The sequence below is a fragment of the Allomuricauda sp. R78024 genome, assembly GCF_044596045.1.
Lineage (GTDB): Bacteria > Bacteroidota > Bacteroidia > Flavobacteriales > Flavobacteriaceae > Flagellimonas.
On record NZ_CP138995.1, the window covers coordinates 230,686 to 288,356 of the forward strand.

At 37.8% G+C, this 57,671-nt stretch carries 58 protein-coding genes and 1 tRNA gene (2 of these 59 only partly in view); 22 read left to right on the forward strand and 37 right to left on the reverse strand.

What is annotated here, in order from left to right; all coding sequences use genetic code 11:
- From SJY44_RS00955 to SJY44_RS00995, 9 genes are all read right to left on the reverse strand, one after another.
- Window positions 1–1,190, reverse strand: partial view of a TonB-dependent receptor domain-containing protein gene (locus SJY44_RS00955; protein ID WP_396590888.1) — the 5' portion only. The gene continues 1,153 nt to the left of window position 1, outside the view; 1,190 of the gene's 2,343 nt are visible here — the first part of the coding sequence; its start codon is at window positions 1,188–1,190; its stop codon lies off the left edge, out of view.
- A gap of 157 nt (window positions 1,191–1,347) precedes the next feature.
- Window positions 1,348–2,784 carry a DUF3526 domain-containing protein gene (locus SJY44_RS00960; protein ID WP_396590889.1) on the reverse strand — a complete coding sequence of 479 codons (1,437 nt, stop codon included), beginning with the start codon at window positions 2,782–2,784 and terminating at the stop codon, window positions 1,348–1,350.
- 2 nt (window positions 2,785–2,786) lie between these two features.
- Window positions 2,787–4,193: an ABC transporter permease gene (locus SJY44_RS00965; RefSeq protein ID WP_396590890.1), complete on the reverse strand. Its 1,407-nt coding sequence runs from the start codon at window positions 4,191–4,193 to the stop codon at window positions 2,787–2,789.
- Window positions 4,190–4,906 (reverse strand): ABC transporter ATP-binding protein, encoded by a 717-nt coding sequence (locus tag SJY44_RS00970; RefSeq protein ID WP_396590891.1) that lies wholly within the window; start codon window positions 4,904–4,906, stop codon window positions 4,190–4,192. The genes SJY44_RS00965 and SJY44_RS00970 overlap by 4 nt, the downstream gene beginning before the upstream one ends.
- A gap of 87 nt (window positions 4,907–4,993) precedes the next feature.
- On the reverse strand, window positions 4,994–6,340 hold the full coding sequence (locus tag SJY44_RS00975) for a DUF3526 domain-containing protein (RefSeq protein ID WP_396590892.1): 1,347 nt from the start codon (window positions 6,338–6,340) through the stop codon (window positions 4,994–4,996).
- A gap of 2 nt (window positions 6,341–6,342) precedes the next feature.
- Window positions 6,343–7,794: an ABC transporter permease gene (locus tag SJY44_RS00980; protein ID WP_396590893.1), complete on the reverse strand. Its 1,452-nt coding sequence runs from the start codon at window positions 7,792–7,794 to the stop codon at window positions 6,343–6,345.
- Between the two features lie 5 nt (window positions 7,795–7,799).
- A complete protein-coding gene (locus SJY44_RS00985) occupies window positions 7,800–10,295 on the reverse strand; it encodes a TonB-dependent receptor domain-containing protein (RefSeq protein WP_396590894.1) in 2,496 nt (831 codons plus the stop codon).
- Between the two features lie 101 nt (window positions 10,296–10,396).
- On the reverse strand, window positions 10,397–11,092 hold the full coding sequence (locus tag SJY44_RS00990; protein ID WP_396590895.1) for an ABC transporter ATP-binding protein: 696 nt from the start codon (window positions 11,090–11,092) through the stop codon (window positions 10,397–10,399).
- A 116-nt stretch (window positions 11,093–11,208) separates the two neighbouring features.
- On the reverse strand, window positions 11,209–11,526 hold the full coding sequence (locus tag SJY44_RS00995; RefSeq protein WP_396590896.1) for a hypothetical protein: 318 nt from the start codon (window positions 11,524–11,526) through the stop codon (window positions 11,209–11,211).
- A gap of 204 nt (window positions 11,527–11,730) precedes the next feature.
- Between SJY44_RS00995 and SJY44_RS01000 the strand changes: the two genes are divergently transcribed.
- A complete protein-coding gene (locus SJY44_RS01000) occupies window positions 11,731–12,225 on the forward strand; it encodes a DUF2391 family protein (RefSeq protein ID WP_299168887.1) in 495 nt (164 codons plus the stop codon).
- A 408-nt stretch (window positions 12,226–12,633) separates the two neighbouring features.
- Here SJY44_RS01000 and SJY44_RS01005 read toward each other — a convergent pair whose 3' ends face one another.
- The 5 genes from SJY44_RS01005 to SJY44_RS01025 form a co-directional block, all read right to left on the reverse strand.
- Window positions 12,634–14,817 carry a molybdopterin cofactor-binding domain-containing protein gene (locus SJY44_RS01005; RefSeq protein ID WP_396590897.1) on the reverse strand — a complete coding sequence of 728 codons (2,184 nt, stop codon included), beginning with the start codon at window positions 14,815–14,817 and terminating at the stop codon, window positions 12,634–12,636.
- A complete protein-coding gene (locus tag SJY44_RS01010; RefSeq protein WP_396590898.1) occupies window positions 14,814–16,310 on the reverse strand; it encodes a CRTAC1 family protein in 1,497 nt (498 codons plus the stop codon). Before SJY44_RS01010 ends, SJY44_RS01005 begins: the two co-directional genes overlap by 4 nt.
- Entirely contained in the window at window positions 16,310–16,774 is a 465-nt protein-coding gene (locus tag SJY44_RS01015; protein ID WP_396590899.1) for a (2Fe-2S)-binding protein, read from the reverse strand. The genes SJY44_RS01010 and SJY44_RS01015 overlap by 1 nt, the downstream gene beginning before the upstream one ends.
- A gap of 159 nt (window positions 16,775–16,933) precedes the next feature.
- Window positions 16,934–17,689: a LytTR family DNA-binding domain-containing protein gene (locus SJY44_RS01020; protein WP_396590900.1), complete on the reverse strand. Its 756-nt coding sequence runs from the start codon at window positions 17,687–17,689 to the stop codon at window positions 16,934–16,936.
- 58 nt (window positions 17,690–17,747) lie between these two features.
- Window positions 17,748–18,314: a class I SAM-dependent methyltransferase gene (locus SJY44_RS01025; protein WP_396590901.1), complete on the reverse strand. Its 567-nt coding sequence runs from the start codon at window positions 18,312–18,314 to the stop codon at window positions 17,748–17,750.
- Between the two features lie 212 nt (window positions 18,315–18,526).
- Between SJY44_RS01025 and SJY44_RS01030 the strand changes: the two genes are divergently transcribed.
- From SJY44_RS01030 to SJY44_RS01045, 4 genes are read left to right on the forward strand one after another with little or no spacing between them, the layout of a single operon-like run.
- Window positions 18,527–19,366 (forward strand): bifunctional transcriptional activator/DNA repair enzyme AdaA, encoded by an 840-nt coding sequence (locus SJY44_RS01030; protein ID WP_396590902.1) that lies wholly within the window; start codon window positions 18,527–18,529, stop codon window positions 19,364–19,366.
- A gap of 20 nt (window positions 19,367–19,386) precedes the next feature.
- Window positions 19,387–20,100, forward strand: a complete 714-nt coding sequence (locus SJY44_RS01035; RefSeq protein ID WP_396590903.1) for a 2OG-Fe(II) oxygenase — start codon at window positions 19,387–19,389, stop codon at window positions 20,098–20,100.
- A 2-nt stretch (window positions 20,101–20,102) separates the two neighbouring features.
- Window positions 20,103–20,360, forward strand: coding sequence for an Ada metal-binding domain-containing protein (locus tag SJY44_RS01040; protein WP_396590904.1), 258 nt, complete (start codon window positions 20,103–20,105; stop codon window positions 20,358–20,360).
- 11 nt (window positions 20,361–20,371) lie between these two features.
- Complete coding sequence (locus tag SJY44_RS01045) at window positions 20,372–20,968, forward strand: GNAT family N-acetyltransferase (RefSeq protein ID WP_396590905.1); 597 nt, start codon at window positions 20,372–20,374, stop codon at window positions 20,966–20,968.
- A gap of 5 nt (window positions 20,969–20,973) precedes the next feature.
- On the opposite strand, the gene SJY44_RS01050 is transcribed toward SJY44_RS01045, so the two are convergent.
- The 5 genes from SJY44_RS01050 to SJY44_RS01070 all read right to left on the reverse strand — a co-directional run bounded on the left by SJY44_RS01050 (window position 20,974) and on the right by SJY44_RS01070 (window position 28,395).
- A complete protein-coding gene (locus SJY44_RS01050) occupies window positions 20,974–22,110 on the reverse strand; it encodes a glycerate kinase (protein ID WP_396590906.1) in 1,137 nt (378 codons plus the stop codon).
- A gap of 12 nt (window positions 22,111–22,122) precedes the next feature.
- The gene (locus tag SJY44_RS01055) at window positions 22,123–23,727 is read right to left on the reverse strand and encodes a sodium:solute symporter (RefSeq protein WP_396590907.1); all 1,605 of its coding nucleotides are present in this window, start codon (window positions 23,725–23,727) and stop codon (window positions 22,123–22,125) included.
- Entirely contained in the window at window positions 23,724–24,317 is a 594-nt protein-coding gene (locus tag SJY44_RS01060; protein ID WP_396590908.1) for a GNAT family N-acetyltransferase, read from the reverse strand. Before SJY44_RS01060 ends, SJY44_RS01055 begins: the two co-directional genes overlap by 4 nt.
- Before the next feature lie 10 nt (window positions 24,318–24,327).
- Window positions 24,328–25,644: an MGH1-like glycoside hydrolase domain-containing protein gene (locus tag SJY44_RS01065; protein ID WP_396590909.1), complete on the reverse strand. Its 1,317-nt coding sequence runs from the start codon at window positions 25,642–25,644 to the stop codon at window positions 24,328–24,330.
- A gap of 87 nt (window positions 25,645–25,731) precedes the next feature.
- On the reverse strand, window positions 25,732–28,395 hold the full coding sequence (locus SJY44_RS01070) for a TonB-dependent receptor domain-containing protein (RefSeq protein WP_396590910.1): 2,664 nt from the start codon (window positions 28,393–28,395) through the stop codon (window positions 25,732–25,734).
- A gap of 185 nt (window positions 28,396–28,580) precedes the next feature.
- Here SJY44_RS01070 and SJY44_RS01075 point away from each other — a divergent pair, with 185 nt between their 5' ends.
- From SJY44_RS01075 to SJY44_RS01085, 3 genes are read left to right on the forward strand one after another with little or no spacing between them, the layout of a single operon-like run.
- Window positions 28,581–29,606 carry a LacI family DNA-binding transcriptional regulator gene (locus tag SJY44_RS01075; RefSeq protein WP_396590911.1) on the forward strand — a complete coding sequence of 342 codons (1,026 nt, stop codon included), beginning with the start codon at window positions 28,581–28,583 and terminating at the stop codon, window positions 29,604–29,606.
- A gap of 50 nt (window positions 29,607–29,656) precedes the next feature.
- Window positions 29,657–30,358 (forward strand): SIMPL domain-containing protein, encoded by a 702-nt coding sequence (locus SJY44_RS01080; RefSeq protein ID WP_396590912.1) that lies wholly within the window; start codon window positions 29,657–29,659, stop codon window positions 30,356–30,358.
- A gap of 37 nt (window positions 30,359–30,395) precedes the next feature.
- Complete coding sequence (locus tag SJY44_RS01085; RefSeq protein ID WP_396590913.1) at window positions 30,396–30,884, forward strand: DUF6265 family protein; 489 nt, start codon at window positions 30,396–30,398, stop codon at window positions 30,882–30,884.
- Between the two features lie 23 nt (window positions 30,885–30,907).
- Here SJY44_RS01085 and SJY44_RS01090 read toward each other — a convergent pair whose 3' ends face one another.
- Complete coding sequence (locus SJY44_RS01090; RefSeq protein ID WP_396590914.1) at window positions 30,908–31,489, reverse strand: TetR/AcrR family transcriptional regulator; 582 nt, start codon at window positions 31,487–31,489, stop codon at window positions 30,908–30,910.
- Window positions 31,490–31,526: 37 nt separating this feature from the next.
- A complete protein-coding gene (locus tag SJY44_RS01095; RefSeq protein WP_396590915.1) occupies window positions 31,527–32,276 on the reverse strand; it encodes an SDR family NAD(P)-dependent oxidoreductase in 750 nt (249 codons plus the stop codon).
- Between the two features lie 163 nt (window positions 32,277–32,439).
- Between SJY44_RS01095 and SJY44_RS01100 the strand changes: the two genes are divergently transcribed.
- Genes SJY44_RS01100 through SJY44_RS01110 form a run of 3 tightly spaced genes read left to right on the forward strand, consistent with a single transcriptional unit; the run spans window position 32,440 to window position 36,532 of the window.
- The gene (locus tag SJY44_RS01100) at window positions 32,440–35,586 is read left to right on the forward strand and encodes a glycosyl hydrolase (RefSeq protein WP_396590916.1); all 3,147 of its coding nucleotides are present in this window, start codon (window positions 32,440–32,442) and stop codon (window positions 35,584–35,586) included.
- A 9-nt stretch (window positions 35,587–35,595) separates the two neighbouring features.
- The gene (locus tag SJY44_RS01105) at window positions 35,596–36,168 is read left to right on the forward strand and encodes a pentapeptide repeat-containing protein (RefSeq protein WP_396590917.1); all 573 of its coding nucleotides are present in this window, start codon (window positions 35,596–35,598) and stop codon (window positions 36,166–36,168) included.
- Between the two features lie 10 nt (window positions 36,169–36,178).
- The gene (locus SJY44_RS01110; protein ID WP_163421082.1) at window positions 36,179–36,532 is read left to right on the forward strand and encodes a hypothetical protein; all 354 of its coding nucleotides are present in this window, start codon (window positions 36,179–36,181) and stop codon (window positions 36,530–36,532) included.
- Between the two features lie 15 nt (window positions 36,533–36,547).
- Here the strand turns inward: SJY44_RS01110 and SJY44_RS01115 are convergent, their stop codons facing one another.
- Window positions 36,548–37,018 (reverse strand): CBS domain-containing protein, encoded by a 471-nt coding sequence (locus SJY44_RS01115; protein ID WP_298922932.1) that lies wholly within the window; start codon window positions 37,016–37,018, stop codon window positions 36,548–36,550.
- 121 nt (window positions 37,019–37,139) lie between these two features.
- Between SJY44_RS01115 and SJY44_RS01120 the strand changes: the two genes are divergently transcribed.
- The 4 genes from SJY44_RS01120 to SJY44_RS01135 all read left to right on the forward strand — a co-directional run bounded on the left by SJY44_RS01120 (window position 37,140) and on the right by SJY44_RS01135 (window position 41,550).
- Entirely contained in the window at window positions 37,140–39,419 is a 2,280-nt protein-coding gene (locus SJY44_RS01120) for a M28 family peptidase (protein WP_396590918.1), read from the forward strand.
- Window positions 39,412–40,233, forward strand: a complete 822-nt coding sequence (locus SJY44_RS01125) for an SDR family oxidoreductase (protein WP_396590919.1) — start codon at window positions 39,412–39,414, stop codon at window positions 40,231–40,233. Before SJY44_RS01120 ends, SJY44_RS01125 begins: the two co-directional genes overlap by 8 nt.
- 121 nt (window positions 40,234–40,354) lie before the next feature.
- A complete protein-coding gene (locus tag SJY44_RS01130; protein ID WP_163421078.1) occupies window positions 40,355–40,729 on the forward strand; it encodes a hypothetical protein in 375 nt (124 codons plus the stop codon).
- 125 nt (window positions 40,730–40,854) lie between these two features.
- On the forward strand, window positions 40,855–41,550 hold the full coding sequence (locus SJY44_RS01135; RefSeq protein WP_396590920.1) for a hypothetical protein: 696 nt from the start codon (window positions 40,855–40,857) through the stop codon (window positions 41,548–41,550).
- 6 nt (window positions 41,551–41,556) lie between these two features.
- Here SJY44_RS01135 and SJY44_RS01140 read toward each other — a convergent pair whose 3' ends face one another.
- Both SJY44_RS01140 and SJY44_RS01145 read right to left on the reverse strand, forming a co-directional pair.
- The gene (locus tag SJY44_RS01140) at window positions 41,557–42,054 is read right to left on the reverse strand and encodes a nuclear transport factor 2 family protein (protein ID WP_396590921.1); all 498 of its coding nucleotides are present in this window, start codon (window positions 42,052–42,054) and stop codon (window positions 41,557–41,559) included.
- A complete protein-coding gene (locus SJY44_RS01145) occupies window positions 42,044–42,541 on the reverse strand; it encodes a hypothetical protein (RefSeq protein WP_396590922.1) in 498 nt (165 codons plus the stop codon). The genes SJY44_RS01140 and SJY44_RS01145 overlap by 11 nt, the downstream gene beginning before the upstream one ends.
- A 64-nt stretch (window positions 42,542–42,605) precedes the next feature.
- On the opposite strand from SJY44_RS01145, the gene SJY44_RS01150 reads away from it, so the two are divergent.
- Window positions 42,606–43,553 carry an NAD-dependent epimerase/dehydratase family protein gene (locus SJY44_RS01150; RefSeq protein ID WP_396590923.1) on the forward strand — a complete coding sequence of 316 codons (948 nt, stop codon included), beginning with the start codon at window positions 42,606–42,608 and terminating at the stop codon, window positions 43,551–43,553.
- Between the two features lie 25 nt (window positions 43,554–43,578).
- On the opposite strand, the gene moaC is transcribed toward SJY44_RS01150, so the two are convergent.
- From moaC to SJY44_RS01185, 7 genes are all read right to left on the reverse strand, one after another.
- Complete coding sequence (gene moaC, locus SJY44_RS01155) at window positions 43,579–44,007, reverse strand: cyclic pyranopterin monophosphate synthase MoaC (RefSeq protein ID WP_396590924.1); 429 nt, start codon at window positions 44,005–44,007, stop codon at window positions 43,579–43,581.
- A 36-nt stretch (window positions 44,008–44,043) separates the two neighbouring features.
- Window positions 44,044–44,484 (reverse strand): molybdenum cofactor biosynthesis protein MoaE, encoded by a 441-nt coding sequence (locus tag SJY44_RS01160; RefSeq protein WP_396590925.1) that lies wholly within the window; start codon window positions 44,482–44,484, stop codon window positions 44,044–44,046.
- A 56-nt stretch (window positions 44,485–44,540) separates the two neighbouring features.
- A tRNA-Arg gene (locus SJY44_RS01165) sits at window positions 44,541–44,612 on the reverse strand.
- A 48-nt stretch (window positions 44,613–44,660) separates the two neighbouring features.
- The gene (locus tag SJY44_RS01170; RefSeq protein WP_396590926.1) at window positions 44,661–45,074 is read right to left on the reverse strand and encodes a DUF6691 family protein; all 414 of its coding nucleotides are present in this window, start codon (window positions 45,072–45,074) and stop codon (window positions 44,661–44,663) included.
- A 2-nt stretch (window positions 45,075–45,076) separates the two neighbouring features.
- Window positions 45,077–45,634 (reverse strand): YeeE/YedE family protein, encoded by a 558-nt coding sequence (locus SJY44_RS01175; RefSeq protein WP_396590927.1) that lies wholly within the window; start codon window positions 45,632–45,634, stop codon window positions 45,077–45,079.
- Window positions 45,635–45,736: 102 nt separating this feature from the next.
- Window positions 45,737–45,883: a hypothetical protein gene (locus SJY44_RS01180; protein ID WP_396590928.1), complete on the reverse strand. Its 147-nt coding sequence runs from the start codon at window positions 45,881–45,883 to the stop codon at window positions 45,737–45,739.
- A 137-nt stretch (window positions 45,884–46,020) separates the two neighbouring features.
- The gene (locus tag SJY44_RS01185; protein ID WP_396590929.1) at window positions 46,021–46,227 is read right to left on the reverse strand and encodes a DUF2892 domain-containing protein; all 207 of its coding nucleotides are present in this window, start codon (window positions 46,225–46,227) and stop codon (window positions 46,021–46,023) included.
- A 183-nt stretch (window positions 46,228–46,410) separates the two neighbouring features.
- On the opposite strand from SJY44_RS01185, the gene SJY44_RS01190 reads away from it, so the two are divergent.
- Window positions 46,411–47,286, forward strand: coding sequence for a sterol desaturase family protein (locus tag SJY44_RS01190; protein ID WP_396590930.1), 876 nt, complete (start codon window positions 46,411–46,413; stop codon window positions 47,284–47,286).
- 43 nt (window positions 47,287–47,329) lie between these two features.
- Here the strand turns inward: SJY44_RS01190 and SJY44_RS01195 are convergent, their stop codons facing one another.
- The 6 genes from SJY44_RS01195 to SJY44_RS01220 all read right to left on the reverse strand — a co-directional run bounded on the left by SJY44_RS01195 (window position 47,330) and on the right by SJY44_RS01220 (window position 52,331).
- The gene (locus SJY44_RS01195; protein WP_396590931.1) at window positions 47,330–47,602 is read right to left on the reverse strand and encodes a heavy-metal-associated domain-containing protein; all 273 of its coding nucleotides are present in this window, start codon (window positions 47,600–47,602) and stop codon (window positions 47,330–47,332) included.
- A gap of 18 nt (window positions 47,603–47,620) precedes the next feature.
- The gene (locus tag SJY44_RS01200) at window positions 47,621–47,965 is read right to left on the reverse strand and encodes a rhodanese-like domain-containing protein (RefSeq protein ID WP_396590932.1); all 345 of its coding nucleotides are present in this window, start codon (window positions 47,963–47,965) and stop codon (window positions 47,621–47,623) included.
- 79 nt (window positions 47,966–48,044) lie between these two features.
- Window positions 48,045–48,428, reverse strand: coding sequence for a rhodanese-like domain-containing protein (locus SJY44_RS01205; RefSeq protein ID WP_298922956.1), 384 nt, complete (start codon window positions 48,426–48,428; stop codon window positions 48,045–48,047).
- A 7-nt stretch (window positions 48,429–48,435) separates the two neighbouring features.
- Window positions 48,436–49,845 (reverse strand): rhodanese-like domain-containing protein, encoded by a 1,410-nt coding sequence (locus SJY44_RS01210; protein ID WP_396590933.1) that lies wholly within the window; start codon window positions 49,843–49,845, stop codon window positions 48,436–48,438.
- Window positions 49,846–49,903: 58 nt separating this feature from the next.
- A complete protein-coding gene (locus tag SJY44_RS01215) occupies window positions 49,904–51,634 on the reverse strand; it encodes a SulP family inorganic anion transporter (RefSeq protein WP_396590934.1) in 1,731 nt (576 codons plus the stop codon).
- Window positions 51,635–51,698: 64 nt separating this feature from the next.
- Complete coding sequence (locus SJY44_RS01220; protein WP_396592107.1) at window positions 51,699–52,331, reverse strand: Crp/Fnr family transcriptional regulator; 633 nt, start codon at window positions 52,329–52,331, stop codon at window positions 51,699–51,701.
- 165 nt (window positions 52,332–52,496) lie between these two features.
- On the opposite strand from SJY44_RS01220, the gene SJY44_RS01225 reads away from it, so the two are divergent.
- From SJY44_RS01225 to SJY44_RS01245, 5 genes are all read left to right on the forward strand, one after another.
- A complete protein-coding gene (locus SJY44_RS01225; RefSeq protein WP_396590935.1) occupies window positions 52,497–53,633 on the forward strand; it encodes a PQQ-dependent sugar dehydrogenase in 1,137 nt (378 codons plus the stop codon).
- A 494-nt stretch (window positions 53,634–54,127) separates the two neighbouring features.
- On the forward strand, window positions 54,128–54,682 hold the full coding sequence (locus tag SJY44_RS01230) for a DUF3575 domain-containing protein (RefSeq protein ID WP_396590936.1): 555 nt from the start codon (window positions 54,128–54,130) through the stop codon (window positions 54,680–54,682).
- A 174-nt stretch (window positions 54,683–54,856) separates the two neighbouring features.
- Window positions 54,857–55,909, forward strand: a complete 1,053-nt coding sequence (locus tag SJY44_RS01235) for a serine hydrolase domain-containing protein (protein WP_396590937.1) — start codon at window positions 54,857–54,859, stop codon at window positions 55,907–55,909.
- Window positions 55,910–55,959: 50 nt separating this feature from the next.
- Window positions 55,960–57,417: a serine hydrolase domain-containing protein gene (locus SJY44_RS01240; RefSeq protein WP_396590938.1), complete on the forward strand. Its 1,458-nt coding sequence runs from the start codon at window positions 55,960–55,962 to the stop codon at window positions 57,415–57,417.
- On the forward strand, window positions 57,395–57,671 hold the 5' portion of the coding sequence (locus SJY44_RS01245; protein WP_396590939.1) for a hypothetical protein. Its footprint extends 212 nt past the window's final position; 277 of the gene's 489 nt are visible here — the first part of the coding sequence; it begins with the start codon at window positions 57,395–57,397; the stop codon falls past the right edge of the window. The genes SJY44_RS01240 and SJY44_RS01245 overlap by 23 nt, the downstream gene beginning before the upstream one ends.

The window sequence follows — 57,671 nt, forward strand, 5'->3', positions numbered from 1 at the left end:
TATACACTCAACGTAGTGTCGATAAAATGCCCACGGGTCTGATTGTAGGCTCCGTACCACTTAAGATCGGTTTCCTTTAGGATTTCCTTTTTCTCATATTCTAGCGAAGTTCCTATTGTAGCTTCATCATAAGTTACTTCCCCGTAGGGCTGAGCCATGATGGCATTGTGTTGAATATCATCTTCAAGGCCCGAATAGCGAACACTTAAAATAAGACGATCGGCATATGCTTTATCAAAAACACCCCCATACAAACCCAGCAAATAATTAGAAAAACCATCATGAAAACGTCTGACGGTAGCTGGGTTGGGATTACCGAATTCATCTGGAATTTCAATATCGACTTTGTAATTATTGTCGGAATGATTGTAAAATGAATTAACGCCCATTGTCCACCCCTTTTCGGGATGTACCCATTGCCCATTTACATTAATTTTATGGCTATTAAATGACCCGCCTGAATATGAAGCGTCCAGATAGTTCTTATAGGATTTTCGGGTAATTACATTGATGCCACCGCCCAATGCATCGGCTCCTAGATGCACAGGCACTACTCCTTTATATACTTCAATTTGATCCATGAGACTAGCCGGTAGCACATTCAGTCCAAGACCAGAACCAAAGTAGGACAAGGGAATACCATCTAAAAAAAAGGGCACCGACTTTCCTGTCATTCCATTGAGATATACCTCCGCATTGCTTCCAAAACCTCCAGTCTGCCGAACGACTACACCGGGAATCTGTTTTATGATATCGCTCGTATTGGTATTTCGAGCAAGAAATTGTTCTGTCTTCATCACCGAGACATTAACCGTACTTTCTCGAAGCTTCTGCGCCTTGGACTTACCAGTTACTGTAACCTCATCGAGGGCTGCCGTTTTTTCTACAAGTCGAATATCCCGTTGAATGGAGGTACTGTTTTTCACAATAACTTCTTCTTCATATGGTTCAAAGCCAAGGGATAAAAAAATCAACTTGTAGGTATCAGGTCGAATCTTTAAAAATTCGAAATTTCCTGCTTCGTCCGTCACAACATATCGCTCTGTTGGTTCCAATTGAACAGTAACCCCTAGAAGCGGAACACCTTTATCATCGGTTACAGTTCCCCACAAGCGACTTTGTTGACCAAATGAAAGCGTACCGACCAAGAGCAAAATGAATAGTATCGCTTTAGTAAATTGATGCATCATATAACAGACCCATTAAACTGTTTAATTCTATAATAATGATTAGCCAATATGGGTTGCCCTATATTGTTCTTGAGGTGTATCCAAATACTAACTGTGAATAGTTGATGGTAAGTCATGTCCACTGAAAATGGAATCATTGAATTTTTTCTTTCAGTTTTCATTGATTGACCAATGACTGTTCTTTTTTTGAGTAAATGCGAAACCGCAAGGCTCCAATACCTAGAACTATTAACGCTGAACATAACACCACAAACAATGCCGATGACTGTGATTGATATGTTGGTCGTTGGAAAGTAAACTTTGGTAATTGCGCATAGTTTTCCGAACGGAATTCTTGGTTGTTGTAGAGCATGGGCAAAAAATGATTGCGCCATTCTTGGGCAAAGGCAATTACCTGTTCACGATAGCTCTTATAGGATTTATTACCATTCCCCGCCATTTGATTAAGAGACCCTTGAACAACAATGGCAGGCGAAACCCAGGTAAAACGATTAAGCAAAAGCTGTTGTTTTTCCAACTGCCTTTCATATCGTATCAAGATAGGTTCCAATTCTTTTTTGACCAATTGTTGCGAGGCCATGTAACGATGCCAGAATGAACGTTTCTGCGTGGTATCGTTGACCGCATATTCGGGATGGTCCCTAAGATAATTATCCAAGATTTCGTCTTGTCGTTGAGTAGCTTCTGCCTTAATGGCACGCATATCATTGATCATTAACCCACGTGAGGGCATTGGATAAAGTGTACCTCCCAATTGGTTAAGAACGGCAGGTATCAATAGCACAAACACCACCCATAAGCCCAATAACGCCACTGCGTTCTTTCCCGAACTGCCTACCCATAGGTTGACGGCAAAAGCGAGAGCGAACCAGAAAAGCGCATAGGCCAAAGTAATTGCTAAAAACCCCATGAATGCTGCAAAATTGCTCCCTATAGCTACTTGATTGAGCAGAAAAACCAATGTTAGCGAAAGGGTCATGATAACGGCCACCCAAAAAAAGCGTAATCCCAATTTTTGAAAAAGCCATTTATAGAGCGAAATAGGTTGAGCCGCCAAGAGCCTCAGCGAACCGCTTTCTCTTTCAGAAGAAAGTACATCATAGGAAAAGGCAATAATTAAAAGAGGCAAGAGGAAGATGACCACAAAAGCAATATCGAAACTCCCAAAAAGCAATTGCACAGGGCTTGTCATTTCCGTAAAGTTCAATGTCAAATCATCACCAGATGCCGTAGGTTTTACAAAGTGTGTGAACATATCGCTTTGTCCAGTAGCCAAAAAAGAGAGGTCGGACGGGGGCATACTCGCTAACCTTGGATGATAGTTGCCCACTGCCATCGGTGCATTTGGGATTGTCCACGAACTGGCACTTACTTGAAAGCCTTGTTCCACAGAATCCAGCAGTTTTAACATGTCTCTATCGGCATCAGCAATTTCCGCATTGGCCTCAATAATATCCGCCTGTCTTTTGAACGTTTTTTGTTGGCCGTTATAGGTAGCAAACCCAAAAAGCAACAATAAAATCACTATAAGTATCTGGATCCATTTACTTCGCAATAGCGCGATGGACTCATATTTAAAATTATATCTGAACATGATTATATTTTTTTAGTGGATATAAACAAAAGGATAAAGGACAAGACTGTCCACATACCCAAAATCATAAGATTGGAGCTATTGTTTTCCAAAACCTTATCCAAACCGGGCGGATCATAGTCGAAGGCTGGCAACTGTTTCCAAAAGTCAGCACTTGCTTTATAGCCCCTTTCCCCATATTTTGTGTTCTGGGCTGTGTTACCGTTCAGAAACTTTTGAGTGGCGATACGATAGTTTTCTGCTGCATCTGAAAAGTCCCAATGGGTAGCATAATCAGTATGGGCGATCCCCATACTTAAAAAGCGAGCGGGTAGAAAAGGTGAAAGCAGTGCCAAGCTTCGATAGGTTCCCGACTGTTTCTGATATTGTTCTTTGAGGTAATTGTATTGTTTAAAATAGACCTCAGCCTCATGCTCTTCCCCTTTTTGCATCCGATAAGCATTAAAGTTAAAAGGTAGTTGGTGTAGACTATCCACTCCATGCTCGGCCAGTACCTGTTCTTCCAACAGTTTGGCCTCTTTGCTCCAAGGGTTATGCCCATCGAGCCCTCCTTCCTTATCTTTCAAAACATTTGCGGCAAACTCCTGCCGGGTTGGATATGGATGCCTCGCCTCTGCAATATTACTCGCAGCTTTAGGGGCTGCCAGACAAGCGACTATCCAAAGGGAAAGGGAAACCACCAACGAAATTCCAGAGCGTTTGGTCCAATGGGAGACCCAAAGTACCAAGTTGGTAAAAACAGCATAATATAGCAAGTATACCAATCCCATTGCAAAAAGTGAACTCCATTGGAACACTCCATAATCCGGAAGGTTGGAAAGCACAATGCCTGCCAACAATAAGAGTGATACAGTAATGACAAGAACAGGTAAAAAGAGAGCAATCCATTTGCCAAGCACAATTTTCCATCCTCTTGCGCCGGCACTTTTCAAAAGGGAATGGGTACCTAGTTCTCGTTCTTTGGTAAAAGAGTTGTATCCCAAAAGCACTATAAACAAAGGCATGATGAATAGTAAGATGAAATCTGGTGTTAAATCCCCAAAACGAGATAGTCCAGTCTGGTCGGTCGCTGCACTAAACTGCGCCTCATTACGCTTATGCGCTTCCAAAAAAATAGAGGTGCCAGCGTATTTGTCCACCCCTTGGTCTACTAAAGACAAAGGGTATTTTGGTTTAAAGGCATAAGTGCCATAATGTGCTGCAGAATGAGGATTCTTTTCGCCTTGATTATCCCAAACTTCCCGTTCGGAGGACTTGGCGGCAGCATAATCTTGATTGGTATTTTGGTATTGTCTACCACTAATCCAAACAGCCACCCCCAAAAGCAAGAGAACGATAAAAATGCTTATACGTACCCTACCATCCCTAAAAAGCTCCTTGATTTCCTTTTTGATAGTTTTTCGTATCATGATACCAAGGTTTTATAATCCATTGTTTCCAAATAGGTTTTTTCCAATTGGGAAAGTGATATATCGGAGGCCACGAATTGTTGTTTTAACTGTCCATCTTTCATAATACCAATATGCGTGGCTACTTCCTTTGCACGGAAAAGATCATGAGTGGCCATCAGGGTGGCTACCCCTTTTCCTCTGAGTTTTTGCAGCAGGTGACCAAATTCGTTGCTTGCCTTGGGATCAAGGCCCGAGGTAGGTTCGTCTAGCAGTAGCACCTTGGCGTCCTTCGCCAGAGCGATGGCAATGCCCACTTTTTGCCGCATACCTTTGGAAAAGCTTTCGATACGTTTATGGAATGCTCCCGATTGAAGACCGGCCTCTTCCAAAAAACCCTCTAATTGAGATTTGTTCAAACTCTTGCCCCCAATGCCAGAAAAATAGTCGAGGTTTTCCACTGCACTCAAGCTCGGGTACAACATCAGGTTTTCTGGGATATAGGCCAAAAAACGTTTGGTTTCCAGTGAATTTTCCTGAACTTTCAATTGATTGATAAAGGCGCTTCCAGAAGTAGGCTTGATAAAGCCCAACAAGAGGTTGATCGTAGTGGTCTTACCCGCACCGTTAGCCCCTAAAAGACAATAGATGTCGCCTTCCTTGACAGATAGTTCCAATTGGTTCAATGCGGTGAAATCACCATACTTTTTTGTTAGATTGTTTGTGATAATCATATCGTCTTCTGTTTTGATGTAGTATTGTTTTGTAATAGGTGTTACTTATGTTCTTATTATTTTGTACTGCATTAGGCGCTTACCGTTCTAATGCAACCTTCGTCCAATTACGATACAGCCGAGAAACATGATAAAAGTGGCTATCAGTAAAGGCCACATAAAACGAGGGTGCGTTTTATCATTCTTCCCATCATCGTTATATTTTGGTACAAACTTTGTCCAATCCACACTATCCCCAGATTCCTCTTTGAAAATCAAAGGATAAAAAAACAACCGTAGTTCCTCATGAAAGTTAGCTGTTGCATCCAAAAATCTTAAATGTTGGTTTAGACTGGTTCCTGCAAGTTCATTGAATGCCAATTGCAAATGCATATTGGGCAAGAATGCTGACAATTGTTTGCTAGCAGTCTCACGCTCGCCCATTTTTATCCGTAAGGCTTTGGTGTCTTTGGCAGAATCATCGTCTCCCATTTGTTGCATGGCATAATACCATGTCCAATTAAAGCCTTCAATAGGGTATCCAAATTCTTGAAATTGAGGATAATGATCATAGAACTTTTGCAGGGTTTCCTTCTTATCTGTATCCCATTTGGTATGATATCCATCACGCTGGCTTATCATGGTGCTCAAAGCTTCGGGCACTGGATATTTGTTGGTTAGATAAGCATTGATTCCTGCTGGTAGTAGAATAAGTAAAACCAACCATATCGACAGTAATAGTAGGGCATTGAATCCTGAATTCTTTTTAAAGTTGATGACAAAAAAGCACAGAGCGAACCAAAATGCAACATACAGTAACGATAGGAGCACAACCATCATAAAATTCATATTCAATGGAATTGCTAGCACGATTTTGGCGACAGTAAAAAGTATTCCTAGAACCGCATAAATTAGTAGTACCCTGACCGATAATTTTGTCAATAGATACTTTGGTTTTGATGGGGTCTGTACGGACACCAACCTCCAAGTTCCTGTTTCGGTCTCTTCAGACAGTAAATTGAATGTAAAAACAATAATCAAAAGTGGAAATAAGTATATCAAAACAAAGGACAGGTCCAGATTACCAGATTGTAAATTCATAGGGTTGACCAAATCGGTATCGTATCGTTGTCCCTCTAGATTTTTGATTGTAATTCTCTGTACATTGGGGTTCAAGTCGCTCTGGCCAATGGAAAGTCCAGCAAGATGGGCTGTACTGTTCACAAATGCGAATTGTACATAGTACATAAGAAGTCCCAAATCGTCTTTATGGAGTGCCACATTTCGTTCTATATGACTATTTTGGTGACTTTCGACTTGATCAATGGCCGCTTTCTTCTGGGATAGAAACTGATGGCCTATACCAATGCTTATCCCTCCCAATAATAGTATTAGCACCAAACTAGCGAGAACCGCTCTAGATCTTAAAAATTGTAAAAATAGAAGTCTATACATGGTTATATCGCTTTTGCTTTTTTAGAAAGATATCCTAGGCCTAAAAAGCATAATAAAACCCAGCCTAATAAAGAGAAAATGCCTAATGAGGCTTCGTGCAAAGAATTTTGTAAAGGTTGCATCCGATGTTCAAAATCTGGGAATTCCTCCCAATGTTCATGCCCCACCACATGTTTCTTTCCTTCGGAACCACTTATTTTTGTGGTGCTGATATATTCCATCTGAAGCTCGTTCATTTCCTGTGCCAGTTGATACCGATAGGTTTCGGCTTGTTCTTGAAAATCTACATAACCCTTAAAATCAGTTCCAGTAAAGGCCATGGATATAGTCTTGATGGCCACAAATGGATTAAGAACCGCAGTAAAACGACTGACATTGTTCTGTTTTTCATAAATATGCAGTAGACTATCATGATGCTTCTTGTAAAGGTTCGCACTTGTTTTCTCTCCTTCCCGCATTACAAAACCACCATAATTAAAAGGAAGTTGGGTAACCGAGTCAACTCTATGTACGGCCAAAACGGAATCTTTCAACCTATTAAAATAAGGGTCATTGGGGTTATGGCTATCTCCCTTTTTGATAACATCTCGTTCAACAGTCGATTGAAAACTCAGCTTTGAAGGTGTGGGATACATTGCATTTCCTATTGCTTGCGAAGTTTTGGGAACCAATACCACCATGAACAACCATATACCCAAGAGGGTAAGCAGCGCATTTTTAGAGGAGCGTGCCGTGGTGGATATAACAATACTCATAAAACATAAAATGAGTAAAAAGAGCGCGTATCCTAAGAACAATAATAAAAAGCGTTGCCAAGAATCAGCTGGATTCATACTGGTCTCTCCAAAAAATAAAAAAAACATTGTGACCAGAACAATAGGAGCAAAGAATAAAAGTGTCAGCACGAATAAGCCTAAGGATTTACCCAATAATATTTCTTTCCAATCCGCTCCTTGAGACAGCAGTATCTTTAGGGTCCCGTTCTCTCTTTCGGAGACGACTACGGAAAATCCCAAGAAGAACAAAATTAGGGGCAATACCAATTGTAAAAGCATTGCCATGCTAAGTTCTCCAAAACGCAGAGTGCCTGTTGAAAACCCTGCGTCAGAAAAGTTGACACTGTTCTGTCTATGGGCTTCCAAGAAAACGGCGTTGCCTGTAAAACTTTCTATACCGTAGTCAAACATGCTCAAAGGCTGTTTCATACGAAAAGCGAACGTACCAAAATGAGCCATGCGGTGTGGGTGTTTATCTGGATTGGCCTCCCAACTTTGCCTTGCTTTTTCTTGATGTTCCAGCCTAATGGTATTTTGTTCTGAGTAATTATGAATACCACTGACCGCGGCATAAGCGGTCAGCAGTATAAAAACGGTAAGCATTACATAAATCACTTTGGTCTTAAAGGCATTTTTGAGGAAATGCTTCATGAACAGACCGATGTTTGCCTTTTTCATGATTCTTAGAATTTATATGTCGCATTTAGCAAGACATTTCTTGGAGCACCTGGGCCTAACCTAGAAGGGTTAAGACCGCCTAACCAATACGTCTCATCAAATAAATTGTTCAACTTAAGCGTCAATTGAATGCCTGTATTATTTGGCTTGTAATATACAGCAGCATCAAAAACGGTATAGCTCGGTAGTAGCACTCTATCGGTATCGTAAGTGGGGTTGTACCACGTAAATCTTTCGTCTATATATTGTGCACCAAAACCGATTCCAATACCTTTTAAAGTTTCATTCATGAAATCATAACGACCCCAAAAATTTGCATTATGCTTAGGAGCACCTCCAATTCGTTCTCCAATAAATTCTTCTATAGCATCTTCTACAATTTCAGCATCTGTAAAACCGTAAGATGCTGTAAGTTGAAAGTTCGGTGATATGTAACCAGAAATATCCATTTCAAAACCTCTACTTCCTTGCTCACCTCTTGTTGTTAGGTTGTCTAAATCATAGGTATCCCCTAATAAGATGTTCTTTTGAGTAATATTAAAAATAGCAAGGTTGGCAAATAATTTTCCATTTAAGAACTCTCCTTTAGCACCTACTTCTGTCAAGCTACTTTCCAAAGGATCAAACCTGGCTGGTGAAGCAGCCCAAAAGAAACCTTCGGCCGTTGGAGATAAGGAAACCGTATTGGTATGGGGTTGAAAGCCTTCGAGATAAGTGGCATACGCACTAATACTTTTACTAACTTCATAGGTTAAACCTAGTCTAGGCACAAAAGCATTGGTTTTAAATTCTTCTTCATCCCCCTTATAATTAAAGATATCGGTGAACCACTCATACCTTAAATTGAATAACGCTGAGAATTTTCCAAGCTTAAATTGGTTTTGAAGATAGATACCACTTGAACTTGTCAAATTTGCAGGAATTCTTAGTTCAGAAAGATTGTAATCACTGATATCTCTAGCACCATTAAAAGGATCTTCTAAATTAAAAAAAGCTGCAGCGGGTTTCGGTATAGTAACACCGTCAACTACGATTTGCTCAAAATTATCAGCATTTGCCGGGTCAAAATTAGACTGACCACCATCGACGGTTAAATATCTTCTGGCCCGTAAAAATCCAGCTCCGATTTTTCTTTCCCAACGCGTACCATCATAGCCAACTAATATTTTATTAGTAACCTTATCGCTTTTGATATCATAAGTAAAATAGGTGCTGAAATTATCTGTTTCCCAAAATTGTTGTCTTTCATCGTATCGTAACCTTGCTAGGGTAGGAATCACATTACCCTCAATATCGACCACGGTACCACCAACTCTATGTTCGGCTAAATCTTCATCCCAAGTTTGTTTCATGAACTGCGCATTGAAACCAAAGTTGTCCCCAAACTTTTTACTAAAGTTGGCCATGAAAATAAACTCCTTGTTTTTATAATGGTCGCTCGATGCACCAACATTCCTGGTAATTGGCGTACTATTTAAATCAAATTCACCATTAATTGCACCAAAAATTGGCTGACCTCTATCTAAATTACCTTCGGCATCGCTATAAATCATTTCGACATTTAGTGATGTATTTTCGTTAGGGATATAACTTAAAGATGGCGAAAACAAAATAGCATTATTGTTTACAACATCTCTAAATGAATCTGCCTCTTGAACAGCAGCATTAAAACGATACAACAAGGTTTTTGAATCGTTTAGTGGTCCTGTAAAATCTGCCGTAGCCCTTAAGGTCCCAAAACTTCCTGTGGTCAAAGAAACTTCACTACGCTTTTCAGTCAATGGTTTTTTAGTTACCATATTTACCGTACCACCTGGATCTGCACTTGAAAAAGTTACTGATGATGGCCCTTTTATTACCTCAACACGTTCTAGATGCGAGGTAATCGGTTGTAAAAAATAATATTGACGGGTACGCATTCCGTTCAGCACTTGCCCGTCATCTCCCTGTGTAATACCACGAATATTATAGTGATTGTATAGACCTGTTAGGCTAACGTTACTTACTGTTTTAACCGCATCTGGCAATTGAAATGCCAAACGGTCAGCTATTAATTCTTTGGTGACCGTGGTAATAGCTTGCGGCAGTTCTTTGTTGGCTATGGCTACTTTGGTTGCTGAAAAGGAATAATCACTATTATAGTCAGTTCTTGCACGACCTATGACCTCAACATTTTGTAAACTTTCGGCAGCTTCGATTAATACTATAATCCCTAATTCTAGGGTGGTTGAGGAATTTATATCAACGGATTTCTGACTGGTAGCATATCCTAAGAAACGTGCTTCGAGCTCATAAGTTCCTTGGGGTACATTTAACTGAAATACCCCTTTAGCATCCGTGAGTATTCCAAAAGTATTGTCCTGTTTGGTAAGCGAAACTGTTGCTCCAAAAATTGGATTTCCTTGCTCGTCAGCAACCGAACCCGTTACCTCTACTTGAGCGTAGATATTCCCAACAAAGCTAAATAGTAAGAGTATGAATATATTTTTTATGATTTTCATTTATGTGTTTTGATTCAATGTGACCTGTAATTTATGTGCAACTAAAAAGTAACGCGATCCTTAAGATGTAACCGTTACTTTAATCGTTTAGATTTAAGGCCTTATATTGTTTTTAAGTATAGGTTTTGTAATTCGTTGGCATCAATAGCAGTGGTCTCTGATGAATACACCAAACGGCCTTCTTTCATAATACCAATTTTAGTACCGACGTTTACAGCATTGAAAATATCATGGGTCGCCATAAAAATGGATTTTCCCATTTGACTCAATTCCTTGCAGATAGCAGTAAATTCTACTGCTGCTTTAGGGTCAAGACCAGAAATAGGTTCGTCCATAAATATGAAGTCGGCATTTTTTGATAGGGCAATGGCAATACCTACTTTTTGACGCATTCCTTTGGAGTAGGAAGCCAAATTCTTAAAGTGGGCACTTTCTTGAAGTCCGGCTTTTAACAAATAGGACGTCAACTCTTCTTTAGTATACCTAAATCCCGCAATACGGCTAAAGAAATCCAGGTTCTCAATACCAGAAAGATTACCATACAGTTGCACAACTTCAGGTATATATGCTATCATTTTAGAGGTAGCATTACTATTTGGTTTTACCTCGACACCGTTAATTAGAGCCTTGCCGCTTGTAGCTTCTATTAACCCAAGGAATAAATTTATAGTGGTGGTCTTACCGGCACCGTTCTGTCCCAGCAAACAGAATATTTCACCTTGAGCAACGGAAAGATTCAAATCGCTCAATGCTTCATGCCCACCATATCTTTTTGTAAGATTGATTGCTTCTAACATGTATTATATGTAAATGTGATTGATTAATCAATGGTATGCGATATTGGAAACAATCGCATGCTAAAGATTACTGGCAACCTAGGTTACCAAATATTTAGTTATTTAAAGGAAGGAGATTAAACCAAAGGAGGTCCTCGTAGATAGTACTGTTCTTGAGAAACAGTAATCGGTGTTTCCGATATACTTTGAAGAAAATAATAGGAAAAACTCTCTAACTGAAAGGAAAAAGAACTCTGAACATACAGTTGTTGATCAAAATAAAAGCTACAGATTTGACAATCCGAATTGTCCTCAACAGTAATGTTGTCAAAATCACTTTTGACAATTTCTACAATGTCTTGAGTATGCGTTTGTGAGTGAAAAACCAAAACAACAGGTAAGGACAAAACATACATTGCCAATATACCTGCTGCTATTTGAATTTTATTCTTCAAGATTACTAAAGTAATGTATTTTTCATTTTATCAATATCCAGTGTGGTTATAGTTTGATAATTTTAACAGTTTCAATTGGTCCATGTTATGATATAAACCTTTGATTCCGTTGTATTGGTAGGGTTGAATCATACTATTATTAAAAGCGATCTTAATTTAATTAAAGGTACATGTATGAAGTAAAAAGAGTTAAATTTAGGTGCGATGGACAATCAAAGCTCTTTTACCAAACGAATTGGAGGATACCTTCATAAAATGGTCCCCATTACTGATGCCAGTGGGAAACTGCTTCACTATGTTACAAAACCTTTGATGGTAGAATTAAAGCCAAGAGATGTAATGCAAATTATAATTGGTTCTACCATACTAGCACTTCCCATTGCTTACACTGAAGAAGCTTGGAAATTAGGCGAGGAATTACCGTTGCTGAACGTAGGCTTTTTATCATTACTATCACTCATATTTATTGCTCTTTTTGTTTTCTTTAATTTCTACCGTTTCAATATAAAGGGATATGTTTTCAACTACATCAAAAGGGTAATAGCTACTTATCTTATTTCTATATTGGTTGTTGCGGTGCTTCTTACCATAATTCAAAGATGTCCCTGGCAAGATGATTTTACATTGGCAATAAAACGTATTATCATAGTTTCCTTCCCCGCTTCAATGAGTGCAACGATAAGCGATGTTATAAAATAGTTTTTGTCCCGCCGTGTATTTAGACGCATAAGATTCGTCATAGATAAGAAAAGGTTAGAATCAAATGATTGCCAACCTTACAGTCAGCAATGTCAGAAACACGATGATGGATATAATAGAGCACGTTAAAGGAAAATAGAAATAAATCAATTTATTTGCGGGTTTTTTTCTCATAAGACTTGATGTTATCCATAGGTTCAACACAAAGAAACTATGAGAAAACAGCAGTTGCTCACAAAACCTTTGTGAGCACGAAAATTGGCCCTTAACAAGGAAAAATAAGAGGTTAAAATTTAAACCTCAAATACCATTATCAAAGATTTTGGCTTTAGAAAACAACCATTAAAGAATAATATTTCCGAGGCGAAACGGTGAAATCGAAAATGCTCTTGCGAGGTCAAAGACCTATTATTGAACTATCGGCAATTTTCTAATTCGTTTTCCCGTTGCCACATAAATAGCATTTGCCAAAGCCGGGATTGCCGGTGGTAAAGGAGGTTCACCAAGACCTCTTGGAGGCAACTCATTTTTTATGAATTCTATATGTATCTCCGGTGCTTCTCGCATTCGCATCCATTTGTAGTCATGAAAATTAGACTGCTCAGTAGCTCCATCTTTAAACGTTATTTCTCCATAAAGCGCCGCACAAAGTCCTTCAAGGATTCCTCCTTCAACTTGCGCTTTAGCTCCTGAAGGGTTTACCACCATTCCACAATCAACCACTGCATCTACCCGTAGAATCTTTATTTTTTCGTTTTCATCTGTACGCACTGTTACTACTTCAGCAATAAAAGATCCCGCACCCTTACGAGCCGCAAAACCCCTTCCCTGTCCTTCTGGTAAAGGTGTATCCCAATTGCTGTTTTGCCTTACTTTCTCCACCACATGAATCAAGCGTTTCAAGTCAAACTCATAATCATCCACCACAGGAACCATTCTTTCAGGGCCTAGAAACTTTAAAAAATAATCTATGGGGTCTGTCTTGTTCAAAAACGCTAACTCGTCCAAAAAGCAATGCACTGTAAATGCATTGGCGGAGGAAGCAACGGCACGCCACTGTCCCAGAGGAATATCACTCAACACATGACCATATTCCAATTGAAGATTTGGAACAAATCCGGCTGGAAAATCATATTCATCTATTTCGGTACCTGCAGGTCCACCTTCCCGTCCTAATGAAGTTTTACGTGAAGCATTGGCCAAAATGTGCTGCCACCCCGTTACCATACCATCTTTATCCAGTGAAGCCGATATTTTCTGTATACTCCCAGGTCTATACCAATCATGCCTGATGTCTTCTTCCCTAGTCCATGTAAGTTTAACTGGTTTTCCCGTTTTTTTGGATAAGACAGCCGCATCCATAGCATAATCCACGTAATATCTTCTTCCAAACGCACCCCCTATTCTTGGCAAGTGAATTTTAATCTGCTCTGGTTGTAATCCAAACAATTTAATCAGTCCTTCTTGCAGCGCTTCTGGGTTTTGTGTTGGAGCCCACACTTCACAAACATCGGTTCTAAAATCAACGGTGCAATTCATGGGTTCCATAGTTGCATGTGCCAAAAAAGGAACTTCATAAACGGCTTCAAAACTTGAAGCGGCACTTCGTTTCGCCTTAGCTATGTCTCCATCCTTTCTTTCTATGGATGTATTTGAAAGCTGGGCATGAAATCGTTCAAAAATCTCATTTGTATTCTCTCTTCTTGAAGCAGTATTATCCCAAACAACCTTAAGTTTCTTTGCCGCCTTAAATGTTGCCCAAGTTGAATTCGCAATAACCGCAACACCATTCACAAAATTGGGGCTGTTTGGGCCAAGAAGTCTCCCTCCATATGCTGCGTTGTTGAGTTCTATAATGTCGATAACACCATTTACCAACCTTGCGTCTTCATCATCATAACTGCTTACACCACCCTCAAAAACAGGGTTTTTTAAAACAGTGGCATATACCATTTCCGGTAGTTTTATATCAATGGCAAATTCAGCACCTCCACTTACCAGTTTATCTAAATCCACTTGAGGAATGCTTTTCCCTACAATTTCAAAGGAATCCGTTGGTTTAAATTCAACCTCCTCTGGCAATGGTATTTGTGAAGCTTCGGCAATTAGTTCTTCAAAAGGCAAAGTCTTATCAGATTTTGTGTGGAATACCTTGCTGTTTTTTGTTATAAATTCTTCAACAGGAAGGTTCATTTTTTTTGATGCCGCTTCTATGAACACCTGTCTTACCATGGCTCCCGCTGTTCGCATTAAATCCCAATTTAAGATGATGGCATAGCTACCTCCTGCCCATTGCTCGTCATAAATTGTATCATAATCCGCTTGAACCACTTTCACTTTGTTCCAATTGGCACCAAGTTCCTCCGCCAAAATCATGGGCAAAGCTGTTTTTACTCCCTGTCCTATTTCTGGATTCTTGGCAATCAGGGAAATCCACCCGTCCATATCAATTTTAATAAGTGGCGAAAACTGATGTACTTCCGCCTGTGGTTTTTTAGGCATGCACGATTGCAGATGCACTCCTGCAATAAGGGCTCCGCTGGCCGAAACTGTAAGTTTGATGAAATTTCTTCTTTTTAGCATGTTTTTCATTTTTCAATTCGTTTAATTTCTTTGCCTTCAATAACCTCATAGGCAAAATTTGCCTCCAAGTTCTTCCCACTCTGTTTTACCCCAGAAGGCCATTCCACTTCAATTGTATTTATTTTTGCCGAAGCTGGGATGCCAAAGTGAATTTCTGGAGCATTTTCACTTCCGTAGCCTGTTTCTCTAGAGAAGTATCTAGTTTGAACCGTACCATCATTAAGGGAGAGTGTTACCCAGCTACCAATACCATAGCTATTGGAGGAAATTCCTTTTAATTGAAACTTTATCCAGTGATTGGTTTGGTTTTGATTGATATAGTAATCATTGGCTTCAGCATCAGCTCCCCAATTACACACATATAAATCTAAATCACCATCATTGTCCAAGTCCCCAGAGGCGGTCCCCGCCGATATATGATCATCTATTGCCGGAAGTGTGTTGTAAATTCTATTGAAGGAGCGATCCGATTTTCCTGAGAAGAAAAAATTCTGAATTTCTGGATATCCTTCTGTGCCGTTAGCAACATATACATCCAAAAAACCATCAGTATTAAAATCTCCCCAAGTTTGCCCTTTTGAGGGGCGATGCACTTCATAGGCAACTTCACTATCTGTCAATTTTTTGAATATTCCTGTTCCGGAATTTTCATAGAATGCATTTTCATCGGCAACGGAAACGTTTGTAACATAAATATCAAGGTCTCTATCGTAATCATAATCAACAAGAAAAACGCCATACGAGGCATTTAATTCTTCCACGAGAATGCCTTTTTTCTCCTCTATAAATTTTCCATCCTTGGAGTTCAGATAAAGATAATTTCTGTGTTTTCCTTTTACCTGTCCATCCTCTTTTACCACAAAATTTGCCACGTACAAATCAGGTTTTCCATCTCCATTTAAATCGCCCCAGGAACAGGACCTCCCATCTCCCTTATTCCCTATCCAGGGTCCATCAATATTTTTCACAAATACTCCTTTACCATTATTTGTATATAGGTTGTCATCTTCACCATCCCTGTTCACTATAAAAACATCCAAGTCCCCATCCTGATCATAGTCACACCAGCAGGCTCCCGGAGAATTGGTCTTATCTTCAGTCAGATCTCCGGCTGAACCTAGTGAAAATTTTCCTGATCCATCATTAATGAACAGGAGGTTGGGTACGCCAAACTGTGTGGTGAAAAAGATGTCGAAATCATTATCATTATCCACATCAACGGTATGCACAGATTCACTCCATGCATTGATATTGTCATTTGCGATGGCCATTTCTTTAAAACCATTTTCATAATTGAACACTATGGCATTTCCTAAAAGCTGGATGGAATCAACCTGATTGGCCACTACGATATCAAGAAATCCGTTCTTGTCGAGATCAGCGATAGAAACTCCTCTAGATCCTTGCTGATTTTTAGTTAAATCAATACGCTTAAATTGAAAATCCTGTCCATGGGATTTCACGATTAGAGATACTATTAAAAGTAGTGTTAAGGGCCGCATTATTCATCTAGTTTGCTAGCAGCCAATTGGATGGCTTCACGTATTCTGGTGTACGTACCGCATCTGCAGATATTACCTGCCATGCCAGCATTTATCTCTTCCTCTGTAGGGTTGGGGTTTTTGGAAAGTAATGTAGCAGCGCTTATTATTTGACCTGACTGGCAGTACCCACATTGCGGCACATCCAATTCCATCCACGCTTGTTGTACTGGATGCTTTTGGCCTTCAGACAAGCCTTCAATAGTGGTGATGTTTCCTTCCAAAACGGAGTCAACCGTTAGTGTACAGGACCTAACGGCATTGCCTTTATATTGCACAGTGCAGGCCCCACAAAGACCTTTTCCGCAACCATACTTGGTGCCTGTTAATCCCAGTTCGTCTCTTAGCACCCAAAGCAAAGGGGTGTCTGTATCTACTGAAACAGTTTTTTCTACACTGTTTACCGTTAATGTATAGGATGGCATATGTCTATTTTAGAATTCATGATTAGGTGAAGATTGATTGATGAACATCTACTGGGACAACAGAATCTGAGCCCAGAACTTGAATCCTAAACTTACCCAATTATCAGAATGGAATTTAGCGCTTGCAGTAAACGGACAAGCTTTTGATAGCGAATGGTGTTAATACGTTCTATCCTTAAAGAAAAGGGTAATCTCTTTGATAAAACTTCTACTCACTCTTCGTCTAGTACCATCTTTCATGATTACTTCTAGACTATGATCATTGCCTCTGGAAAGTTCAGATACATAGTTTACATTAATTATGGTAGATCGATGGATTTTCCTGAATGTATTCAGAGGAAGAATATCATGGAAATATTTTAAGGGTTTTCGCATTACAAAAACACCTTCTGTGGTAAATAGCTTGGTATAATAATTTTCGGCTGCCAATAAATGAATTTGGGAAGGTTCGCAGAAGTATTTATTGCCTCCTCTGGTCAGTTCAAACAATAGAGGTGGTTCTAGCTCTTCTTTTTCTGTTACTCTCAACTTATCAATAATAAACCATACCAATCCAATATCCACTAATGTCCAAAAGATAAAAAAGTAGCGATATACACCAAACTTAGATCCTTCCAAATCTAAGTACGGACTGTATGTGGAGCTAAATTTAAAAAACCAACCAAAATGCAAACAGATTAACAACAAGCCAGTACCCAACAGCAGCGGTAAGGTAAATTTAGATTCAGAAGTACTCTTGATGATTTTATCCAAGATCTTAAAACCAAGAATCCAGGGCACCCAAATACCAAGTTGCCATAACACAACCTGATAAAGCACTACCTGATCTCTGGTAGCGTATTCCCGCCAATAAATCAATACGCCCAGAAGCACTGCGATAAAGAGTATTAAGCCTATAAAGTTTTTGGTTTTCATTCTATTTCAAGGTAGTAAAGAAATATTTCAACATCAAAATTGGGTTTTACTTTTTGGTTTACTTACTAAAAACCAACATCTTGTATTTCGTTCTTGACTTATGTTTAGTTTTGGCGTCTTCATAAACATATTCAAATTCATTCTCAGTCATTTTTTCAACCTTTCCTGTATCATTTACTATATCCTTCAAAATTTTGACTTTATTGCCAGAATCTTGAATGCAAAAGATAATCAAAGCTTCATTTTTGATCTTGTCTATCAGTTCTTTTATAAAATCAGTTTCTCTCTTTTTATCTTTCTTATTGAAGTGGAACATGCTGTCAAGAAGTACAATATCAAAATTGCGGAAATCTTCGAAAGCAAAAATATCACCTGCTATTCCTTTTAGAGCTAACTTTTCCTTTGAAGCAATACGGTTCATCTGTTCAATGCCTACTCTAGAGTTATCCACTCCAGTTACTTTATAGCCCATTCTTGATATTGGTATGGCGTCTCTTCCTTGACCACAACCTAAATCCAGTAGTGTTCCTTTTTTTATCCAATTCGATAAAAATTCTATCAATTCGGGGTATGGTTCTCCAAAAAGATTTTCTACTTGATAATATTTGTCATAAACAACGGCCATTTTACTCTAATTCAAATGCATTTATTTAAAATGTATGCCTTAAAGATATATTATATGTGTTCCTGCTACCTAAGAAATTTATAATTTTAGATAGCATGTTCCAAGCGCCTCCTCTTACATGGGTTTCTCCCTGGTTCGAGTTAAAAACAGCAAGAATCGGGTTTTCCACCATATGCATCCTTTCTACTTTTGGATAAAATAAAACAGGTATTATGAACGAACAAGAACAGCTAAATTATGACCGCATTGCCAAGGCCATTGCGCATATTAGGTCCAATTTTAAGGAACAGCCGTCTTTAGACGAAATTGCCGAACAAGTACATTTAAGCCCATATCATTTCCAACGAATCTTTAAGGAATGGGCAGGGATAAGTCCAAAAAAGTTTTTACAATATACCAGTGTTCAACATGCCAAAGCAGTCTTGGACGAAAGTAAGGCCACATTATTTGATGCCGCCATAGAAACGGGACTTTCTGGAACAAGTAGATTGCATGATCTATTTATCACTATTGAAGGGATGACACCAGGGGAATACAAAAATTCTGGTGAAAACTTAACTATAAATTACAGTTATGCCCATAGTCCGTTTGGACTTGTGGTAATTGCTTCTACACCCAAAGGTTTATGTCATGTAGCTTTTACCGACGATGAGGAGCAAGGCCTTTATGAGCTTAAATCGCAGTTTCCAAAGGCACAATATCATCAACGAGTGGATCAGACACAGGTAAATGCGCTAATGGTCTTTGCAAATGATTGGAGTCAGATTTCAGAAATCAAACTTCATTTAAAGGGCACAGATTTTCAATTAAAAGTCTGGGAATCTTTATTAAGAATACCCAAAGGTCAATTGGCCACGTACGGAAAAATTGCTGATGTCATAAAAAGACCAAAGGCATCCAGAGCAGTAGGCACAGCTATTGGCAGCAACCCAATCGCCTATTTAATTCCATGTCACAGGGTCATTCAATCTTCAGGAAATTTAGGCGGTTATCGTTGGGATAGTATTCGCAAAACGGCCATCATTGGATGGGAAGCCGCTCAATCACGTTAAACATTTAATACTTGAATCTTATGGAAATCAAGAAAGATAGATTGGACGGTATTATTTGGCAAAACGTACAAAATGAGATAGCGCAACAGGGGTATTCTATTCTAGAAAATGTGTTGGATGATACCCATTGCTCAGAACTAATCGATGGATTCACGGACTCCACGCTTTATCGCAAAACCGTAGAAATGGAACGCTATCGCTTTGGGTCAGGAACTTATAAGTATTTTAGATATCCACTTCCAGAAACATTGCAACAACTACGAGAAAAAACGTATCCAAAACTCGCACTGGTAGCAAACCAATGGATGAACAACTTAAAACTGAATCTTTCATTTCCTTCAACCTTATCAGAGTTGCACCATCAATGCAAGATTCATGGGCAATCTTTAGCCACCCCGCTAATTTTGAAATATGGAAAAGGGGGTTACAATACACTTCATCAGGATTTATATGGAGAAATTTATTTTCCGTTACAAGCAGTTCTATTTTTAAATGACCCAGAGACTAATTATACTGGTGGTGAATTTGTGATGACACAACAGGTTCCGCGAGCGCAATCCAAGGCAATAGTTTTACGTCCAAAAAAAGGTTCCATGCTCATTTTTACGACCAATTTTAGACCTATGAAAGGAAAAAAGGGACATTATCGTGTTACCATGAAACATGGTGTTAGTGAGGTACATTCTGGAGAGCGATACACATTGGGCATTATTTTCCATGATGCTACTTCATAACCATGATTGAACATAAAGAAATCACTTCCTCTGAGCTTTTTAGATTCTTAAAACAAAGAAAAATACAATGGGCAGGGAACAAAAATCTTAAGATATATGGAACTCTACGTTGTAAATCAGGAAAACGTCTAAAGGTTGAGAATCGTGTTTTCTTTGATTCCGATAAAGACGCTATAAAGGAAGGTTATCGCCCTTGCGGACATTGTATGAGAGAAGCTTATAAGGTTTGGAAAAACAATAAACTTATCTTTGGGGTTTAAAACTGAACAACATGGAAACATGGTTAAATCCAATAACTCTGGAAGGTGAATTGGTTAAACTGATTCCGATGGAAGCATCTCATAAACCTGATTTGTTGGCAGCAGCAGCAGATGGTAAGTTATGGGAATTATGGTATACTTCGGTGCCTTCTTCAAAAACCATTGATACTTATATAAGTAACGCTCTTGAAGATCGAGAAAATGGCCTTGCGCTACCTTTTGTAATTATTGATAAAAAGACAAAATCTGTTGTTGGCTCTAGTAGATATTGCAGTGTAGATGCTTCAAACAGAAGGGTAGAAATTGGGTATACATGGTATGCTCAAAGCACACAACGTACAGGAATCAATACGGAATGCAAATATCTTTTATTAAAACACGCCTTTGAAGATAGGAATGCAATTGCGGTAGAATTTAAAACCAACTTTCATAATTTTCCTTCCAGAAACGCCATTCTTAGACTAGGGGCCAAACAGGACGGTATTATAAGAAACCACCGAATTGATCAACAAGGAAATATTCGGGATACGGTTATTTTTTCCATTTTAGAAAATGAATGGCCTACAGTAAAAACTTCAATAAATTTTAAAATGAAAACGGCTTATTAAGTGTTTTAAGTACTATTTATCTTAATAAGACTGGCAAAATTATAAGTGGCTTGTTCCAGATTTTTATAGCTATTGGTTTTAGCATCATCAAGGTTACCTATTTCATTTAAAATTGATATTGCATAGGTAAGTCCCAATGCTTTCATTTCATCAACGGAAATCATCACAGATCCGCAGAAAGCAGCAACAGGAATCTTCTTTTTATTTGCTGATTTTAGCACACCATTGATGGTTTTACCAGAAAAAGTTTGTCCATCCAATTGACCTTCGCCAGTAATAATCCAATCAGCATCAGTCAATGCGCTTTCAAAATTGGCCATTTCCATAACCAAGTCCACTCCTGAAGTTAAAACTGCATTTAGAAAAATCTTGGCGCCGGCTCCCATACCTCCGGCGGCTCCTGCGCCCGGAATATTTTGAACATCAACCCCAAAATCTGAATAAACGACCTTAGCAAAATTCTCAAGTCCTTTATCCAAAAACTCAACTTCTTCTATGGACGCTCCTTTTTGGGGGCCATAAATATATGCTGCCCCGTTTTTACCATACAATGGATTATTTACATCACAGGCCACTTTGATTTCTACATCCTTCAAGCCATTATTCACCTTCGTCTTATCAACTTTGTTCACCTTGATTAGATTTTCCCCAATAGGACTCAATTTATTTCCGTCCTTATCCAAAAAACCATAGCCCAAAGCGGTGGCCATTCCCATTCCGCCATCATTGGTAGCACTACCTCCAATTCCCAAGATTATTTGTTTAGCGCCTTTGTGCAATGCATCTGCAATCATCTGTCCCGTTCCCAAAGAGGTGGTATGCATACAGTTCATCTCTTCCTTATCCAGTAATTTGTAGCCAGAGGCTTCAGACATTTCAATAAAGGCTACGCTTTTATCTTCGGAAAGTAAATAGTTGGCAGAAATCTTCCTAAACAATGGATCCGCTACGGTTATGGATTCATTATTTGCATTTAAGTATTCTTTTACAACTTCTATGGTGCCATCTCCCCCATCAGCCAATGGTTTTTTAATAATGATGGCCTCAGGAAAAACCATTTTAATTCCATTGCTAACAGCATCACAAAATTGAAACCCGGTCAAGGAACCTTTATATTTATCCGGAGCTATAACAAACTTCATTTTTAAAGATAGTTAACTGAAAAACTTGGGTAACCCAATACTCAAAACTACGATTAACAGAAAAAACGAGCCCAATATAATGAGCTCTTTTCTACCTGAGTAATAAACCACCTCTAACCCTTCATTAGCTTTTCTCTTAATTACATAGCTAAATAGCACCGCTACAACTATGGTTACCAAACAACCGATGGCATTCCACCAAAACCAAAATATCTCAGGCACATAAAGCCACAAGCACATATTGAACAGTACTCCAACTACAATACCCAAATTAGCTCCTAGAGCATGGGTTTTTTTAGTAAGTATAGCCAAGATAAACGCAGCTAAAATTGGACCATAGAAAATTGAGCTTATTTTATTGATGACCTCAATGACCGTTCCTTCAATATTTCCTGCAAAAAAAGCAAAGGACAAACAGACCAATCCCCAAAATAGAGAAAGGAACCTAGAGCTCATTACATATTTTTTATCGCTTATATCTGGTCTGAATCTTTTTACAAAATCTTCCATAGTTACTGCAGATAGCGAATTAACAGTTGAACTTAAGGAAGACATTGCAGCTGACATGATGGCTACAATTAAAATTCCAATAATTCCATTTGGTAAATAGTTGATGATAAAAACAGGTACCATTAAGTCCGCTTTTTTTCCTTCAAGTGAACCAATGTTAGCCTGGTAAACCGTATCCATCATCTCTTGAAAGCTAGTATCTTGAACTAAAAGAGTACCCAATACAAGACCCATTACACAATAGGTAAGGGTAAGGGGGAACCTAAATAGTCCATTGGCCAAGAGTAATTTTTTTATGGTTGGCATCCCTTTGGCAGACAGCAGTCTTTGCGATTGTGTCTGATCAGTTCCATAGTAAGAGGCGTAAAGAAAAAACCCGCCAATGACCATAGGCCAGAAACCAAATTCATCACCTCCATCAGCATTGTCAAAACCCCATTTAGTAAAATCAACAGCGGTAATACGATCTTGGTCCACATTAGTAAGAAAATTTTCAAATCCACCCAACTCGCTTATTCCATATATCAAACATATTATGATTCCTAAAAACAAAATAATCATTTGAATTACGTCCCCCCAAATAACGGCTTTCATTCCACCTTGAAAGGAGTACACCAATGTAATAACACCAATTATTAGAATGGAAATCCAAAAGTCAACCCCTACGGTAGCTTGTAAAATCAAGGCCATGGTATAGACCATAACCCCAGTTGCCACGGAACGGCTAATTTGAAAAACAAAACTTATCAATAAGCGTGAAGAGGCATCAAACCGTTTTTCCAAATATTCATAAACACTCACAATTCCTGATTTGTACAATGTAGGAATTACAGCTATCAACAAAAAAGCCATAGCCAACGGCACCCCAAATTCATAAGTTAACCACTGCAATCCCCCTCCTTCTTTTAAACCCACAAAGGCTGGAGCAGAAATGAAGCTTATTGCAGATAATTGGGTGGCCATGGTTGAAAGACTTAATGGGAACCATCCCATACTTCTACCTCCCAAGAAATAATCACTTGAACTTTTGTTTTCCTTAAAAAAATAGCCTATTCCCAAAAAAACAATGAGGTATACTACAATGATGATGTAATCTATATAGTTCATAATCTATTCTTTAAGTTTTCCTTTTTGATTTTAAGCCATTCATGTTTAAGAATGCCTAGCAAAACAGCATCTGATCTTCCATAACCATGGATGGAAGGGAAAAGATTTCGAATTTCTCCTTCTTTAACACATCCCACACTTTGCATCGCCGCGATACTAACTTTGTTTTCTGAGTGAGCACCCAATCCTACTCTTTCCAAACCGATTTGGTCAAAAGCAAATTGAAACATTAAGTATTTGCAGTTCTTATTTAATCCTGTGCCCCTAAAATCCCTGCCATACCAAGTATATCCCAAGCGTATTGTATTTAAGTCTTCTTGATAATCAAAAAAACGTGTACAGCCTGCATAACACTTTTTCATTTTGTCATAGACCGCAAAAGGGTATCCGCTTTTTTTATCGCGATCAGTAATAGCTTCAAGAATGTAATTTTCAAAATCCCTGCTGCCATCTGACTTTCCTAAAAAATAGGTCCAAAGATCTTCCTCCCTTGAAATTTCTTGTAAAAGCACAGTATGATCAGGAGTCAACGGGACCAGCTTTACTTTATCGTTTTCCAAAACATAATCCTTAGTAAAGTCAAGTACCATTATCTAAAGCTTAAGATTCCTCCTTTAAAAAATCTATCAATAAAGCGGCACTCCATGAAAAATTATCTCCGCCATATCCACTGTTTTCAGCATCTGGGTTGGCCTTCCTTGAATCAAAATACTCAAAAAAGCCATTATTTTTGACCAGCTCAAGCGAATCATTTTTAACCCTTTGTCCAAGCTGATCATATCCATATCTTTTTAGTCCATGATAAAGCATCCAATTCATGTTAATCCATACCGGACCTCTCCAGTATTTCCTTGGATTAAATTTTTCGTGTGTTGGGTCAAAAGAAGCGCATAGGTATCTATCTTCACCTCCAAATTTTTGAACCATAGTTTTAACTAAACGTTCTGCTTTTTCCTTATCCGGAGCTCCTGAATAAAGCGGGGTAAAGGATGATGATGAAATGTATGGTATTTGCCTATTGTTCCGTAAATCAAAATGTACATAGGCCCCAAGCTCATCATTATATAATTTAGCATTCAGACTTTGAATACTTTTTTGTTGTTTGGATTTCAGGTATGCAATCCTTTCATCATTCCCTCCCAACAATCCATATAGTTTGATCAACGCTTCATTTGACCTTATCAAGATGGAATTAAAAAGAGGATCCAATACCAAAAAGGGAGAGTGTTCGGCTATTTTGGCATCATCATAGTTATATTTCTTTGCAACATCAATTATATACAAGTAATGATCATATTCCCTTTTGGAAGGACGCTGGGAAGCATCTACATGCGAAGTGTCCCTTCTTTCAAATTCATATTCTGGAGGGTTCATGGTCAACCAAATATCATCCCACATAGGAGAGTTGTCCGTGCCAGACTCCCAATTATGGTATATATAGATAAGGCCTTCATTTTTCCAATCCCGATTTTCATAAAAATAAACGTGATTCGCATAGACCTTATCAATTTGTTTACTGATGAATTCCAACATCTTATCACTGCCTTTATCAATCTCCAATAATCTTTCCAAGATAAAGCCCATTACAGGAGGCTGAGTCATACCTGTAGAACGGTATTTTTTTGAAGATTGGGGATGAAGGTTTGACTGATGAAAATCGGGTCCCGGAAAATAGGAATCACTATCCGTATGAAAAACTATATGTGGAATAAAACCATTTTCCCATTGTGCATCCAACAACGTTTCAACTTCAATTTTTGCCTTTTTAAGATCATAATGCGCAAAACCCAATGCAATAAAACCTGAATCCCATTTCCATTGAAAGGGATAAAGCCCTTTGCTGGGAATTGTAAAACCACCATCTTGAAAATTATCTTCCAACACCTTAATGGCCCTATTAATCAATTTCTCTCTCATAAATAGCATATAAAAACATATTGGCGGCCTGTCACCACCAATATGTTGCATGAACTTGAAAACTAACTTAAACTATTTTTTTACTGACTAAAAATTAAATGTCGCAGTCAAGAAAAATCTTCTCGGAAGAATTGGACGACCAAAGAAAAAATCTTGATTTCCAGCTTCACCGGCTACTCCTGCCCTTGGATTTCCTTCTGTTATACCATCACTATCAAATAAATTAAAGACAGAAAAACCAAGTCTTACAGAATTTTCATCAGCAGTATTAAAGGTATAACCCGCTCCCAAACGTGCAATGGTAATAGCATCCAGTTCCACATCATTAATGTCTGAAGTGAACTTTTTCCCGGTATGGTTCAGTGTAAAATTGGCATCAAACTCCCTGTTATCATAGTTAAGTCCTAAGGTTCCCAAGAGGTTAGGCTGTCTTGCCAATTCATTGCCCTCATTGGTTGTTGTTGTTCCTCCATTGACCAAATCTTCTTGAATGTTCTTGGTAATTTCATGATTTTGATATGTAGCGGTTCCTTGCAGACTAAGATCATCTGTAAATCTATAATTCCAAGTAGCCTCCACACCAAAGGTTGAAGTATTCTGTTCTGTTCTTGTTTGGTCTACCAATAAACCTCCAACAATGGCTTGATTAATTCGTATTCTATCTTTTAAGCTCACATAATATGCTGCTGCAGAACCAGAGAATTTTGATGTGCCAAATTTAGCACCAGCCTCAAATTGTATAATATTTTCTGAATCGTAATTTGACTCACGAATACCTGGAACCGGAGCAAAACTTCTTATTTGCGGAAAGAAAAATCCTCTTGAAAAGTTTGCATACAGATTAGTGCTTTCTGAGAGCTCATATAAACCTGCCAAAGACAATGCCCAGTCAGAAGCACTTATTGTTGCCCTGGTAAAACTTCCATCGGCGAAATTCACATTCCTAAGTCCATCCGTAAGTTCCGTATTATCATATAGTGTTGATTCAACAATGCCACCATTGCTAAAAGTTCCTTCTGTTGATTCGTATCTGAAACCAACATCAAAACGCCATCTATCAAAAACCATTTCATCTGTTAGATAAAAAGCAGTTCTATTCTGGTCTAAAAATCTGTTTGATGTCATTCCAATACGATTGGTAAGGCCTCCTTCTGAAAAGACTACATTGGCACCATTTTCATCTGTATAACTTAGATTGACCAATCTAGGATTGTTATTGAATTCTGATAGCACTCGGTATTGGTAGTTCACATCCTCTGCTTCGGTTCTTGACAAAAATGTACCTATAGTAAAGTTATGGATATCATCATTTGACCTTAATGTCAATGATGCCTCTCCAGAATAATCAGTCATAGGTCGCAACCTATCAACATGTAAATTATCCACAACCAAATCGGAACCGCTTATTTGGGCATCGCCCCCACCTTGATAGGTAGCTACAAAACCCTGATTGTTTTCATCAACGCTGTTTACATAATTGTTTAGTGAAATTGGATTTCCATTGTCTCCATTACCTCCAACGTATAGTGCAAAATTATGTTCGTAGTTGGCATATCTTACTTTGGATTTGAACCTTAAGTTATCCGAAAAGTTATAGTTGAAATCTCCCATAACATAGCCGCCTTTTGTAAAAACACCGTCTTCAATAGGGCTTTCATAAACTCCGCCTGCTGTTAAAAATGAGGTCTCCTCTAATTCGCCGGACAATAACTGCTCCACAGGTTGTCCGTCATTACCATCTATTCTTTCTCTTGATGCACTTAGTGGTATGGGTAAATAGAATTGAGCTCTATCATTAATAAATTGAGCATGAACTGTAAATGATCCGTTTTCAAATCGCTTTTTAATATTTCCGCGGAATTGAACTCCTCTTGTAGCTAAACCTGTATCTATCGGACCATCATCTGTTCTAACAAAACCAGTGAAAGCATAAAAAGTATTCGAGTCTTCTCCCCCAAGTCTGCCACCGCTATAAAAATCCGTTTTAAACCTATCGCCATCTCCCCACTCGACGTTTATAATATTACCTGGGTTTGAATCTCCAGTTTTACTCGTATAGTTGATAATACCTGCAACGGATCCTGCACCATATAATATGGCAGCGCCACCTCTAACAAATTCAACACCTTTAAATCCAATATCCGGTCTAGCATATACATCATGTGCAGATGAGTTTAGTCCGAATGAACTAATCAAAGGCATCCCATCATACTGAAGGGGGTTAAAAACATATTGCCCGCCAGAGGGTAGACCTCTAACAAATAAGTTGGTTGCAGTTTCACCACCACCGCCTTCAGCAGTGATACCTGGAACACTTCTTAATATATCTGCCTGGCTATTGGCGGATAATTTGGTGATTTCCGCCATTTTCTTTGAGCTAATTGATAATGGTGCCTGTTTCTGTGACCTAAACGTACTGGACGCCGTAATTACTACTTCATCTAATTGCTGACCACTCTCTTGAAGCACAACATCCAAGGAAAGTGCTGAACCATTTAAATCAACGGTTTGTTCAGATGGCGTAAATCCAATAAAAGATATCCTAATGGTTTGACTCCCGCTTAAGTCTGTTGAAAGCACAAAGTTCCCGTCAAAGTCGGTCGTAGTTCCTTCCGTGGTACCTAATACTAATACATTAGCTCCTAGAATTGGAACTCCCGAACCATCCTCTACATTTCCTGTAATCTCTGTTTGAGCGACACTGATCCCCATACAAAAAAGGACTGTTATCGCAAATACTAAGTTTTTCATAATCGTTTAGTTAATTCGTGAGACATTTTTAAGTTTCATTATGTTTTTACTAGTAATAGGCTAAAATTATTTGAATGCCTTAATGAATTCTGTAATTTTTTACAATTTTGTTATGCAAACGTTTGCGAAAACGTTTGCAAAGTGTTTTATTTTTAAAACCGACTTTGTACGTTACATTTGAAAACATGAAAAAAAAGCATAACATTACCTTAAAAGAGCTTGCCAAAAATCTAAATATCTCTATATCAACAGTTTCAAGAGCTTTAAATGATCATCCCGACATCAGCCAATCAACTAAGGAAAAGGTTAAAAAACTGGCCAACGAACATAACTATGTTCCTAACTTATTTGCCAGTGGGTTTAGAAGTCATAGAACCCATATCCTTGGAGTAATTGTTCCCAATATTTCGCATTACTTCACCACAACTGTACTTAAAGGGGTTCTAGAAGAAGGGGAAAATTTGGGTTACAGGGTCATTATATCTGAATCTAAAAATGATGACAAAAAACAATCCGAAATGCTGCAGACCATGATGCAGTTTGGAGTAGATGGTGTTCTTTTGGCCTTATCGCGGAAAACAAAATCCGTGGATGATATTCTTCAAACCGTAAATAGAATCCCGCTAGTTATGTTTGATAAAGTTTCTGGGAAAATTCCTTGCACGCAAGTAGTAATAAATGAAGAAGAAGCAGCATATAATGCCGTGGAACATCTTATCAATACAGGGAAGCGAAGAATAGCGATAATCAAGGAAACCGAAGGATCCTTTAATTCTGAAAAACGCTTTGAAGGTTATCTTAGGGCTTTGAAGGAACACAATTTACCTATTGATGAGAAGATAATCTTGAGCACAGAAGATATCTCCCTGACAAAAGGTAGGATGATGGCTAATATTCTACTGAGCTTAAAAAAAAGGCCAGATGCCATTTTTGCAATAACAGATAGCGCAGCAATCGGGGTAATCAAAGCGTTGAACAAGTTTAAAGTTAGCATTCCAGATGAGATTGCCGTTGTAGGCTTTAGCAACTCTGCAAGTTCCACCATTATATCCCCTTCACTTTCCACCGTAGATCAGCCAGGAAACAAAATTGGTAGAACCGCCGTTAAGTATCTCATTGACGAAATTGAAAATCCAAAAGAAGATTTAATTACAAAAACCATAGAAATAAAGACCAATCTTATTGTTAGAGATTCATCTTTTAAAGTGTAATTTTGTAAGAGAAAGATTCATTTAATCTTGTTGTTTTAAATCTAGCTATGATGAAAAAAATTGTTTTTACCTTTATTCTAACCTGTGTATTAACTTCTGTAATGGGACAATCAAAAAACTTCTTGGACGTACCGTATCTTGAAACTTCTGCAAGAGTGGATACTCTTGTAACCCCAGACAAAATCTATTTGAGCATTACAATTCAAGAGAAGGATTCCAAAGGAAAAAAATCGGTAGAAGAGCAAGAAAACAAAATGGCTCAAAGCCTAAGGGCTTTAGGAATTGACCTAGACAAACAATTGGTAATTAAGGATCTTAGCAGCAACTTTAAGAAGTACTTTCTACGCCAAAAAGATGTGTTAAAGAGTAAACAATATTCTCTTTTGGTGTATTCTGGAAAAAAAGCTGGGGAAGCAATGGTTGCTTTGGAAAAACTGGACATTGCCAATACTTATTTGGAAAAAACCGAGTATTCCAAAATGGATGAGTTGGAATTGGAACTTAAATCCAAAGCTGTAAAAAAGGCGAAAAAGAAAGCTGAAGCTTTGACAGCTCCATTAGGGCAAACTGTCGGAGCGGCCATTCACATAATGGATACGTCCACTCCTTATTATCCCAGATACAACCAAGCACCGCGCATGCAAATGAAAGCCATGGAAATGGATATGGCAGAAGCGGAACCTTTAGATATCGATTTTGAAAAAATAAAGGTCGAGACTTCTGTAAATATCAAGTTTGCATTGTCCAAATAATCTGTTTTCATTCGTCTCTACACTAAATGGGGATTGTATGAAAACTATATTATTTTTATTTCTTTCCAATATTACGTTGCTTACAGCGCAAAAGACCTTACAACTAAGTGAAGGTCAGAATCCTCCTAAAGGGGATTTACAACAGGTATCCTGGATTACCGGCCATTGGCGTGGCGAAGCCTTTGGCGGTATTTCAGAAGAAATATGGAGTCCTCCTTTGGGAGATTCCATGATGTTTGTTTTCCGGTTACTAAATGATGATAAGGTCTCCTTTTATGAAATTGGGCACATTCGTCAGATAGACACTACGCTAATAATGCAATTGAAGCACTTTCATGGGAATCTAAAAGCCTGGGAAAATAAGGATGAAACAATAGATTTTAAATTGGTAAAACTGGAAAAGGACAAAGCATATTTTGAAGGAATTACCTATGAACGGGTCAATGAGAATGAAATCAACGTTTTTGTACTTATTGAAGATGCAGACAATTCAAAAGAAGTTTTATTTAACTACAAAAGATTTTGATTGACAAAAAATTGGAACAATGACTAGTCAAGCACGGATAGTCCTGCTTGCACCATACTGTTCAGTTTATCAGGGTTTGAATCCACTTTTGCCAAAACCCGCATTCCACTGTAAAGGGTAAAAAGCATTAGACCAATACTCTCCGCATTTTTAGAAGAGGAAAACTCGCCTCTATCAATTCCTTTTTGAACATAATTGATAAAAAGGCTTTCAACATTAGTTTTGTTATCGCTTAAAACTTTATGAATTGCTTCGTCGCCAGGTATAAGCTCCGTAGTGGTATTGACAACAAAACAGCCTTTACGGGCTTTGTCCGTTAGTGCTTCTTCAATGGCTATGTCAAAGAGTTTTTTTAGACCGGTCCGCACAGAATCTTCCTTATCAAAAATTGCTTTTAGCATGTTTCCTGTCGCACTTCTATATTGCGTAAAAGCTTTATTAAAGAGTTCTTCCTTACCACCAAAGGTATCATAAAGACTTGCCCTATTAATGCCCAAATGGGACACTAAATTCTGCATTGAAGTAGCATGGAACCCTTTTTCCCAAAAGAGTTCCATTGCCTTGTTCAATATTTCCTTTTCATTAAATTGCTTTACTCTTGGCATTATTTTGGAATAACTGTTCCAAATTTATTGAAAAAAATTATACCTGCGCCAAACCTCCATCAACGGGAATTTCCGCTCCAGTAATGTAACTGCTATCATCAGATGCTAAAAATAACGCTGTTGAAGCCACTTCTTCAGCACTTCCAAACCTACCCAATGATACCATAGATGGAAAGCCAGAGGCCATTTCATCTATGTTTTCCTGTGGTACATTATGTTTTCCATAAAGCGGGGTATCAATAGGTCCTGGCGCTATTGCGTTTACTCGAATGCCCTTAGGTCCAAATTCTGCCGCCAAAGTTCTTGTCAATGACCTTAGGGCAGCTTTACTAGACGAGTAGGCTGCCATCCCTGCAAAACCTTTCACGTTTACGATAGAAGTATTAAAGATGATACTTGCGCCTTCATTCAAGTGCTCATAAGCAGCCTTAACGGTGAAAAGAGGTCCACGTACATTAATGTTATGCACTTCGTCAAAGATGTCTTCCGTAAGTTCATTTACACCCTCTAAACGAAAAACTCCGGCATTCAAGAAGAGGATATCTATTCTTCCAAATGTTTCTACTGTTTTTGCAATCAATGCTGCACTATCAGAAATACTGGACGCTTCAGCTTTTAGCAGAAGGAAATCTCCTGTAAGCTCAGTTTTTAAGGCATCCAATTTTTCCTGACTTCTGCCCGTAAGGACTACTCTGGCACCTTCGCTAAGGTATTTTTTTGCGGTTTCCAAACCAATTCCACTGGTTGCACCGGTAATTACGGCCACTTTGTTTTCAAGTTTTTTCATGATAATAATTATGTTTTATTGATTTCTATTTATTCTGGAACGTTCATTCCGATACAAACATATGAATAACAGAACGATTGTTCCAAATAAAATTCAATCTTTATCTTTTTGTTAACATTATGTCTGGGTTTTGTATCTTCCCAAAAGCTAAAATCAAACCAAAATGAAAGTATTTCAATTCTTCCTTGCCCTCCTTTTGCTCATCTCTTTTGACAGTGAAGCACAGCGCAGAAAAAAGAAAACCTCTTTACCCAATGTGGTTCTTAATGATTCTATATACCATGGTCTAAAATGGAGAAATATTGGTCCGTTTAGAGGTGGTAGAAGTGTAACATCATCTGGAGTCATTGGACAACCCATGACCTATTATATGGGCTCAACGGGTGGTGGTATCTGGAAAACCATTGATGATGGCATTACCTGGAAAAATGTTTCAGACGGTTTTCTTAAAACAGGAACCGTGGGAGCCATTGCCGTTTCGGAAAGCAACCCAAATATTGTTTTTGCGGGTATGGGAGAACATGCAGCAAGGGGCGTAATGACCTCAATGGGAGATGGTGTCTACAAATCTACAGATGCAGGAAAGACATGGAAACACATAGGACTTGATGAAACACGTCATATCTCTGATGTCATTATCCACCCAAAAAATCCTGATATTGTTTTTGTTACTGCTCAAGGAGCACAATATGGACCTTCTAACCAAAGAGGCGTTTATCGCTCATTGGACGGGGGAGATAGTTGGGAAAATGTACTTTTTGTTGATGAAAATACTGGAGCCTCTTCTTTATCAATGGATATGACCAACCCATTGATTCTTTATGCAGCTATGTGGCAACACAGGCGTTACCCGTGGAAAATAGAATCTGGTGGTGAAAACTCTGGATTATACAAATCCACTGATGGCGGTACCAGCTGGAAAAAACTTAAGGAAGGACTTCCCAAGGCGTTTGGAAAAGCTGGAATTTCAGTCTCCCGAGCAAATTCGGACAGGGTTTTTGCAGTTATTGAAGCAGAAGGAAAAAAGGGAGGAGTCTATCGAAGTGATGATGCTGGCAAGAAGTGGGCTCAAATCAATTCAAACCGAATCAACATAGCAAGGTCTTGGTACTATATGGAGATTTTTGCAGATCCACAGGATGAAAATGTGGTCTACGTATTGAACGCTCCAGTGACCAAATCAATTGATGGGGGGAAAACTTTTGCTCCGTTACCTACCCCTCATGGAGACAACCACCATTTGTGGATCAACCCAAATGACAATTCCAAAATGATCAACTCCAACGACGGAGGTGCCAATGTTTCAAATAATGGTGGTAAAAGTTGGAGCACACAACAAAATCAACCCACCTCACAATTTTATAGGGTAATCACGGATAACCTTGTGCCCTACAATGTCTATGGAGGGCAACAAGATAATTCAGCTATTGCTATAGCAAGCAGAACCAATGATGATGGAATCGATTGGAAAGATTGGTATTCCGTTGCAGGTTGTGAAAGTGCTTATTTGGCTTTTGACCCAGATAATCCAGAGGTGGTCTATGGGGGTTGCTATCAGGGTATTATTGAAAAATGGGTTCGCGCTTCTAGAGAAGGAAAAGCCATAAAAGAATATCCTGAACTGGGTCTTGGAAAGGTGCCAAAAGATTTTAAGTTTCGTTACAATTGGAACGCACCAATTATTAGTTCCCCTCACGATAGAAATACAATTTACCATGCTGGAAATGTTGTTTTCAAAACTGTGGATGGTGGTCAAAGTTGGGAAGTTGTAAGCCCAGACCTTACAAGAAACGAGCAAGAAAAACAAGGTGAAGGTGGCGGTCCATATACCAATGAGGCTGCTGGTGGCGAAAATTACAACACTTTAATGTATCTGGTTGAGTCGCCACATGAGCAAGGTGTGCTTTATGCGGGCAGTGATGATGGTTTGGTTCATATTACAAAAGACGGAGGCGCAAATTGGCAAAACATCACTCCTCCAAATTTAGCTAATGGTATCATCAACAGTATTGAGGTATCTCCACATAACCCAGCTACGGCTTACATAGCGGTTATGCGTTACAAATCTATGGACTTGAAACCTTATATTTTCAAAACCAATGATTACGGCAATACTTGGAGTAAAATCACTAATGGAATAACCAACAAGCATACGTTTGTTAGGGTTGTACGTGAAGATAAAAAGCAAAAGGGACTGCTATACGCGGGTACCGAAACAGGGCTTTATCTTTCTTTGGATGATGGCCAAAATTGGCAACCTTTTCAGTTAAACCTTCCTGTTGTGCCCATCAATGATCTTATTATTCAAGACAATGACCTTGTTGCTGCAACTGCTGGTCGTTCTTTCTGGATATTGGATGATTTGGGAGCTATTCAAAATAGTTTAGATACCACTGAGAAACTGAAAATTTACAAACCAAAAGACACCTATCGCATCTTTGGGGGAAGTCCAGAAAAACCAGTTCCCGGTTTAGGTCAAAATCCAAAACAAGGGGTAACTTTTGATTATTACTTGCCAAAAGATTCAGACTCTCTAAATCTAAAATTGGAAGTTCTTCAAAATGGAATAGTTATCCGAACCATTACCAATAAAACCCAAAAAGATTTTAAATCATGGCCTGGGGGACCACCAAAACCTGCAGTGCTCCCTTCTAAAAAAGGGCACAACCGTTTTACCTGGAATTTTAGTAAAGAACAGATTCCATCTATTGATAAGGTTTTTGTTTTTGGAAATTATAATGGGGCAAACGTTGCTCCTGGTGTTTATGCACTGCGGTTAAGTTTAGAAAGTGAAACCGTAGAAACGGAAGCTACCATTTTACCTAACCCAAAAGTTGATGGCACCGAAGCAGACTACGCTGAACAGCAGCAGGTACTAAATCAAATTGAGAATGCCATATACTCAATGCACGAAGCCGTTAACCAAATGCGTTCCGCCAAAGCACAATTAAAAAGTTATAGTAAATTGCTGAAAGAAAATGAAAGTGCGAGCGAGTTGTTAAAGGTTGGAGATTCTTTAATGAAACGTATTAAAACTTGGGAAGAAAACCTTATTCAGCCCAAGCAAAAAACTTTCCAAGATGTTATTAATTTTCACAACCAGTTAAATGCAGATTTTATGCATCTTAAAGGGTTTATAGATACTGCTGAACCTAAAGTGACAAAAGGAGCTAAAGAACGTTTGAGGGATCTTTTATCACAATGGAAAACATTTGAAAATGAAAAGAACAGTATTGTAAATACCGAAATGGCAAAATACAATGAGCTTTACAGCACACTGGAGCTGCCTGCAATACTTTTGGAAGATTAAGTTTAAAAAATGCAACAATCATTTATTGCAGATCAAGAATTTAAAGGTATAGACTATACCAAAGATCGATTGCCCAAGTCAGATTATGAAAACTGTGTTTTTGAAAACTGCAAGTTCTCTGATGGTTATCTTGACAATCAAAACTTTATGGAATGTGAATTCATAGAGTGTGATTTGAGCAATGCCAATCTAAAAAACACCATCTTTAAGGAAGTTGTTTTTATTGAATGTAAACTAATAGGCCTCCGTTTTGAAGATTGCAGTGATTTCTTAATGTCATTTCAGTTTAAAAAGTGCAATCTAAATCTTTCGTCATTTCTTGGAATGAAACTGAACAATGCCCAGTTTATAGAATGTAAATTGGTGCAAACAGACTTTGCTCAAGCGGATTTGACACAGGTGCTTTTTTCAAATTGTAATATGGAAAACGCTATTTTTCAACACTCCATTCTAGAAAAGGCTGATTTAACTACTTCCTTTAATTTAAACATTGACCCTGAACAAAACAGGTTAAAAAAGGCAAAGTTCAGTAAAGACAACCTTAGTGGTTTATTGAAAAAGTATGATATTATAATTACATAAGGCGCTCATTATGTCTGAAAAGAAATGTCTTGAATGTGGCGAAAAACTGCTCGGCAGAATAGATAAAAAATACTGTTCTGACCATTGTAGAAACGCCTATAATAATAGACTCAATAAGGATAGCAAAAACTTAGTAAGAAACATAAACAATAGATTGCGCAAGAACTATCGTGTACTGGACAGTTTCCCTTTAAAAGATGGAAAAACCAAGACTACCAAAATGCGACTTATGGATAAAGGTTTCGATTTTGAACACATCACAAACCTTTATACCACAAAAAAAGGCAGTACTTATTACTTTGTATATGACCTTGGCTACTTACCGTTGGACAACGACTATTATATGATTGTAAAACGTGAATAAAAATGTGATTGGAGATTATTTCCAGTTATGAGAACTTAGTTTTAAAGCAGCGATAACAATATCTTTTCGACTTATTTGTCCTACCAGGATATCATTTTTCATTACTGGCAATCTGCGCCTTTTATGCTTGTCAAAAACACCGGCTGCATCAAAAATACTCATGTCATGGGGTATGGTCTCTACATTTTTAGTCATGAAACGTTCCACACTTTTATCTAAAATAGGTTGGTTAAAGTACCTACTTTCAGAAATTTGTTTCATACAATCCGCTTCAGAAATGATTCCAACTAAAAATCCATTTTCATCCATTACAGGTCCCCCAGAAATATGGTTTTTTGCAAATGATTCCATAACTGCCAAAATGGATTGTTCTGGTGAAAAAGTAACCAATTTTTTGGTCATATAGTCTTCCACAAGTATTGGAGCATCATATTCCTTTTTTGAAGACCCTTTCAATCTAACTCCTTGAAAACTCTTGATTGCCATATCGTTACTTTTTGGGTTGATTAATAAATATAGGGAATTTTAACGAATTATTTAAATTTTATACGGTAAACCTACGAACCTTTCATAATTTTATACTTTTACATGCCAACTTAATCAAACTATGAAGTTTTCAAGAACTCTTGCGCTATTACTGCTTCTTTTTGCAGTGTATTGGAGCTACAAATCTTTAATGCCACCATATCATAGTGACCAGGATAGCGCATTACAATCCTTCTCTACGGATAAAGCATTAGTCCATGTCAAAAATCTTGCTAAAGAGCCACATGCGGTTGGTTTTCCAGGACACGCAAATGCAAGGGGCTATGTTATATCCGAACTTAAAAAACTTGGGTTGGAAACTACCACCCAAGAAGGATATACTGCTGGAGATTGGGCGAACCTCAGCAAGGCCACAAATATCTTGGCCAAAATTGAAGGTTCCGGAGAGGGCAAGGCACTCCTTTTGTTATCTCATTACGATAGCAATCCTCACTCATCTTTTGGTGCCAGTGACGCAGGAAGTGGAGTTGCGACCATTTTGGAAGGTGTAAGAGCCTTTATGGCACAAAACAAAACTCCTAAAAACGATATCATCATTCTTATTACGGATGCAGAAGAATTAGGCCTTAACGGTGCTGACCTTTTTGTCAATAATCATCCATGGGCAAAAGAGGTAGGACTGGTTCTAAATTTTGAGGCACGTGGTAGTGGCGGTCCAAGTTATATGCTCATAGAAACCAACAGGGGCAATGGAACTTTAATAAAGGAGTTTACAAAAGCAAACCCCAAATATCCAGTTGCCAATTCTTTGGCATACAGTATCTACAAAATGCTGCCTAATGACACAGATTTAACCGTTTTTAGGGAAGATGGTGATATCGAGGGATTCAATTTTGCCTTTATTGATGACCATTATGACTACCATACTGCTTTAGATACCTATGAAAGATTGGATAAAACTTCTTTGGCTCATCAAGGCAGTTATTTAATGCCGTTGTTACAACACTTTAGTGAGGCCAATCTAAATGATTTAAAAAGTCTGGATGATTTCATATACTTCAACCTTCCTTTTTTTAATTTGGTTTCGTACCCGTTTGAATGGATTTGGCCCATGTTCGGAATTGCAGTACTTGCATTTGTACTTCTGCTCATAACAGGCTTTAAGAAGGAAAAATTAAATGCAAAAGATATATTTAAAGGTTTTCTTCCGTTGCTGACTACTTTAATTATAAATGGAGTACTAGGGTATTTTAGCTGGAGTGTAATAAAATGGTGGTACCCCGACTTTAACGATATGCTCCATGGATTTACCTACAATGGACATATCTACATTATGGTTTATGCCCTTCTATCTTTAGCTGTATGCTTTTGGTTTTACCACAGGTTTAGAAAAACAAGTACACCCAACCTCTTGGTAGCACCTGCTTTAATATGGCTGATCATATGTGGCGTAGTGGCAATTTATTTGCCAGGTGCCAGTTTTTTTATTATCCCTTTATTTGGACTGCTGGCAGCTTTTATGGTAACTATAAATCAAGAAGAACCAAATCCATTCTTACTGGTTTTTTTAGCACTACCAGCCGTATTCATACATTCGCCTTTTATAAAAATGTTTCCTGTTGGTTTAGGATTAAAAATGATGGTTGCGGCAACAGTTTTCACTACGCTACTTTTTTTCTTGGTACTTCCATTTTTTGGACAGCTAAAAAACAAGGAGCGTTTTGCTTATTTAGCAGTTTTCTTGTTTGCAGTGTTTAGTATTTCAGCGCACATCAAAGCAGATTTTAATGAACAACGCCCCAAACCAAGTAGTCTTTTGTACGTATACAATGCAGATAAGGATTCCGCAATTTGGGCAACTTACGATTATAAACCCATAGGTTGGAACGGTCAATTTATAGGAAGTGAAAAACGAGTGCCTAAGGCTGGAGAGTATAAAACACTCCCCAGTAAATACCGAACCGAATTTACTTATATTGCAGATGCTCCAAAAAAAGCTATAGCCGAGCCTTGGGTAGACACCGTCAAAGACACTATAATTGGAAATGAACGTATTCTAGAATTATGCATTACCCCAAAAAGAAGCATTAATCGATTAGATATCTACACCAATCCTATAAGATTGAATTCTGCAAAAGTCAACAACATTCAACTTTCTGATTATTTTCTAGAAAACCGAAAAAAAAGACTGATTACCCATTACATAACCGATAATGATTATACGGAACTAGAATTGAGTTTTCCAAAAGACTCGGTGTTGGAGCTCACATTTTATGAAGCTTCCAATGATCTATTAACTAATACGGCGTTTACAGTACCCGAAAGACCAAAGAACAGTATTCCAATGCCTTTTGTACTTAATGATGCTATCTTGGTGACCAAAACAGTAAAATTTGAATGATAGCATAGGTGTATTGGGTTGTGGCTGGCTAGGATTGCCTCTTGCCAAGCATTTTGTAAACCAAAAACATGAGGTTTATGGGAGCACAACATCTAAAGAGAAACTGGAGCTTCTTCAAGATAATGATATTCATGCTTATGAAATATCAATATCCACTTCTGGTGTTAAAGGAGACATCCAAGGTTTTTTGTCAAACATAGATATTCTCATTATTAACCTTCCGCCAAAGTTAAGAAGTGGCACTAGCGAAAGTTTTGTAGAGAAAATGAAATTACTGCATTTGGAAATTAAGAAGAGTGCAGTTCTTAAAATCATTTTTGTAAGCAGCACCGCTGTTTATGGTGAAGTAGATGGTGAAGTAGATGGTGAAGTAACTGAAACCACTGTACCAAAACCTTCTACCGAATCTGGCAGGCAATTATTGGAATGTGAGCAACTCTTTACACAAGATGACACTATAAAGACTACCATAATCCGTTTTGGCGGATTGATTGGACCTAGTAGACATCCCGTTACTATGCTCTCAAAAAGACAAAACCTAACTAATGGAAACAATCCTGTGAACCTTATCCATTTAGATGATTGTATTCACATAATAAGTACAATCATTGCAAACAACTATTGGAACCAAATATTTAATGGAGTATATCCTTTGCATCCCACAAAAAAGGAATATTACACCTCAGAAGCATTAAAAAGGGGTATTCCGTCACCCGATTATTCGGGCAGTTCTTCGGATAAATTCAGCAAGGTTGTTCTAAGCAAGAGTTTTCTTGATAAAAACCATAGTTTCCAAACTTCAATTCTGTCTTAGTTGACCACCAAAAAGTAACACTTCACAACAATTAAGAGAATTTTAAGTTAATTAATTAACTGATTTTTAATTGATTATATGCGTCAGCGGTATCTTTGTATTAGTTAAAGTTATTAGCGTCATGGGAAATTCAAGATTAACAACAAGAATCTTGATGGAGATGGAGAATTTGATTACAAAAAGTAGTACAAGAGAAAACATAACCTCAAGATTTCAGGACTTACATAGGTCAATTCTAAGAAAGCATTACAATGCTGCAGATGTAGATATAGATTATGATAGACATCGTGTAAAAATGGATGTGGTATTAAACGATAAAGAATATGACCCAAAAACCATCAATATGGTGGTTTCCACTATACCTGTCAATCTTTTTTACAAGGATCTTAATGCTTTTTTAAAGTCCTGCTTGCTAAAAGATGTAAAAAGTCTTGCCTTTTACGCAAGTTTGCTCAAACAACATACGGATAAGGACATTTCAATGATGGCCCTTTAAAACAATAAAATTGTTATTGAAAAAGGATGTCATGTGACATCCTTTTTCTTTTTGATCCTTATAGTATTCTTTAACAGCATAATACCAATAATTTTTTTAGTTTTGGCGCACTAAAGTCAAGATAAATGAGAAAGATTGTTTTATTGTTGCTATTGTTCATAGGTTTCAATGGTATTTCACAGAGTAAGAGTGAACTTTTAGATCATTATGAAGCCTTTTACAAGGAGATGCGATCACAGGGAGATATAAATGGTGTCATTAGTTCATTGACCCATTTAAATGTGCTCTCACCTTCCAAAGAGCGTAAGGACACATTGGCCTTTGTCTACATGAACAATAATCAGCACATGCAGGCTTTGAACACTATTGGAATTGAGAAGAAAGATGATGACTCTGATTTGGCCGTACAGGTAAAAGCAGTTTCCTTAAAAGCTTTAAACCAGCCCAAAAGAGCATTAGAACACTTTGAAACGTTGTTTGCACGTGTCCCATCTGCTTTCTTAGCTTATGAATTGGCCGACCTTAAAATACAAACAGGAGACAATGATGGTGCATCAATCAACATTGAATATGGTATTGCCAATGCCAAAGATGATATGAAATATGCCTTTTACGAAAGACAGCAACCTTATGAAGTTGCATTAAAAGCAGCCTTCTACCACTTGCAAGGATTAGTAGCCTATAATAAGGATAAAAACAATATTGATAGTGCAATTGCTTCTATTGATGAAGCCCTTAAAATTGATCCTAACTTTAACTTGGCCAGTTTAAGCAAACAGGCGTTGGAATCAAGAAAGGAAAAACCTGAGGGACAAGAATAAAAGAAACTATTTCTTTTTAAGATCAAGAAGCGTTAAGCTATCTTTTTCTTTTTTAATTTGAATTAACTCCGCAACGTTTTCGTTTGGTACAGCAATAGACAGTACATAATGGGCAATTTTCCATTGCCCATTTTCTTTTTTCATAACTCCAGAACCTCTGCAAAGTTTCATTTGCGTATCCAATAGCTCATCAAACCAGGCAAAATCTTCTGCTTTGTTCATGTAGATATTTCGTTCCACAGCCGTAAAACTCCAAGCTTTGCCTTTATCAAAATAGGGTTTAGAAAATTCTTTAAAAGCTGCATTTTGCCAATTTTCGGTTGCGTCTGTACCAATAAACACTCCGTCTGCAGTCATTTTACTAAAATAAGAGTCAAAATCTGCATTTGATGCTGCAAGATGCCAATCATCCAATACATTATTTATATTTTCTTTTTCGCTATTCTGAGCGTTGATCGCTAAAGCTAAAATCAGCAATAGTCCCAACATAATTTTATCCTTCATTTAAAATCAATTTTGTGTCCAACTGGCTATTGACAAGAACATTGAACTGTTTACGAAATGCATTATAAGCTTCCAACATTTCTATGGTAGGCTGCGTGGCATCCCTATTGTCCAAAACACTGGATTTTACTTTTAGCATATATGTTTTAAAAACGCGCTGTCTACTCTTAATCTGAAATTTATCAAATGCTTCTGGATAGGTTCCCTTTTCTAGAAGTTTTTCCTTTTCAATGAGATCATCAATGGCCAAAATCAAATCTTCATTATTTTTGGCCCTGTACAGCACATCAACACTACTAGACAATTTTTTAAACTCGGGCCATTCTTCAACAATGACTGTTGCCTTTGGATTTATCGTGAGCTTTTTCGGCATTTTCTGGTAATTGAAAACAAGTTCATCATTTCCAATATCCGAAGAACTATCCCCATTTTTTTTGCAGCCCACAAAGACCATAAAAAAGATTAGAATACATGACAATTTTCGCATAAGCGAATGTACAAATTTTAATAAAAGCTATCTTTACCCATTAACGAGATTAACTTCAATTTAAATGCAAAAACCGATTCTTATTCTTGGCGCTTGTGGTCAAATAGGCACCGAACTTACTATGGCACTAAGGGCCAAACATGGCGCTGAAAATATTGTGGCCAGTGATATTAGGGAAGGTAACGAAGCTCTAATGGCTTCCGGTCCTTTTGAATTACTGGACGCCACAAATTACGAGGCCATTGAAGATGTGGTCATGCATTATGAAATTGATGAAGTATACTTAATGGCCGCTATGTTAAGTGCCACGGCTGAAAAGTTTCCGATGCGGGCATGGAATCTAAACATGAATTCTTTGTTTAATGTCCTTAACCTAGCAAAAGACCGAAAAATAAACAAAATCTTCTGGCCCTCCAGCATAGCTGTCTTTGGTCCAAATACGCCAAAAGAAAATACGCCTCAAAATACCATTATGGAGCCTAGCACGGTTTACGGGATCAGCAAACAATCTGGAGAACGTTGGTGCGAATATTATTTCAACAAATTTGGAGTGGATGTGCGTAGTGTGCGATACCCAGGTCTAATTAGTTGGAAGACTATGCCAGGTGGAGGCACTACAGATTACGCCGTAGAGATATACCATGAAGCCTTAGGGAAAGGAAAGTATACATGTTTTTTAAATGAAAACACCAAACTACCAATGATGTATATGGATGATGCCATTAGAGCAACTATTAGTCTAATGGAAAGTGATCCAGAAAAACTAAGCGTAAGGTCAGCATACAACTTGGGAAGTATGAGTTTTACTCCAAAAGAAATAACGCAGAGCATTCAAAAGCATATTCCAAATTTTAAGGTTGATTATGTAGCTGATTTTAGACAACAAATAGCAGACTCATGGCCTAGCAGTATTGATGACATAACTGCAAAAAATGACTGGCATTGGCAGCCTATGTTTGATTTAGAAAACACAACAGCAGAAATGCTAAGTAATTTGGAAAAGTCTTTATAAGTCAAGTCTACTCTGCTCACTAAAATTATATGTTTTCAATATCTGATTTGCCTCCTGTTTTCTTTAGCAATTTTATGTGATGTATTTCAACCCCTTTGTCAATTGGTTTTAGCATATCGTACATATTAAGTGCAACTACACTTGCGCCATGCATAGCTTCAACCTCCACTCCGGTTTTATAAAAGGTTTTTACCATGACCTTTACTATAATATCAAGGCCATTTATCTCATATTCTATAGCACAATGCTCAACTGGTAACGGATGGCAATCTGGCAGTAAATCCGCTGTTTTTTTAACGCCCAAAAAACCAGCTGCCTTACTCATGGAAAAAACATCTCCCTTGGGCACAGTTCCTTTTTTAATGGCATCTATGGTTACCATGGAGCTTACTTTTACAATCGCTTGGGCAATTGCTGTTCTATTGGTTGACTGTTTCTGAGTGATATCGACCATTATAAGAGCCTTTTTAAATCCTTGTCAATTTTTTTTCTATGTATTTACTTTCCATTGATAGGAATCATCTTCAAAAAGTTCTTTCCCAAAAACAGGTACATGAGCTTTTATTTCTTCCACCACAAATTCCAGAGCTTCAAACGCTGTTCTTCTATGGGGTGATGACACAAACACAAAAAGACATATTTCGCCAACCCCAACTTTTCCCAAACTATGATAGATATGCATGCAGGTGATATCAAATCTGTCAAAGGTCTTTTCTCTTATCTCATAAAATTTTAAGTTCGCCATTTCTTCGTAGGCGGTATATTCTATAGCGCTTACTGTTTTTCCTTCTATCTCGTCCGCTCGTACTTGGCCCAAAAAAATGTCATGGGCTCCTATTTGGGTCTTGGATTGATGCTTTGCAATGGAATTTGCTATGAAGTCTGGGCTTACAGCACCTTCCATAAATACATTCTTTATTTTCTTTTCCATGGAAAATGAGTTTTTGCTAAGGTAGCCAAGAAAAGTGAAAAGTGAAGACAGTTTTGTGACCCCGGCAAGAATCGAACTTGCATCTAAAGTTTAGGAAACTTCTATTCTATCCATTGAACTACGGGGCCATTACCATAAATGGATTGCAAAAATATGTTTTTTGATAAAAAGAATTTTTAATGTGGTAATTTATCTTTGAGCAATCCGTAGATATAGGTTCCCAAAACTGCTGATAACAGCACAACCAAAATTGGAAGAAAACCAGCACCTAACAATGTAAATATTGGTCCCGGACACGCACCTGCCAAAGCCCATCCCAAACCAAAGAAGATACCTCCTACCAAATATCTTTTAAATCCCTTTTCCTTGGGGATGAAAGAGATCTTTTCTCCATAAAAAGACTTAATGCCTATTTTTTTTATCAACTGTATTCCCAACACTCCAATAGCTAGCGCAGAACCTATGATTCCATACATGTGGAACGAATCAAACTGGAACATTTCATAAATCCTAAACCAAGAAGCCGCTTCTGATTTAAATAACACAATTCCGAAAAAAATACCAATAACTAGATATATAAGTGTTTTCATGGCTAAAAAATTAGAGGGAATAAAACATGAACCATAAACAGGCCTCCAATAAAAAAGCCGATAACTGCGATTAATGAAGGCATCTGCAAATTACTTAAACCTGATATGGCATGACCTGAGGTGCAACCACCAGCGTAACGAGCCCCAAAGCCCACCAGAAGGCCTCCAATGATTAACAAGGCCATTCCCTTTATATCTGAGAACACGTCTGTACCAAATAGTTCTGTTGGAAGATAGGTTGTCCCTGCGCTGCTAAAACCTAGAGAATTTAATTCAGATATTGTGTCTGGATTAATATTTACTGAGATATCCGGAGACAAAAAGTTAGCGCCAATAAAGCCTCCAATAATAGTTCCTAGAACTACTACAAGATTCCATTTTTGCGACTTCCAATCAAACTTGAAGAAATTCGCATGTTTTCCAGCCCCGCAAATAGTACAAAGGGTTCTTAGGTTAGATGACATGCCAAAACGTTTGCCAATCATGATCAATAAGAACATGACCAATGCAATCAATGGGCCAGACACATACCAAGGCCAAGGTTTATATATTAAATCCATTCAAAAAAAATCTAGCAAAAAAGTTAAACCATCAATATAGTCTCTTTTGTTCTAAGAAGTAGTTTTTAATTTGGTTTGCCAGAGATTTTGGAAGTAGTAAGGCTATGGCTTTTTTGGCCCTTCTTTTTTCCCACTGCTCATTAACGCCAATACTGCTCCTATCAAAGCAATGACCACCGCGGCAAAAACACCAATCATCCAGATACCATTTTCCCAAGAAACCAATGGAATTACGTGAAGTATTCTCATCTTTTTTCAATTTTATGAAAATCAAATTTAACTGGCATATTACTTTTAAAACATGATATTTCTCAGACAATCAACATTGGTGAAAATACACCTCGACAATGATTGCCGAGGTGCATTAAAAACAATCAATCAAAAAACTATTTTTTCACCTTTAAACTATTCACTCTAAAAAGAGCGTATAAAGGACAAAAGCTCACAAAACTTGTTAAGAGAAATACTCCTGCCAAAGCCATTAATACATAAGCGAGAGTTCCTTCTATTACATTAAAGTAGTACAATGCAACCACCGCCACCGCAATAATCAATCTTAACATGCGGTCAAGGCCGCTCATATTCTTTTTCATACTATTTTTATTTTAAAATTTTCAATGAAGAAAACATCTATTTAAAATCAATACTATCTTTTAGTTAGTTGTTCAAAGCTACAATAGGTCTACTAACTTTTTAGTAACCAAGGTTACACAGCTATATACAATTTTGTGCTACTTTTAATTTTAGGATATTTGTTATAGGTCAATACCGATTTTATGCAGGATTATTTTGAAGCTTTTACCAATGGTTTTTTAGGAACCACTCAATGGACTTGGAAATCAATCTTATTTGAAGTCCCCTGGTATACTAATTATTTCTGGGGGTTAATCGTAATCTCACTTCTTGTTTGGGGCTTGGAAATTCTATTTCCATGGCGCAAGGAGCAATCTATTTTTAGAAAAGATTTTTGGTTGGATGGTTTCTATATGTTCTTCAATTTCTTCATTTTCGCCATTGTTATTAGTGGTATTTATAAGGTATTGGAACTTCTACTTGGTAATATAGGCGTTACCGCCAAGAGTCTTGCAATCATTGATTTTTCAAATTGGCCAATATGGTCTCAGTTACTTATCTTTTTTATTATTCTAGATTTTGTACAATGGTTTACACATGTATTGCTTCATAAATTTCCTTTTTTATGGCGATTTCATCAAGTACACCATAGTGTAAAAGAAATGGGGTTTGCTGCACATTTACGTTACCATTGGATGGAAAACATCTTTTATAAGCCGCTAAAAACATTTGGGGTAATGATCTTAGGAGGGTTTGAACCAGAACAGGCCTATATTGTTCACTTTGCTGCCATAGCAATAGGTCATTTAAACCATGCCAATATTAAACTCACCTATGGCCCTTTAAGGTATGTTTTCAACAACCCCGTAATGCATTTATACCATCACTCCTATATCCTCCCAAAAGGAAAGTTCGGAGTAAATTTTGGAATTAGTTTGAGTCTTTGGGACTATCTGTTTGGCACTAATTACATTCCTGAAAGCGGTGGTAAAATTAGATTAGGATACCCAGGGGATGAAGCTTTACCCAAAAACTTTTGGGGACAATTGGTTTATGGTTTTAAAAAACCAAAGTTGTGATCTACCCGAAGAATCTTGAAAGAAAGATGGCTCTCTAACTAAGTCAATTATTTTTGAATTTTCCGCTGGCACAACTTACATACGACTTTGCTTTTTGCAATATCCCATTTTCATCATCAATTGCAGGGTAACCCAATGCTCTAAGTTTATCTTTGGCAACAAAAACAACATCACTATTTTCATGTTCAAAAATGACCGATGATGTTTCTTCTTCTATTCTTATTTCGTTTATCCCATTTAACCCAGATAACTTATCTGTAATTGTTTTGGCGCAACCACCACATTTAAGATTTTGAATTTGAATTGTTGTTTTCATTCCAAATTATTTTTTTATTTAATACTTCCATTTGTTATAGCCACCACGTAAATCATACACCGACCCAAACCCCATGTCCACAAGTTTTCTTGCCGCTTTTTGACTTCTATTGCCAGATTGACAATACAGGTATACAGGTTTATCTCTATCCATTTTAGAAAAAGTTGCCTTAAACTTGGACTGCTGGAAATAGTCGACGTTCTGAGCCCCTCTAATATGTTCAGATGCAAACTCTTGCGAAGTCCTTACATCTACCAATTGAATATTATTATTGGAGATGGCTTTTTTATATTCTTCAACATTCAACACCTTTATGGCTTCTGTATTAATTGGCCCTCGGAATAAAAAATTTAGGAATGACATATTCATGTTTTTGATAGTCACCAAAATTAAACATCATGAATACAACCGTCAGTAACGAGAGTTACATAACTAAAAACAACTACTCCGTGGCACTCCAATCATTATACGAGCCGGAATAGTCAAATATTTTTTTGAATCCCATTTGTTGCATTAATTTTGAAGCTCTTGCTGTTCTACCCCCGCTTCTGCAATAGATATAAATGGGTTGGTTCTTGTCAAATTTCTGAATATCCTTTTTGAATGTCTCTTCTTGTAAAAAATCTATATTAATGGCATCATCAATATATCCTTTTATATATTCCTCTGGTGTTCTTATGTCTATTAACTGTACATCCTTTCCTATTACCTCGGCAATAAGGGTTTCCTTATCAATTTTTTTGATAAAGCTTTCTTGCTCAGGCTCACATGAACTAAGCCATAAAAAACAAAAACTCATAAAGGCAACATTCGAAAGACTTTTCATAATAGCTTTATTTTAAGGTCGTAGGGCAGACAAAATCTGTTACCGGAATTCCTACTTCTTTTATTGCCTTAAATCCTCCGGCTACATCTACCAAGTTATGAATTCCTCTGCTCTTAAGGATTGAAGCTGCAATCATGCTTCTATATCCTCCTGCGCAATGAACATAAAAAGTTTCCTTTTCAGGGAATTCCGACAGGTGATCATTGATGAAATCCAATGGTGCTAACATGGCGTCTCCAACATGTTCTGCCGCGTATTCTGTCTTCTTTCTAACATCAAATACTGGAACTTCTTCAGATAACCTTTGTTTAAACTCATTGGCATCGATGCTTTTTACGGTGTCAATTTCTTTTCCTGCACTTTCCCATGTTTCTATACCACCTTCAAGGTAGCCTAAAGTACCATCAAAACCTACTCTAGACAAACGAGTAATGGTTTCTTCTTCTTTTCCTTTTGGTGCTACTAAGAGTATAGGTTGCTTTACATCTGCAATTAAAGCGCCTACCCAAGGGGCAAAACTTCCTCCCAATCCAATAAAAATAGATCTTGGCACATGGCCTTTTGCAAAATCATCTTGGTGTCGCACATCCAACACTATAGCTCCTGTTTCATTCGCAGCAGTTTCAAAAGCATCTGGCGACAAGGCCTGAGTCCCTCTTTCTAAAACGTCATCAATATCCTCATAGCCTTCTTTGTTCATTTTCACATTCAACGGAAAATATTGAGGTGGTGGCAAAAGACCATCTGTTACCTCTTTTACAAATTCTTCCTTGGTCATATCAGCACGCAATGCATAATTCATTTTCTTTTGATTGCCCAACGTGTCCACGGTTTCCTTCATCATATTCTTTCCGCATGCTGAACCGGCTCCATGTGCTGGATACACTGTAATATCATCTGCCAAAGGCATTATTTTGTTTCGGAGACTATCAAACAGTGTTCCCGCCAATTCTTCTTGGGTCATATGGGCAGCTTTTTGCGCCAAATCTGGCCTTCCCACATCGCCCAAAAACAAGGTATCCCCACTAAAAATAGCATGGTCTTTCCCCATTTCGTCTTTTAACAAATAGGTGGTGCTTTCCATAGTATGCCCTGGGGTATGCAAAACCTTGATGGTTAACTCACCTAGTCTAAATTCTTGTTCATCCTTGGCGATAATGGCATCAAAGGAAGGGTTGGCGTTAGGGCCAAAAATAATGGGCGCTCCGGTTTCCTTGGAGAGTGTTACATGCCCGCTAACAAAATCAGCATGGAAATGGGTTTCAAAAATGTACTTGATTTTTGCGCCATCCTCCAGCGCTCTTTTTAGATAAGGTTTTACTTCTCGTAAAGGATCAATAATTGCTACTTCTCCCTTGCTTTCTATGTAGTATGCCCCTTGAGCTAAACATCCGGTATATATCTGTTCTATTTTCATCTGTTATAATTTTGTTGTCAAAGATAGGTTTGACCCATCCTTATTACAGTTACCAAAGTTACAAATGCTTTGTTTTAGATTGTAATGAAACCTTTTCTTGAATACTATTTTTCTCTTTTCGATTTGTGCAGTATTCAAAAGCTTCACTGGTCCTAACAAAAAGATTTTCTTTCCCTATTTTTTTAATCAATCCACTAGAGAATAAAATATCACGGGTAGGCCCAATGACACCAGCAATAAGTAATTCTATATTTTTTGTTTTCAAGTCACTCACGACTTGATCTAACATGTTCAAAGCACTGCTATCTATATAATTAATTGCTTCAGCATTTAAAATAATGTATTTGAGAGTATTCCCTTTTTCTGCAATGTTTTTATACAACTCTGCTTTAAAATAATCCTTATTGGCAAAGTATAACTGTCCATCAAACCGGAGAACCAAAATGTTATCGACCAATTCTATGTCATTGCTAAAACGGCTAATATTTTTAAAATAATCAGTCCCTCTTATACGCCCCAAAATGGCAATATGGGGCTTTGATGTTCGGTTGACCAACAATAAGAGCGAAAATAAAACTCCAAAAATTATTCCTTGAGAAATTCCTATCAGTAAAGTTGTAAGAAACGTAACCAATAATAAAAAGAATTCGTCTTTGCGTTGCTGCCATAATTGCTTCGGATATTTCAAATCTATCAATCCATAAACGGCAACTAATATAATAGCTCCCAGAACTGACTTTGGAAGGTAATAAAAGAATGGTGTTAAAAATAATAGTGTTAACCCTACAATCAGTACGCTTACTAAAGAAGCAACTCCTGTTTTTGCTCCTTCATTAACATTCACTGCCGTTCTTGATAGTCCAGCGTTCGCAGGAAAGGATTGAAAAAGAGAGCCTATAATATTGGAAATTCCTAAAGCCCTTAACTCTTGATTGGGTTCTGTATGGTATTCTTTGCTTTGATCTTCAACAGCTTTTGCTATAGTCATCGCTTCGGCAAAGGCAATAAAAGCCAATGCCATGGCCGTTGGAAAAGCTTTTATTATAAGGTCAATATCCAACTGAGGCATCCTAAAAGCAGGTAATCCTTTGGGTATCTGACCAACAATGTGCACATCTGTATCATTTACCATGAAAAAAAAGATGCCCAAAATGGATAGTATTACAACTACCATTGCGGCCGGTAATTTTCTATTTAATTTTTTTAGTCCTAAAATGACTAAAATGGCCGCAAACCCTATACTTAAGTCATAAAAATTTGTTTCCGATAGTTGGCCAAAAATTGCTTGAAGGGTCTCTAAGGTATTGTTGGTTGTAATTTGCAACCCGAAAAAATGTTTAAGTTGACTTATTGCAATCACAATTGCTGCAGCGGAAGTAAAGCCACTGACTACTGGTTTGGACAAGAAATTAGAGAGAAAACCAAGGCGCATAAAACCCATTACCAATTGAATGCTTCCTACAAATAGCGCTAAAAAAATCGCCATACTGATGTAATCATCAATATTTGCCAACTTCATTGCTGCCAAACTTGAAGCGACAATCAAAGAATCCAGAGCAACAGGACCAACGGCCAATTTTCTGCTTGATCCCGTAAAAGCATAGATCAAATTTGGCACTAAGGCCGCATACAAACCATAAACTGGTGGAAGACCAGCAATTAGTGCATACGCCATTCCCTGAGGAATCAGCATAACTCCTACGGTAACACCGGCAATCAAATCCTTAAAGAGGAAAGAACGATTGTATTCGGGTATCCATGATAAAAATGGAAGATACCGTTTGAGCATTTAGTTGAATTTTTTGTAAAAATAAGATGTGAAGTAGTTAATTACGGTAACAAAAGACACAAACTTATAAATCGATTAGTTGGATATGGCTCCTATGCAACACCAATTTTTTCATTTTTTCCAGTTTTTTTAATAGTCTAGAAACCACAACTCTAGAAGTGTGCAAATCATACGCTATCTCTTGGTGCGTATTTTGAATGCAATCATCATTTGTTAGCTGCGCTTTCTTTTTAAGGTATGCTACCAAACGTTGGTCCAAATTTTTGAATGCAATGCTATCTACGGTATGTAGCAATTCGTTCAAGCGGTTATGATAACTTTCAAAAACATAGTTACGCCATCCTTTGTATTTTGCCATCCATTCCTCCATTTTAGGTACGGGCACCATAACTATTTTTGCTTCGGTTTCTGTAATGGCCCTAATCTCGCTTTTTGTCTGCCCCATACAACAAGCCATAGTTACGGAACAGGTATCTCCTTGCTCTAAATAATACAGGAGCAATTCATCACCCTCATCATCTTCTCGTAATACTTTAATGGCCCCTGACAACAATAAGGGCATTGCTCTTACATAGTTGCCAATATCCATTATGGTTTCTCCCGCTGGTACTTCAATTAGCCTACCAACTGAAGCAATTTCATCAATAAGGAGCTCTTCAAATTGAGTCCCAAAGGTCTTTAAAAGTTCTTCTTTCATTTTACATAGAATACCTCTATAAAGGTAATCTTTTTGCAAAAGGGGTTTTTAAAGTTAAATGGGTTTAATCAATTTATAAATCCATCATAGTACTATTTAAATTCCACAGCTAACATCAAAACAATAATAGATATTTCTAACCAAACAGTTCTTAATTAATGGTTTATGAAATATAAAAAACATTTCTATTTGTTAATGGCTTTTGTTGCATTGCCACTTCTTTTTTTTAGTTGTGCAGATGGTAAGGAAGCTTGGACTTTTGAAAGCGAAGAAGTCAATTTTAAGCTAGAAAAAGTAATTGATAGTATCCGAGTTCCTTTTGGTATGTCGTTTTTACCTAATGGAAAAATGTTGGTCACCAACAGGTTTGCGGGACAGATCCTATTGGTAGACATTCGCTCTGGAGAAAAAAAAGTGCTCAAAGGAGTGCCTGAATCTTATTGCAAGGGAGATGGTGGTGCCTTGGACATACTACTTCACCCCAATTATAAACAAAATGGATGGCTATATTTTTCACACTCCTTTGGAGATAGTATTAGCAGTTCCATGGCCATTGAACGAGGAAAACTCAAAGGAGATTCGTTAGTAAATGTAGAGCGCATTTTTACCGCATATCCATTCTATAAATCGGCAAGCCATTATGGTTCTAGGATGGTCATAAAGGATAGTTATTTGTTTTTTACCATGGGTGACCGCTATGACCTTAAAGATTCAGCGCAGACCTTGAACAATCATTTAGGAAAAGTAATACGCATTTTTGAGGATGGACAAATACCAAACGACAACCCTTTTGTCGGCACAAAGAATGCAAAACCAGAAATATGGAGCCTTGGGCACAGAAACCCTCAAGGGCTAACATTACATCCCAAAACCAATAAACTCTGGCTCCATGAACATGGACCAAAAGGTGGGGACGAGCTAAATCTTATTAAACCAGGACTTAACTATGGATGGCCAATAATATGCCATTGCATAGACTATGATGATACTCCAATCGGAGAGGGAATTACCCATAAAGAAGGAATGGAACAGCCCAATTATTATTACGCACCATCTATAGCACCAAGTGGTATGGAGTTTTATTCTGGAGACCCCTTTAAACAATGGAAAGGCAACTTATTTATTGGTGCAATGGCACTCACGCATTTAAACAGATTGGTCCTTGAAAATGGTAAGGTAGTTCATGAAGAACGATTGTTAGAAGACTTTGGAAGAAGAATACGAGTGGTTAAACAGGGGCCAGATGGTCTTATCTATATTGGTGTTGACGGCGGTATGATTCTGAGGTTAAGACCCATTTGAGTTTTTGGAAAGGTAGTTTGAACTAGCCAAAATTCTTTTTGTAAAAAGAAAAAGCCACCTACTTTCGTAGATGGCTTTCTTTCATTAAGCTCCCCCTCTTGGGCTCGAACCAAGAAGTCTACAAAATTGTTATTCAATACTTTAAAAGAATAAATTCGATTTATTATCCGATTAATGTGCCTTTAATTAGATGTAGATAAAAGATTCTTTTTGAAATCTCTAAAGTTTTATAGTATTAAAAATAATATATCCTATGGTCCCTCAAAAGTTAAAACCACTCAAATCAGGAGAAACATCTCCCTTTTTTGGAAAACCACAAGGACTTATTTTCACTCCAGATGCCCAAGAAATAACCTAAGTAAGAAGAAGTATAAAAAGTATTTTTTGACGATTCCATTAAAGAAAAAGACAATACTTTCCCCTCTTCGCAAGATTCATCAACAAACAGAACCATTCGCAGTGAGCGAGTTTTAACTACAAAAGTCAAATCTATAATGAAATATAGTTTACTAATTGTCCTCATGCTATTGTCCTTTTTTACAATCCAAGCACAAGACACCCGAAGTAGCATTGCAAATCCATATGAAAAACAGAATGATATAAAACTAAACGTTCTTAGAGCGGTTTCCGGTGCCTTTGAGATAAGTTATGATAGAAATCTCAACAAAAAATCATCGCTTGGAGGTTCTGTTTTTGTACCCTTCAATCAAGACCCCTCCAAAGATATCGATGTAAACTATTTTATTACTTCCTATTACCGATGGTATTTCGGAAAAAAATATGCTTCAGGTTTTTTCATTGAAGGATTTGGAACTTTAAGCTCAATTGATGGAAAACAATTGACCAATACAAATGGCGACTTTATTCAAGACGAAGGTTCCGACAGTATTGATTTTGCGCCTGGTATTGGTTTTGGAAGCAAATGGGTGACCAAAAGCGGATTTGTGTTTGAAGGCAATATAGGGTTGGGACGCCTTTTGTTCAATGCAAAAGAAACGGACCACGATAGTGTGTATAGACTTGGCCTTAGTGTTGGTTACAGGTTTTAATCAAAAAATTAAATCGTAGGAACCTTTCAAATGTTAAGAAAAATCATTTTAACTATTGTATTCTGCTTTTCTATTGTGGTGATTCTTTTGTGTAAAGTGAATCCGCAAATTTTTAGAATTATCAGATTTCAACAACCCGGAGTAAAAACCTACGAACACTTTCCAGTAAGGAAAATGGAAAAAAGCTCAAACCCATTTGTCTTCCCGGAAAAAACCCAACTCCAAGATAATCTTGATACACTACATGTTGAAAATGGCGAAGGAGAAACGGTGCCTTTTTCCCACTACTTTGAATCAGGCGGACTACTGGCCTTTCTTGTAGTTAGAAATGACACACTTATCTATGAAAAATATGGTAGCAACTATCAGCGAAGCACAGTGTCTAACACATTTTCAATAGGAAAGTCAATGATCTCCCTCTTAACCGGCAAGGCAATAGAGTTGGGTTTTATAGATAGCCCCAAGCAATATATAACTGATTTCATACCCCAATTTAGGAGCAATACGGACGTCCAAAACCTAAGTGTCGCAAACCTTTTAAACATGAAATCAGGATTGAAATTCAAGCGCGCAGGAGGCGGGCTTATTTCAGACCTCTTCTGTGATGAAGCAAGGTTTTTTTACACCAGTACTCTAAAAAAGGATTTACTGCATGTTACTTCGGACACCTTGTCGGGACAGAGGTGGAAATATAGCAATCTGGACCCATTGATTTTAACGTGGGCGATTGAGAGCGCTACAGGCATGTACGTTTCAGATTTCTTTCAACAGGAAATATGGGAGCCTATTGGAGCAGAATACAATGCAAGTTGGGGAGTAGACCAAGTTGATGGTCTTGAAAACTCGCCCAGTAGTTTTCAATGTACTGCAATCGATTTGGCCAAAGTGGGGAGACTCCTGATAAAAAATGGAAGGCGGGACTCTACCCAAATCCTGTCTTCGGATTGGATTGCCCAAAGTATTTCCATTCATCCAGAAAATGGGACAAACACCTCCAAGGGCAGGCAAAAGGCCACGCATCAATACTATTGGTGGTTGCCACAGGAAAATTTTGAGGGAGATTTTTCCGCTGAAGGCCTAAGAGGGCAACGACTCTATGTAAATCCCAGCCAGAACATAATAATTGTTCAATTCGCAAATCGCGGATATGGAGGTTATCCATATCGGGCAATTTCGGATTATCTAAGCGCAAAAGTTAACACAATGTCTCATACCGAAGAACAATGAAGCATGTGTTATTAACTTCAATTGTTCATAATTAAGAGGGTCAAACCAAAATGAAAACCAACACCAAACAATTTATCATTGCTGTCTCCTTGACTTTAATTGCAAGCTGTGCCGATCAAAAAAAAACATCAAATATTTCCGAAGAGGTTAAAACAAACACTGAGAGTATAAGTATGCATACTCCTTATGGTGAATTCTTAGATCAAATTGACACACAAATACCTCAATGGTTGGATTTAATGGGTGTACCAGGGGCGGCCTTTGCCCTTATTGAAAATGGGGCGATTGTTTTCAAGAAGGGATACGGCTATGCGGATTTGAAAAATCAAATTTCAATTACCGAAGAGACAGGCTTTAATATTGGTTCCATTTCTAAAACACTAACAGCTTGGGGAGTACTAAAATTAGTGGAACAGGGGAAAATTAGGCTGGATGACCCCATTGAAAACTATTTAACCCGTTGGCATTTGCCCGAATCAGAGTTTTCCAAGGACAGTGTTACTATCAGACTGGTATTGGGCCACACCGCCGGGTTATCCGTGCACGGTTTTCCCGGTTATACCGAAAAAGACCACCTCCCCACTATTGAGCAAGTCCTTTTGGGAAAATCCAATACCAACGAGAGTGTTCGTATTATTCAACAACCAGGGATGGGTTTCCGCTATTCCGGAGGAGGTATAACAGCACTACAATTGATCATTGAGGAGGTAACCAATCTCCCCTTCGAAGTCTATATGGAAAAAGAGATTTTTAACCCTTTGGGTATGAATTCCACTTCATTCACTATCAGCGATTCTATATTATCTAATTCCTCTCTGGCTCATAATGAATCTGGGGAAGTTATACCCCTGGTTTTATTCACAGCAAAGGCTGCGGCGGGAGCGCACTCCAATTTAAATGATTTAAGTCGCTTTGCATTAGCCAGTTTGGATGGCAAACATGCACGGAAACTGTTTAACCGTAACAAATATCAATCTGTAATTAAACCTGAAACCGTTGATTTAATGACAGGCCTAGTCCCAAATTCAAATGAAACAGGGCTTGGTTATCAAGTCGACCTCATCAAAGATGGCATAATGATGTTAGTTGGGCACGAAGGCAACAACTATGGATGGAACGCTTACTTTAAAGTTGACCGAATTTCAGGTGATGGTTTTGTAATGCTCACCAATGGGGGAAGTCATAGAAATGTTTATCGACATTTAGAATGCGAATGGTTGAGTTGGAAGCTTTCTAAAAACCATACATACAATTGTGAAAGTGTCTTGCTGGAAAAATTAAAAGAGATTTATAAAGATAATGGCGTTAAAGCTATTCTAAATGCCTACATTTCCCAAAAAGAAAGCAACCAAAAGAATCATCATTTTATATATGGAATTGAAAGTTTCTTTAATCAAATTGGGAATAATTTAAAGGAGCAAAATCAGTTACTAGATGCAATTGAGGTTTTCAAATTTAATTATGGTGAGCACCCAAATTCTTTTGATGCCTTCTACCAGCCTAGGTGAAGCTTTGATTGAAGCTAAGGATATACAAGGCTATATCGAAATTTCAGATCAAAAACGAGCGCAACTAAACAAAAGAAATGATTTGTCCTCAGAAGAGCGGGCGGGAGAACTCATTTATATTGGTATTCAATTAAAAGACATTGGAGCTTATGAAAAAGCAGAAGTTGTGTTAAAAGAGACACTTTCAATTCGACAAAATACGGCGCCAAAATCTTGGACAACTTCCAACACAAAATCCCTTCTTGGCGAAGTTC

Coding starts and splice junctions, on each gene's coding strand:
- SJY44_RS00960 (WP_396590889.1), bottom strand. CDS start 2,784: ATGTTCAGATATAATTTTAAATATGAGTCCATCGCGCTATTGCGAAGT.
- SJY44_RS00965 (WP_396590890.1), bottom strand. CDS start 4,193: ATGATACGAAAAACTATCAAAAAGGAAATCAAGGAGCTTTTTAGGGAT.
- SJY44_RS00970 (WP_396590891.1), bottom strand. CDS start 4,906: ATGATTATCACAAACAATCTAACAAAAAAGTATGGTGATTTCACCGCA.
- SJY44_RS00975 (WP_396590892.1), bottom strand. CDS start 6,340: ATGTATAGACTTCTATTTTTACAATTTTTAAGATCTAGAGCGGTTCTC.
- SJY44_RS00980 (WP_396590893.1), bottom strand. CDS start 7,794: ATGAAAAAGGCAAACATCGGTCTGTTCATGAAGCATTTCCTCAAAAAT.
- SJY44_RS00985 (WP_396590894.1), bottom strand. CDS start 10,295: ATGAAAATCATAAAAAATATATTCATACTCTTACTATTTAGCTTTGTT.
- SJY44_RS00990 (WP_396590895.1), bottom strand. CDS start 11,092: ATGTTAGAAGCAATCAATCTTACAAAAAGATATGGTGGGCATGAAGCA.
- SJY44_RS01000 (WP_299168887.1), top strand. CDS start 11,731: ATGGACAATCAAAGCTCTTTTACCAAACGAATTGGAGGATACCTTCAT.
- SJY44_RS01005 (WP_396590897.1), bottom strand. CDS start 14,817: ATGAAAAACATGCTAAAAAGAAGAAATTTCATCAAACTTACAGTTTCG.
- SJY44_RS01010 (WP_396590898.1), bottom strand. CDS start 16,310: ATGCGGCCCTTAACACTACTTTTAATAGTATCTCTAATCGTGAAATCC.
- SJY44_RS01015 (WP_396590899.1), bottom strand. CDS start 16,774: ATGCCATCCTATACATTAACGGTAAACAGTGTAGAAAAAACTGTTTCA.
- SJY44_RS01020 (WP_396590900.1), bottom strand. CDS start 17,689: ATGAAAACCAAAAACTTTATAGGCTTAATACTCTTTATCGCAGTGCTT.
- SJY44_RS01025 (WP_396590901.1), bottom strand. CDS start 18,314: ATGGCCGTTGTTTATGACAAATATTATCAAGTAGAAAATCTTTTTGGA.
- SJY44_RS01030 (WP_396590902.1), top strand. CDS start 18,527: ATGAACGAACAAGAACAGCTAAATTATGACCGCATTGCCAAGGCCATT.
- SJY44_RS01035 (WP_396590903.1), top strand. CDS start 19,387: ATGGAAATCAAGAAAGATAGATTGGACGGTATTATTTGGCAAAACGTA.
- SJY44_RS01040 (WP_396590904.1), top strand. CDS start 20,103: ATGATTGAACATAAAGAAATCACTTCCTCTGAGCTTTTTAGATTCTTA.
- SJY44_RS01045 (WP_396590905.1), top strand. CDS start 20,372: ATGGAAACATGGTTAAATCCAATAACTCTGGAAGGTGAATTGGTTAAA.
- SJY44_RS01050 (WP_396590906.1), bottom strand. CDS start 22,110: ATGAAGTTTGTTATAGCTCCGGATAAATATAAAGGTTCCTTGACCGGG.
- SJY44_RS01055 (WP_396590907.1), bottom strand. CDS start 23,727: ATGAACTATATAGATTACATCATCATTGTAGTATACCTCATTGTTTTT.
- SJY44_RS01060 (WP_396590908.1), bottom strand. CDS start 24,317: ATGGTACTTGACTTTACTAAGGATTATGTTTTGGAAAACGATAAAGTA.
- SJY44_RS01065 (WP_396590909.1), bottom strand. CDS start 25,644: ATGAGAGAGAAATTGATTAATAGGGCCATTAAGGTGTTGGAAGATAAT.
- SJY44_RS01070 (WP_396590910.1), bottom strand. CDS start 28,395: ATGAAAAACTTAGTATTTGCGATAACAGTCCTTTTTTGTATGGGGATC.
- SJY44_RS01075 (WP_396590911.1), top strand. CDS start 28,581: ATGAAAAAAAAGCATAACATTACCTTAAAAGAGCTTGCCAAAAATCTA.
- SJY44_RS01080 (WP_396590912.1), top strand. CDS start 29,657: ATGAAAAAAATTGTTTTTACCTTTATTCTAACCTGTGTATTAACTTCT.
- SJY44_RS01085 (WP_396590913.1), top strand. CDS start 30,396: ATGAAAACTATATTATTTTTATTTCTTTCCAATATTACGTTGCTTACA.
- SJY44_RS01090 (WP_396590914.1), bottom strand. CDS start 31,489: ATGCCAAGAGTAAAGCAATTTAATGAAAAGGAAATATTGAACAAGGCA.
- SJY44_RS01095 (WP_396590915.1), bottom strand. CDS start 32,276: ATGAAAAAACTTGAAAACAAAGTGGCCGTAATTACCGGTGCAACCAGT.
- SJY44_RS01100 (WP_396590916.1), top strand. CDS start 32,440: ATGAAAGTATTTCAATTCTTCCTTGCCCTCCTTTTGCTCATCTCTTTT.
- SJY44_RS01105 (WP_396590917.1), top strand. CDS start 35,596: ATGCAACAATCATTTATTGCAGATCAAGAATTTAAAGGTATAGACTAT.
- SJY44_RS01110 (WP_163421082.1), top strand. CDS start 36,179: ATGTCTGAAAAGAAATGTCTTGAATGTGGCGAAAAACTGCTCGGCAGA.
- SJY44_RS01115 (WP_298922932.1), bottom strand. CDS start 37,018: ATGGCAATCAAGAGTTTTCAAGGAGTTAGATTGAAAGGGTCTTCAAAA.
- SJY44_RS01120 (WP_396590918.1), top strand. CDS start 37,140: ATGAAGTTTTCAAGAACTCTTGCGCTATTACTGCTTCTTTTTGCAGTG.
- SJY44_RS01130 (WP_163421078.1), top strand. CDS start 40,355: ATGGGAAATTCAAGATTAACAACAAGAATCTTGATGGAGATGGAGAAT.
- SJY44_RS01135 (WP_396590920.1), top strand. CDS start 40,855: ATGAGAAAGATTGTTTTATTGTTGCTATTGTTCATAGGTTTCAATGGT.
- SJY44_RS01140 (WP_396590921.1), bottom strand. CDS start 42,054: ATGAAGGATAAAATTATGTTGGGACTATTGCTGATTTTAGCTTTAGCG.
- SJY44_RS01145 (WP_396590922.1), bottom strand. CDS start 42,541: ATGCGAAAATTGTCATGTATTCTAATCTTTTTTATGGTCTTTGTGGGC.
- SJY44_RS01150 (WP_396590923.1), top strand. CDS start 42,606: ATGCAAAAACCGATTCTTATTCTTGGCGCTTGTGGTCAAATAGGCACC.
- moaC (WP_396590924.1), bottom strand. CDS start 44,007: ATGGTCGATATCACTCAGAAACAGTCAACCAATAGAACAGCAATTGCC.
- SJY44_RS01160 (WP_396590925.1), bottom strand. CDS start 44,484: ATGGAAAAGAAAATAAAGAATGTATTTATGGAAGGTGCTGTAAGCCCA.
- SJY44_RS01170 (WP_396590926.1), bottom strand. CDS start 45,074: ATGAAAACACTTATATATCTAGTTATTGGTATTTTTTTCGGAATTGTG.
- SJY44_RS01175 (WP_396590927.1), bottom strand. CDS start 45,634: ATGGATTTAATATATAAACCTTGGCCTTGGTATGTGTCTGGCCCATTG.
- SJY44_RS01180 (WP_396590928.1), bottom strand. CDS start 45,883: ATGAGAATACTTCACGTAATTCCATTGGTTTCTTGGGAAAATGGTATC.
- SJY44_RS01185 (WP_396590929.1), bottom strand. CDS start 46,227: ATGAAAAAGAATATGAGCGGCCTTGACCGCATGTTAAGATTGATTATT.
- SJY44_RS01190 (WP_396590930.1), top strand. CDS start 46,411: ATGCAGGATTATTTTGAAGCTTTTACCAATGGTTTTTTAGGAACCACT.
- SJY44_RS01195 (WP_396590931.1), bottom strand. CDS start 47,602: ATGAAAACAACAATTCAAATTCAAAATCTTAAATGTGGTGGTTGCGCC.
- SJY44_RS01200 (WP_396590932.1), bottom strand. CDS start 47,965: ATGTCATTCCTAAATTTTTTATTCCGAGGGCCAATTAATACAGAAGCC.
- SJY44_RS01205 (WP_298922956.1), bottom strand. CDS start 48,428: ATGAAAAGTCTTTCGAATGTTGCCTTTATGAGTTTTTGTTTTTTATGG.
- SJY44_RS01210 (WP_396590933.1), bottom strand. CDS start 49,845: ATGAAAATAGAACAGATATATACCGGATGTTTAGCTCAAGGGGCATAC.
- SJY44_RS01215 (WP_396590934.1), bottom strand. CDS start 51,634: ATGCTCAAACGGTATCTTCCATTTTTATCATGGATACCCGAATACAAT.
- SJY44_RS01220 (WP_396592107.1), bottom strand. CDS start 52,331: ATGAAAGAAGAACTTTTAAAGACCTTTGGGACTCAATTTGAAGAGCTC.
- SJY44_RS01225 (WP_396590935.1), top strand. CDS start 52,497: ATGAAATATAAAAAACATTTCTATTTGTTAATGGCTTTTGTTGCATTG.
- SJY44_RS01230 (WP_396590936.1), top strand. CDS start 54,128: ATGAAATATAGTTTACTAATTGTCCTCATGCTATTGTCCTTTTTTACA.
- SJY44_RS01235 (WP_396590937.1), top strand. CDS start 54,857: ATGGAAAAAAGCTCAAACCCATTTGTCTTCCCGGAAAAAACCCAACTC.
- SJY44_RS01240 (WP_396590938.1), top strand. CDS start 55,960: ATGAAAACCAACACCAAACAATTTATCATTGCTGTCTCCTTGACTTTA.